Origin of the sequence: Streptomyces sp. NPDC006193 (genome assembly GCF_040613915.1) — a bacterium.
Lineage (GTDB): Bacteria > Actinomycetota > Actinomycetes > Streptomycetales > Streptomycetaceae > Streptomyces.
Genome location: NZ_JBEXTB010000026.1, coordinates 55,326 through 100,653, shown reverse-complemented (window position 1 = coordinate 100,653; position 45,328 = coordinate 55,326). Strand labels below are relative to the sequence as shown.

Genomic DNA, 45,328 nt, shown 5'->3' with positions numbered 1-45,328 from the left:
GGCAGGTCCACCCCAAGGCCGCGGACACCCTCGTCACGGCGGTCATGCAGGGCCTGCTGCCCCGCAAGGGCGAGACGGCCCTCGACCGGCCGTCAGGCCGACGCCTCGCCGGCCTTCTCGACGGCCGCCCGGGCCCGGTCCCAGTCCCCGCCGAAATGGTCGGACAGAGCGTGCAGCCAGCGCTCGATGCCGAAGCCCACGCACCCGGTGGAGACCGGGCCGCCGCCGGGCAGCGAGATGGAGCAGCGCTCGCCGAAGAACGTGTGATGCACGTTCACCGAGGCGATCGCCATGTCCTGGTAGACGTACTCGTGCTTGACGGGGACGATCTGCTGGAACACGGCACGCTCCCCGGCCTGGTCGTAGAAGGGGTCGGACGCCGCGCGGCGCTCCAGCGGCAGACCGATCCGGCCGGCCAGGGCGTCGAGGAAGCGCGCCGAGCGGTCCAGGTGCGCCGTGACCTGTTCGGGCGTGCCCAACGCCACGACCTCGCGCATCCGGAAGGCCTTGAGGCGGCGGAGTCCGTCGAAGCGGTCCTCGTTGCGGAAGCACTGCCCCAGCAGGGTCACCAGCTTCCCGTCCGCGGGCACCCGTCCGCTTCGGTGGTGCAGGTACACGCCGTAGCAGGCGCTGGAGGGCAGGGCGAGGCCCGCCGCGTGCAGTGAGCCGGGGCCGAACCCGCCGGAGTCGGCCTCCTCGCCGATCTTCTCCGCCCCGGCCGTGGTGACGTCCAGGCGAGAGGCGACGAGGGCCAGTTGCGGGAAGTTGCGGTAGACGTCGAGGCCGGCCAGATCGGCGACCGGGAGCAGCGGCGGCACGGTCAGCGCGACCGCACCGGACGCCTCCGCCCATCGGGCGCAGACGCGGTCCAGCGTCTCCGCGAGACGGGTCGGCGCCTCCTCGAGCGCGGCGAGTCCTTCTGACACCCGGACACCGGTCGTGATGCTCATCCCCAGCTCCTCAGCGTGAGTGGTCGATCCAGCGGGACGCTCTGCCGCCAGCGTCGGGGCAGCGGGTGCGAAGGGCGCGCGATGAGAGTGTGCGGGGTCAACGCCCCTGGCGGACATGGGCTTTCCGCGCTCCGCGGCAGTCGTTAAGGTAACACCTCAGAGGACCTGAGCACCTGAGTGGTTCCGCTTCTGTACGAGACGAACAGGACAGACTTCTCCATGAAAAAAGGGCAACTCGGCTTCCTGACCGGCACTCACGCGGTCAACGACCTCTACCAGGGCGCGATCCCCGCGATGCTGCCGTTCCTGATGTCCGAGCGTCACTACGGCTACGCCGCCGTCTCCGGTCTGGCGTTCGCGGCGAGCGGCGTCTCCAGCCTGTTCCAGCCGCTGTTCGGCCTCCTCTCCGACCGCAAGCCGCGCAGCTGGCTGGTCCCGGCCGGAGCCGTCACCGCCGCCCTGGGCGTGGTCGCGGCCGGCCTGTCCGGCACCTATCTGCTCACCTGGGTCTGCGTCGCGCTGGCCGGGATCGGCATCGCGGCGTACCACCCGCCCGCGACCAGCCAGGCCCGCGCCGCGGGCGGCTCCTCCCAGAAGGCGATGAGCATCTTCTCCGTCGGCGGGACCGTCGGCGGAGCCGTGGCGCCCTCGCTGGTGACCCTCGTCATCGGGGGGTCGGGCTTCGACGCGAGCTATCTGCTGGCGGTCCCCGCCCTGGTCATGCTCGCCCTGTGGATGCTCAAGGGGCCGTGGATGCGGTGGCGGGGCCACACGGAGGCGCCGCCGCTGACGACGGGAGCGGCCGGGAAACCGGCCCCGGACGCGGCGGAACGCACCGACGACTGGCGTGCGTTCGGCCGCCTGGTGGCCGTCGTCATCGGCTGGTCCGTCCCTTACGTCACCGTCACCTCGCTGGTGTCCCTGCACGCACAGCGCGACCTCGGTCAGTCCGAAGCGGCGGGCGCCGTCGTCCTCACCTCCTACACCGCCGCCGGGGCCGTGGGCACCCTGCTGGGCGGCTGGGTCGGGGACCGGTACGGCAGGATGACCTCGGTGCGCGTGGGCTACCTGACGGCGCTCCCGGCCCTGGCCGGCATCGCGTGGTCGCCCTGGTTCCCGCTCCTGGTGGTGTGCGCCGCCCTGTTCGGGGCCGCCATGTTCCTGCCGTTCGCCGCCCAGGTCACCCTCGCGCAGGACTACCTGCCCAACCGGCCCGGTACGGCGAGCGGACTGACCCTCGGACTGGCCATGGCGGCGGGCGGACTGTGTTCCCCCGCGTTCGGGTGGCTGGCTGATTCCAGTGGTCTGCCGTCCGCCTTCTATGCGCTCATCGTCGTGTTCGTCGTCCCCGCCGCCCTCGCGGTGCGCCTGCGCGACCGGGTTCTGCCGGTGCCCGGCCTCCGGTCGCCGGTCCCCGCCGAGACGGCGGACACGGGCGCACAATGACCATCTCAGCCAATTCGCAATCTCGAATACCCCTTTGCTCGCGGGTGCACGGCCCAGTATATGAGATAGCCGTTGAAGGAGAGTTCTCCACTCCGTACCGTGTGAAGCGCATCGGAAAGCGTTCCGCCGAGATCCTTCAAAGCCGTACTTCAGCGAGGAGAAATGCGTGAAGATCGACTGGGATGCCCACGAGGAGCTCAAGGCGGAAGGGATCGCGATGTCGCGGCGTTTCGCTTTCGGTCAGGAGATGTCCTGCCTCAAGGTGGTCGCCGACCAGGCGGGGGATCTCGACCTCCCGCCGCACTGGCATGAGAACGAGCAGTGGGTCGTGGTCACCGAGGGGTCCATCCGCTTCGTCTGCGACGAGACCGAGTACGAACTGAACGCCGGCGACGTGGCCTACATACCGGCCCGCCGGCGGCACACGGCCACCTACGTGGGCCCCGAAGGGGCCGTTCTCATGGAATTCTCCGCTCCGCCGCGGCTCGACCTCGCCCCCGGCTCGATCATCCCCTCGTCGATGACGTTCGACTGATCTCCACCGGAAACGCTCGCCGCCTTCTCCCATCAGCAGACGAGGGATCGACCGTGCGAAGCAGTGTGTACGGCAGGAGTAATACAGAGACAACCATCCACGAAGTATTCGAGCGCGTCGCACAGGAATACCCGGAAAGAAACGCGCTGGTCGCCGCCGGGCGTGCGGTGACCTACGCGGAACTCGCGGCCGCGGCCCGTGGTGTGGCCCACCGGCTCGTCGACCTGGGCGTAGGGCCCGGCAGCGTCGTCCCGGTGGCGGCCCGCCGCTCACCGGAGCTGGCCGCGGTGCTCCTCGGAGTCCTGATGGCCGGCGGGGCGTACGGCGTCCTGGACGTGAGGTGGCCGCCGCCCCGTTTCAGGCGGTTGCTGCACAGCATGCGGCCCGCGGTGGTCCTGGCGGACACCGCGGGATCCGCCCGGCTCGCCGAGGCGGGCGTCGGTCACCTCGCGTTCCCGGACCTGCAGGGCGCAGACCCGTCGGGCGGACCGTCCCCGGCCGGGCTGCCGCGGGTCCGGCCGGACGCCTGCGCGGCCCTGTTCTGGACCTCGGGGAGCACCGGCAGCCCCAAGGCCGTGCTGTCCCCCCACCGGGCGACGACCAGGCTGTTCGTCCCGGACGCGTTCATGGACTTCGGCGAACGGCCCGTGATGATCCACGCGGCGGCGGTCGCCTGGGACGCCTTCAGCCTGGAACTGTGGGGGATGCTGCTCACCGGCGGAACCGCCGTGGTGCACGAGGACGACCTCCTCCTGCCGCACGCGATCCGCGGCTACGTCCAGGACGCCGGCGCCACCCACCTCTTCCTGACCCCCTCGCTGTTCGACGTGATCGCGGGCGGCGACATCACCTGCCTGGCCGGTCTGCGCGCCGTCCTGCTGGGCGGCGACAAGCCGTCCCCGGCGAACTGCCGCACACTCCTGCGCACCTATCCGGACATCGAGCTGTACAACGGCTACGGTCCCGTCGAGTCCTGTGTCTTCGCCACGGTCCGCCGCATCACCGAGGAGGACACCAGGGACCCGGCCGGCGTCCCGGCGGGCCTCCCCGTCCCCGGCACGGACGTGCACATCCTGCGCGACGGGGCGCCGGCGCCCCGCGGCGCGACGGGCGAGGTCGCGATCGGAGGGACGGGGCTCGCCCTCGGCTACCTGGACGCGCCCGACCAGACGGCGGCCGTCTTCCGGCACACCACGGCCGACGGACGACGCGTCCCGGTCTATCTCACCGGCGACCACGGCTGGATGGACGACTCCGGCGTGCTTCGTCTCAGCGGGCGGAGGGACGCCCAGCTCAAAATATCCGGCCACCGCATCGAACCGGCCGAGATCGAGTCCGCCGCCCGCACGCTGGGAAGCCGTCGCTCGGTCGTCATGCCGATCACCGACCGCAGTGGGACACCGCGCATCATCCTGTTCGCCGAACAGCCCCGAAAGGCGATGACGGAACAGGAGATGCTGGGCCGCCTCCGGGAGACCCTGCCGGCCTACATGGTGCCCTCCACAGTGCATTTCGTCTCCTCGATGCCACTGCTGGACAACACGAAAATCGACAGGCGAGAGCTCTCGGCACGTTTCGGTTACACCTCCTGAGCGCGCCTCCGCATTCCGCAACCGAAGGAATCGACACGTGAGCACGCACACCCAGGCGGAAGCGCAATTCTCCGTCGCTCTCGAATCCATCCAAGGCAAACGCCGGATCGAGCGGGTTCTGGAGGCGGCAAACGCCCTCCTCGACCGGTATTCCACGCGGACCGATCCAGCGGAACGCCTGGGACTGACCTACGAATTGATCCGGCGAAACCTCACCCCCCACATAGTCATCGAATACGGCGACCTTGCGCTGGGCGCCGGCGAGGCGGAGAACCGACCGCCCGGAGAGACCGTTTTCCACTGCAAATTACAGGGTCCTGACGGAAGCAGCGGGTCGATCACCGCCTCCTACACGGCACCCGGATCCATGGGGCTGACCGGCCCCGAGTGGCTCGCGGCGATGCGGCTGCTGGCCGGCATCAGCGCCCTGGGCGTCGGGGGGCTGGTGACATGGCCGCAGTAGCGAGCGCCCACTCGCCGACGAGCCTGCTGTCACAGCCGTACTGGTACCGGTGCCTGCCGGCTGACACGGACGTGCACCGGCTGGACCGGGGCCTCTTCGCCGTGACGGGCAACGCGGCCGTCCAGGAAGCGCTCGCCCACCCCCTGATCGTGGCCGACCACCCGCTCAAGGCCAGCGCACGCGCCTTCGGCCCGAACGTGCTTGACGCCGACGGGCCCGGTCACCGGGCGTTCCGCGCCCTGCTGGCGCCGGTCCTGTCCGCCGGGCGGATCGCTGAGTACAAGCGGGCGCTGATACCCGGGCTCGTCCGCGGTCTGGTCGACAGCATCGCGGGCGTCGAGACCGACCGCTTCCACGACGCCTACGCGCACCGGGTGCCCTACGGCATCGTGTGCACCATCCTCGGCATCGACGCCTCCCTGGAGAATCGTTTCCACCGGCTGACCCGCCCGCTGGCGCGGCTCCTGGACTACCCCACCCAGGAGACCGACGAGACCCACGCCAACGTCACCGAGCTGCTGCGGCTGATCGAGGAGCAGCGGAGGTCCGAGGCCGCGGGCGCGCAGTCCCTGCTGGAGAGGATCGAGTGGACCCGGGACCGCAAGGGCATCTCCCTGACGGACAGTGAAGTGCGGTCCACGGCGCTCCTGTTCTTCCTGGCCGGCACCGAGACCAGCAGCGCCTTCATCACCTCGCTGGTGTACTGCATGGGACGCGGCGTCTTCGACCTGGGGGAGCTGCGGGACGAGGCGGTCCGCGACGCCTGGATCGAAGAGGTCCTGCGGCTGTACCCGCCGGTCCAGACGATCGTCCGGTTCGCCGGCGACGATCTGACCGTCCAGGGCGTGACCGTGCCGCGGCACTCGGCGGTCCTGGTCTCGGTCGCCGGAGCCAACCGCGACCCGAGGCTCTTCGAGCACCCTGACCGGTTCGACATCGGCAGAAGTACGAAGGGCTCGATCCCGTTCGCGGTCGGAGCGCACTCCTGCCCGGGCGCCATGCTCGCCAAGACGGAGTTCTCCCTGCTCGTCGAGGAGCTCGTCCACCGCTGCTCCGAAGTGGTCGTCACCCGCGACCGCCTCGCCATGGAGAGCCAGTCGTTCTCCCACCCCACCGACTTCTCCGTCGAGTTCAGAACCAGGTAAGGGAAAGAGGGCCCAGTGGAAAGCAAGATAGCGTCGCTGCGTGCATGGCTCGACGGCCTGCACGACAAGCCGCTCGACCTGCAGGACGACACCGACCTCATCCAGTCGGGCGCCGTGACCAGTCTCCAGTTCGTGCAGATGGTGATCGAGATCGAGCGCCTGCACGGGCGGAAGCTGGACCCGGGCGTGATCACCATCGAGTCGATGCGCACGCTCAAGGCCATCGACACGGCCGTCTTCCAGGCCGTCTGATGCCGGCCGGCACCCCTCGGGTGGCGGTCGTCTCCGGAACCTCCTCCGGGATCGGCGCGGCCGTGGCCGCGGAGTTCCTGCGTCGCGACTACACCGTCGTCGGCCTCTCCCGGCGCGGCAACCCGGACCTCGCCGAGCATCCCGGCTACCACGACCACCTCGCGGACGTGCGGGACGGCGAGGCCGTACAGGCCGCGCTCACCTCGGCGGCCGGCGCCACCGCCGACGGGGTCGACGCGGTCGTGCTCAACGCCGGCGCCTCACCGGACCCGGTCGACCTGGTCAAGGTCGACTGGCGCACGGTGGCGGACACCTACGAGACCAACGTCCGCACCGCGCTGAACCTCGTCCAGGCGACGGCCGCGCTGCTGCGACGCAACGGCGGCGGCTCGCTGACCTTCGTCGGGGCCAGTCTGGCCAACGGCTACCGGCCCGAACGCTGGACGTACGCCGCCAGCAAGGCCGCGATGACGACCCTGATGCGCGCGTGTTCGGTCGAGTTCGCCGACGACGGCGTGGTGGCCAACGAGGTGCGTCCCGGCCCCGTGGCCACCGCCATGACGATGGCCGGGCTGGACGGCGAGGTCGACGAACAGATCATCCGCGCCATCAACGCGGGGTTCGGCACGGACTGGCTCAAGTCCCCCCGCACGGTGGCGGAGTGGATCGTGACCATCGCCGAGTTCCCGTCGAACGGCCCCACCGGACAGGTCTTCAACTACAGCCGCAAGGTCCTGTGACCACCAGAAAGGCAGGTAGATCGCCCATGTCCCGCTACCCCTCCTCCGAGCAGCTCCTCGACCTCTTCAACTGGGCTTCCCCGGCCATGCTCGTCACCGACGCCGAGGGCGCCGTGGTGCTGGCCAACAAGGCCGCCTTCGAACTGCTGAAGGACGCCGCCACGGCCGGTGCCCGGCTTCCCGAGGCGCTCGGCATCGGCGACTACGCCGCACTGCTGGCCGCCGGGACGCCGGTGGAGAACCGCCGGGCGGCCTTCGCCCACCCCGACTTCCCGTCCGGGTACGCCAACATCGGCTTCGGCGAGGTCGACGGCGGCACCTACGGCTTCTGGGCGCTGCGCCCGGTCACCACCCATCCCACGCCGTCCCCGGCGCCGGGTGAGGGCCCCTCCACCGCGCAGGCGTGGATCAGCCAGGTCGACCGGGCCGACGCGTCGTACACGCCGGCCGGCGCGGACGCGATCCCGTTCCTCCAGGCGTACTACGACCGCTGCCCGGTCGCCATCCACCTCATCGAGGAGGACGGCACGGTCGCCCACGCCAACTGGAAGGACATCGCCATCGTCGGGGCGAGCGCGCAGCCGGACACCTATGTCGGCCACCACATCCGGCGCATCTACGCCGACCAGGACGTCGTCGAGGACTTCCTGGGCCGCTGGGGCGAGGACGCGCCGATCATCGACTTCCGTGCGGACTTCCTCAACCAGGGCGAGCGGGTCCCGGTGGTCATCTTCTCCACCGCCAAGGTCGAGAACGACAGGCTGAAGAACACCCGCTGCTTCGTCTTCCCGGACAGCCACCCGGACCGCGAGCGGGACAAGGTCACGGCGCTGGATCTCAGCTTCTGAGCCGTGCTCCGTCCCCTTCACAGGGACAGCGGCGCCCCTCAGCGGCGCCGGGCCCCGGCGGGCTGTCCCCGCCGGGGTTCGTGCGTGTCCGTGAGGCGGTCGCCTGTCGGGGGTGTGTCGAGCGCGGGCCCTGCCGACGGGCTTACCGCTTCACCGGCCGGTGTCCCGGTGGCGCCCGGTGTCGGTGTGCGCACGGGACAGCCGGCCGCACCCTGTCCGGCCCGGGTCGAGCATGCCGGCCCGTCACCGTCCCCGTCCTGTGCCGGGGTGTCTTCCCCTGCCCCGCCTGCCGCCGCTCCCGGATGCCCGCGCAGGTGCCGCTGGGGGCCGGGCGGGGTGCTGCCCTGTCGGTCTCCGGACGCCTCCGCGGGTGCGGAGGGGCTTGTCTGCCGTGCATGTCCTGCGCCACTTTTCGTCTCGAAGGGATGCTGTGTTGAACACGATCGCTTTCCTGGGCCTCGGCACCATGGGCAGCCCGATGGCCGTCAATCTCTGCAAGGCCGGACACATCGTGTACGGCTGGAACCGCAGCGAGGGCAGGACGGGCGCGCTGGAGGCGGCGGGGGGACGGCCTGCCGCGTCGATCGCTGAAGCGGTTGGTGCCGCCGACATGGTGATCACCATGCTTCCGGATGCGCCGCAGGTCGAGGAGGTCGCCTACGGCGATGAGGGCGTCCTGGCCCATGCCCGGCCCGGAACGCTGCTGATCGACATGTCCACCATCGCTCCCCGCAGTTCGGTGCGGCTGGCCCGTGAGGCCGCCGCACGGGGTGTCCGGGTGCTGGACGCCCCGGTCGCGGGCGGCGAGACCGGGGCGGTCGAGGGCACCTTGTCCATCATGGTCGGTGGGGAAGCCGCCGACGTCGAGGCGGCGAAGCCGGTGTTCGAGGCGTTGGGCAGGACTGTCACGCATTGTGGCGCGCATGGCGTCGGTCAGGTGGTGAAGGCCGCCAACCAGCTGGTTCTGGCGATCAATTTGCAGGCGTGTGCCGAGGCGGTGGTCTTCCTGGAGAAGGCGGGCGTGGATGTGGAGGCCGCGCTGGATGTGCTGGACGGCGGCCTCGCCGGATCCCGCGTCCTGACCCGTAAGCGGGCGGGTTTTCTTCGCCGTGACTATCGGCCCAGTTTCACGTTGGGTCTGCATCACAAGGACATGGGGATCGTCACCGACACCGCCCGCGAGCTCGGCGCGGTGATTCCTCTGGGCAGTGTCGCCGCGCAGCTCATGGCTTCTGCGGTGGCGCGTGGCGATGCGGGCCTCGATCACTCCGCGTTGCTCCGGGGCGTGGAGCTGCTCAGCGGACACGACCCGGCGTGAGTGGCGGCGCCGTCGGGTCTGTCGGCACGCCCCGCTGACCGGCGGGTCCGCGGGTGCTGTTGTTAGTGGGGGTTGTGGTGGGGGTGGGTGAGGATGAGGGCGGTGTTGAAGCCGTGGTGGCCGCGGGCGAGGATGAGGGCGTGGTGGGTGGGGTGGGGGCGGGGGGTGGTGACGAGGTCGATGGGGTGGTGGGGGGCGGGGTGGGTGTTGATGGTGGGGGGGATGGTGTGGTGGTGGAGGGTGAGGAGGGCGGTGGCGGTGTCGAGGGTGGCGCCGCCGGAGTAGAGGCGGCCGGTCATGGTTTTGGGGGCGGTGACGGGGGTGGTGTGGGGGCCGAAGATGTGGGTGATGGCTTGGGTTTCTTGTTGGTCGAGGGTGGGGGTGGCGGCGGCGTCGGTGAAGATGACGTCGATGTCGTGGGGGGTGAGGTGGGCGTCGTGGAGGGCGCCTTGGATGGCGGTGGTGAGTTGGTGGGGGTGGTGGGGGTGGGCGTCGAAGGTGGCGTGGTGGCCGGTGATGTGGGCGTAGATGTGGGCGTTGCGTCGGCGGGCGGTGTGTTCGTCTTCGATGATGAGGATGGCGCCGCCTTCGCCGGGGACGTAGCCGTTGGCGTGGGGGTGGTAGGGGCGGTAGGCGTGGTGGGGGTCGGTTGTGGGGGTGAGGCGGCCGTTGGGGGTTTGGGCGGCTAGGGCCCAGGGGGAGAGGGGGGCGTCGGTGCCTCCGGTGATGACGGTTTTGATGCCGCGTTTGATGTGTCGGCGGGCGATGGCGAGGGCGTCGAGGCCGCCGGCTTGTTCGGTGACGATGACGTTGCTGGGTCCGCGGGTGTTGTGGCGGATGGAGAGTTGGCCGGTGTTGACGGCGTAGAACCAGGCGAAGGATTGGTAGGCGCTGACGTGTTGGGGGCCTTTGCTCCAGAGGGCTTGGAGTTCGCGTTGGCCGAATTCGAAGCCGCCGGCGGCGGCGGCGGTGACGACGGCGGTGGTGTGGGGGTCGAGGTCGTCGGGGGTGAGGCCGGCGTCGGTGAGGGCGAGGTCGGCGGCGGTGAGGGCGAGTTGGGTCATGCGGTCGGTCTGGGGCAGGAGTCGGCCGGGGAGGTGGTCGGCGGGGTTGTAGTCGGTGATCTGGCCGGCGAGGCGGGTGGGGTAGTGGGTGGTGTCGTAGTGGGTGATGGGGGTGATGGCGTTGTGGCCGGCGAGGGTGGCTTGCCAGTGCTGGTGGGCGCCGATGCCGGTGGGTGCGGTGATGCCGATGCCGGTGATGACTGCGGTCATGGTGTGTTCTCTCCGGTGCCGGCGAGGAGGACGGCGCTTTGGAAGCCGCCGAATCCGCTGCCGAGGCTGAGCACGGTGTGGAGGGGGTGGGTGCGGGCGTGGTGGGGGACGTAGTCGAGGTCGAGTTCGGGGTCGGGTTCGGTGAGGTTGGCGGTGGGGGGGATGGTGTGGTGGGTGAGGGCGAGGGCGCAGGCGGCGATCTCGATGGAGCCGATGGCGCCGAGGGAGTGGCCGGTGACGGGTTTGATGGAGCTGACGGGGGTGTGGTAGGCGTGGGGGCCGAGGGCGCGTTTGAGGGCGGCGGTTTCGTGGCGGTCGTTCTGGCGGGTGCCGGTGCCGTGGGCGTTGACCCAGTCGATGTCGGCGGGGTGTAGGCGGGCTTCGGTGAGGACGGCGGTGATGGCGTCGGCCATTTCTGCTCCGTCGGGGCGCAGGCCGGTCATGTGGTGGGCGTTGCTGCGGGTGGCGTGGGCGAGGATTTCGGCGTAGATGCGGGCGCCGCGTCGTAGTGCGTGGGTGCGTTCTTCGAGGATGAGGGTGGCGGCGCCTTCGCCGAGGACGAATCCGTTGCGGGTGCGGTCGAAGGGCCGCATGGCGTGTTCGGGGTCGTCGTTGCGGTTGGAGGTGGCTTTGATGGCGTCGAAGCAGGCCAGGGTGATGGGGGACAGGGGTGCTTCGGTGCCGCCGCTGATCATGATGTCGGTGGTGCCTTCGCGGATGAGGTCGCAGGCGTGGCCGATGGAGTCCAGGCCGGAGGTGCAGCCGGCGGAGATGACGGCGGCGGGGCCGGCGGCTTGGGTGGTGCGGGCGACTTCGGCGGCGATGGAGCTGGGGATGAAGTAGTCGAACATGTGGGGTGGGGCGTAGTGGGGGTCGACGACCCAGGTGCTGCCGCCGTTGCTGAGGACGTTGTATTCCTCGTCGAGTTTGGTGGTGCAGCCGACGGCGGTGCCGATGCTGACGCCGGTGCGTTCGTGGGGGATGCCGTGGGTGTCCAGGCCGCTGTCGGTGAGGGCTTCGCGGGCGGTGACCACCGCGAACTGCGCGGCGCGGTCCATGCGGCGGATCTCTTGGGGGGTGAGTCCTGCTTCTTTGGGGTCGAAGTCGCATTCGGCGGCGATGCGGGAGCGGAAGGGGGAGGGGTCGAACCGGGTGATGGTCCGTGTCGGTGGCGTGCCTGCGATCACGCGTTCCCAGAAGGGTTTGGTGCCCGGTGTTCCGGGAGCGATGACGGCGATGCCGGTGATCACCACTCGGCGTGTCATGGCGTGGTCCTTTCCAGCAGGGCTGCCGGGAGTGAACTGACTGCCGCGTGCATGACGGTTGTTCTCCCCGTGCTGTGTCGTCCGGTGCTGCGGTGCGTCCCCGGTGCTGTCCGCGTCCCGGGCCCGGGCCCGGGCCCCGGGTCCGAATCCGGTTTCCTCCCTCCGCCCTCCGTCCACCGCCCCCGGGGCCGCGGCGGGTTGGGGTGCTGCCTTCGGGTAGGGCGGGGTGCGGGTGGCTTCGGGCCGTGACGGGTTGGGGTGCTGCCTTCGGGTAGGGCGGGGTGCGGGTGGCTTCGTGCTGTGGCGGGTTTAGGTGCTGCCTTCGGGCCGCGGCGGGTTGGGGTGTCTTCGGATCGTGGCGGGTGCGGGAGTCTGCGGCGTGCGGCTTGGGGCGGGTGGGTCTCTCCCGGGGCGCGGTGGGGGGCTCTTCGGTCGCGAGGGTTGTGGGTGCCTTCGGCCGCGGCGGGTTGGGGTGTTGTCGGATCGGCGGGTGTACGTGTCGTCGGGCCGTGGTGGGGGTGGGTGGCTCGGGTCGTGGTGGTGGGGGGGGGCTCGTGGCGGTGTGGGTGGTGTCGGGTGGTGGTGGGCCGGGGGGCTGGATTCAGGTGTCGATCATGCGGAGCAGGGGGGGTGGGTAGCGGGGTCCGTGGGCGCTTCCGGGGGGGAAGTGGGTGGCGATGTGGTGGTGTTCTTCCTCGGTGAGGTGGATGTCGGCTGCGGTGATGTTTTCTTCGAGGTGTTCGATCCGTCGTGTGCCGACGATGGGGACGGTGCCTTGTGCGGTGAGCCAGGCCAGGGCGAGTTGCGCGGCGGTGAGGGATCTGGCTGCGGCGAGGCGGCGCAGCCGGTGGGCCAGGGTGCGGTTGTGGGGGAGGTGGGCGGGGGTGAAGCGGGGGTCGCGGTGGCGCCAGTCGTCGGGGGGCAGGGTGGCGGGTTCGGGGTCGGTGTCGGTGAGCAGTCCCAGCCCGAGGGGCCGGCAGGCGGTGAAGGCGGCGCCCAGGTCGGTGCAGGTGGTGAGGATGCCGTTTTCCACGTGGCGTTCCCAGAGCGCGTATTCGCTTTGCACGACGGTCAGGGGGTGGACGGTGTGGGCGCGGCGCAGGGTGGCGGGTGCTGCCTCGCACAGTCCGATGTGGCGGGTTTTGCCGGCGTGGACGAGGTCGGCGAGGGCGCCGACGGATTCCTCGACGGGGATGCGCGGGTCGATCCGTGCGAGCAGGTAGAGGTCGAGGTGGTCGGTGCCGAGTCGGCGCAGGGACTGTTCGCAGGCGGTGCGGATGGCGGTGGGGTGGGCGTCCACGGTGGGTGGGCCTGCCGGGCGGTGCACGATGCCGGTCTTGGTGGCGATCACGGCTTGTTCGCGTCGCCGGGCCAGGGCTTTGCCCAGGGTGGTTTCGCTGGCGCCCTGTCCGTAGTAGTCGGCTGTGTCGAACAGGGTCACGCCGGCGTCGAGGGCGCTGTGGACGAGGGCGGTCGGGTCGGGTGCGGTGGCAAGGGCGAGGCAGCCCAGGCCGAGTGCGGAGACGAGCGGGCCGTGTTCGCCGAGCCGTGTGTGGCGCATGACGTCGCCCCCGTTTCTTCGTGTGCGGCCTGGGCCGGTGCCCGGGTGGGTGTGCGGGTGGTGTGCGCGCGGGTGTTCGCCGACGAGGGTGGAAGGCGGGCTTCGAGTCCGGATCGTCCACGACTCGAAGCGGGTCTCGACCCTCTCCCCACTGCTGCTGTAGGGCCGGCTTCTACGCTGGCGGCTCCATCGCAGGGGTGGTGCCGTGGCCGCGCTGCCGCCCCGCGGCCGCAACGACAAATAAGGGGGAGGGTTCGTGTTCTCGATCGACGACCTGCGCCGCATCATGCGGCAGTGTGCGGGGGAGAACGACCCGGCTCTGTTGGACGGTGACATCCTCGATGTGCCGTTCCAGGATCTGGGCTACGACTCGCTGGCGTTGCTGGAGTCGACGAGCGTGATCGAGCGGGAGTTCGATGTCCAGCTGCCCGATGACGTGGTGTCGCAGGTGAGGACGCCGGCCGAGCTGATCGCGGTGGTCGGGGAGCGGGTTGCCCGCACCAGGTGAATGGTCTAGATTCCACACGGCCTTGACGCCAGTGCGGGCCTGTGCCGACGGCGGCCGCCGCCCGCGACGTCTTTCCGTACCGGGCCGGGACCGCCGCCCTCACCAGCACACCGCACAGGAGTTTTCCATGACCGAGCCTCCTCGTTTAAAGGTCGACCTCTCGGGCGTTTCCGAGTCGCTGCTGTGGAACCTGTACCAGCGAGCGGCCGAGGCCAGGCGCCCCGACGCCGTTCTGCGGGATCCCAAGGCGGTGGAGCTCGTGGAGAGCATCGACTATCCCTTCGAGGAGAAGTTCGGCAAGGGCGGGCTCGGCCAGTGGCAGGCGCTGCGGGTTCTGCGGTTCGACCAGGAGGTCGCCTCCTTCCTCGCCGACCATCCCGACGGGCAGGTCGTGGCGCTCGGTGAGGGGCTGGAGACGCAGTTCTGGCGGGTCGACAACGGCCGGGTGCGCTGGCTCGGTGTCGACGTGCCGGACATCGTCCAGCTGCGTGGGCAGATCCTTCCCGACCAGGCGCCGCGTCAGCGGTCGCTGGGGTGTTCGGCGCTGTCGCAGGAGTGGATGGAGCAGGTCGATCCCGCACACGGGCTGCTGCTGACGGCGCAGGGCCTGCTGATGTACTTCCAGCCCGGTGAGGTGCACGAGCTGATCGCGACGCTGGCGCGGCGTTTCCCGGGCGCCACGTTGGTGTTCGACGGGGTGCCGCCGTGGTTCAGCCAGCGCACCCTGGCGGGGAAGATGACGACGAGCGGGGGATACCAGAGCCCGCCCATGCCGTGGGCCATCGACGCCGCCGAGAAGAAACGGCTGCGGGCCATCCCCAACGTGGCCGAGGTCGGCGACCTCCTGCCGCCCCGCGGGCGCGGCCTGCTGCGCGGCCACCTCTACCCGCTGCTCAACCGCTCGGCGGCGGTACGTGAAATGGGCCTGACCGGGCTGCCGCTGCACCGGATGCGGTTCGGTCACACCCCGACATCCGACTGACCCGCCGGGCGAACCGAAAGGCCGGACCCGGCCGGGGCGCACCCTCCCGGCCCCGGCCGCACTCCGGGTAGCCGGCCGACCGCCAGGCGGAGCGCAGACCCGGACCGGGCGGGGGATGCCCCTTCCCGGCCTCCGGCCCCGGCCGCACCCCGGGCGGAGAGGCCGATCCGCCAGGCGGGGCCGCAGACCCAGATCGGGCGGGGGATGCGCCTTTCCGGCCCGCGGCCCCGGCCGCTCTGCGGGTGGAGAGATTGACCCGTCGGGCGGGGCGCAGACCCGGACCGGGCGGGGGATGCACCTTCCCGGCCTCCGGCCCCGGCCGCTTCGCCGGGGGGAAGGCTGACCTGTCGGGCGAGCCGGAATTCCGGGTCCGGGCGGGGGCGCACCCTCCCGGCTCCCGGTCTCGGCCGCACTCCGGGCGGAGGAGACGAACCGGACACCCGGCCCCGGCCTCTGCGGGCGGAGAGGCCGATCCGCCAGGCGGGGCCGCAGACCCAGATCGGGCGGGGGATGCGCCTTTCCGGCCCGCGGCCCCGGCCGCTCTGCGGGTGGAGAGATTGACCCGTCGGGCGGGGCGCAGACCCAGGCCGGGCGGGGGATGCACCTTCCCGGCCTCCGGCCCCGGCCGCTTCGCCGGGGGGAAGGCTGACCTGTCGGGCGAGCCGGAATTCCGGGTCCGGGCGGGGGCGCACCCTCCCGGCTCCCGGTCTCGGCCGCACTCCGGGCGGAGAGGACGAACCGGACACCCGGCCCCCGGCCCCGGCCCGCTCTCCGGGTGGCCGGTTGGCCCGCAGGGCGGAGCGCAGACCCAGGCCGGGCGGGGGACGCACCTTCCCGGCCCGGCCCGGCCGCTCTCCGGGTGGTCGGCCGTTCTCCAGGCGGAGCGCAGACGCAGACCGCGTAGGGGGTGCACCTTCCAGGCTCCCGGTCTCGACCGTTGCCCAGGCGGAGAGGCCCGACCCGCCGGGAGAACCGAACACCCGGGCCCGGCCGGGGGTGCACCCTCCCGGCCCCCGGCCCCGGTCGCGCTCTGGGTGGTCGGCCGATCCGCCAGGCGGGGCCGCAGACCCAGATCGGGCGGGGGATGCACCTTCCCGGCCCCCGGCCCCGGCCGCTCTCCGGGGGGTCGGCTGTTCTCCGGGCGGAGCGCAAGACCCAGACCGCGTGGGGGCGCACCCCTCCCGGCCCCGGCCGCGCTGCAGGCGCAGAGGCCGACCCGCCCGGCGGAGCGCAGACCCAGGCCGGGTGGGGGCGCACCCTCCGGGCCCACTGTCGGGCGGGCCGGAGTCCCGGGGCCCGGGCAAAGGGGGGGGTGTACCTTCCGGGAGGGTTGGCGTGCCTCCTTCGATGTACCCCGTTGAGATGCCTGCGTCGGCTGTGGCTTACTTCCGATCACATCACGAGGTAGCCGCCCCGACCCCCCACTCCAGCAGGACACGATGGGAGAGCTTCGTGCGATTCAAGGTGCTGGGCCCCCTGGAAGTGACCCACAACGGTCAGATCTGCACCCCGCATGCCCCCAAGGTGCGTCAGGTACTGGCGTTGCTGCTGCTGCGCGCGAACCAGGTGGTGAGCACGGAGTCGCTCATCGAGGAGCTGTGGGGCGACCACCCGCCGCACAGCGCGATGACCACGACGCAGACGTACGTGTACCAGCTGCGCAAGGTCATCGCCCAGCACACCGGTGACCGGGCCCACGAGAAGATGATCGTCACCACCTCGCCCGGTTATGTGTTCCGCATCGACGACCGGCAGCTGGACTTCCAGGTGTTCAAGAGCGTGCTGGAGGAGGGCCGGGTGCTGCTGGAGGAGGGCTGTCACCTCCAGGCGTCGCAGAAACTGAGAGCCGCGCTGGCCCTGTGGCGTGACCGTGCGCTGACCAACGTCGCCCACGGCACGCTGCTGGAGAACTATGTGACGCACCTCAACGAGCTGTACGTCACCGCGCTGGAGTTGCGGATCCAGGCGGACATCACGCTCGGCTGGTACCGGAAGATCATTCCCGAGCTGGGGTCGCTCGTGCGGGAGTACCCCTTCCACGAGTGGTTCCACGGGCAGTTGATGATCGCGCTGTACATGGCCGGCCGCCGCGGGGACGCGCTGACGGCGTATCAGAACACCCGCCGTCTGCTGAACCGGGAGCTGGGGCTGGAGCCGTCCTCGGTTCTGCAGCACATCCACCAGATGGTGCTGCGCGCGGAGGTGGAGGAGCAGAAGCTGATCGGTTCGCTGCTGGAGGAGTTCACCGCCCAGGCGGCGAGCTGAAGCCGAGCGCGGGGTGAGGGGACCGCAGGCGCCGCCGGGCGCCTGCGGTCCCCTCGTGTGCGGCTCCCCTCGTGTGCGGTCGGCCGGCGCACGAAGCCGTTGCGGTGTCGTGGTCCGACCGGGTCTCGAAGACGCCTCAAACGGCCCTCTGTCCGCTCTTCCTAGCATGCGGTGCATGACCACAAGCACAGGCCTGAGCGGAAGAGTGGCCCTGGTGACCGGGGCGGGCCGGAACATCGGCGCGGTCATCGCGACGGAATTGGCGCGGCGCGGGGCCGGCGTCGCGGTCAACTACCTGAAGTCGGCCAAGGGCGCGCACGACGTCGTCCGGGCGATCGAGTCCGCGGGCGGCCGGGCCGGCGCCTACCAGGCCGACGTCCGCGACGCGGAAGCGGTCCGTGACATGCTCGCGGCCGTCGACAAGGACCTCGGCGCGGTGGACACCCTCGTTTTGAACGCCACCGGTTTCGAGGACGTGCTGCGCGGTCCGGCGCTCAGCCACACGGTCGAGGAGCTGGAGGAGGAGATCGCGGCGCAGTTCCGGGCGGCGATGGTCCCCGCGTACGCGCTGGCGCCGCAGATGGCCGAGCGGGGCGGCGGCAACATCGTGTTCATCTCCGCCGTCTATCCACGCCGCACCATGGCCGGCGGGCTCGGGCACGCGCTGGCGAAGGTGTCGGTGGAGACCGCGATGAAACACCTCGCGGTGGAACTCGGACCGCACAACGTCCGCGTCAACACCGTCATCCCCGACGTCACCCGCAGCGAGAACTTCGAGCGGGCCATCAAACTCGAACACGTCGCCGCGCAGCTCGACTCCTACATCGGGGCGATCCCGATGCGCCGGATCGCCGAGCCGGAGGAGGTCGCGCGGGCGGTCGCCGCGATCGTCAGCGACGACATGTCCTACGTGACGGGCGCGTTCCTGCCCGTCGCCGGCGGCAACCTCATCTTCTGACCACACGCCGGCCCTCGCCACCGGTGCTGACGACCGCCCAGGCGCCGGCAGCCGCTCGACGCGCCGGCCCTCGCGGATGCGCTGACAGCCGCGCAAGCGCTGCCAGACGCGGAAGGGGAAAACGACACATGACAGTTCTGCCCTTCGCAGGCCGGCACGCCGTCGTCACCGGCGGCGGCACGGGTCTGGGCCGCGCCACGGCGCTGGCCCTGGCCGAACAGGGCGCCGCGACGGTCATCGTCACGGGCCGGCGCGCCGAGCCGCTGCGCGAGGTCGCCGCCGCGCATCCGGCGATCCGGCCGGTGGTCGCCGACGTCCGCACCGGCGGCGGCGCGCAGGCCGTCGCCCACGCGGTCGACAGCGGCCCCGGACACCTCGACGTGCTCGTCCACAACGCGGGCGTGTGGCGGTCGACGCCGCTGCAGCAGATCGAGGAGGCCGCCGTCGAGGAGATCCTCGACACCAACGTCACCGGGCCGATCCTGCTGACCGCGCGGCTGCTGCCCTACCTGGCCGAACAATCCGCCGTCGTCCTCGTCTCCAGCGTGATGGGGCATCTGCCCGGGCCCGGGCAGTGCGTCTACGCGGCGAGCAAGGCCGCCCTCGACAGCCTCACCCGGTCCTGGGCGAGTGAACTGGCCCCGCGCCGTATCCGCGTCAACGCGGTCGCCCCGGGGAGCGTGGAGACCGAGTCGCTGATCGCCACGGCACGGGCCGCCGGCTGGAGCGAGGAGAAGATCGAGCAGGTCCGCGCCCGCAAGGGCCGCACGTTCCCGCTCGGCCGGTACGGCAGGCCCGAGGACGTCACCGTGTGGATCACACAGCTGGCCGCACCGGCCAGTTCCTGGGTGACCGGCCAGGTGATCACCATGGACGGCGGCTGGGACCTGCTGTCGGCGCCCGCCGTGTGACCGTGCCGCCGCTTTCCGGCCCGCGGACCCCGCCCGGGAACCCATGACATCCCCGGAATGAAAAGGTTTGCGCACATGGAGAACAGCCCGAAGAAGAAAGTCCTGCTGATCCAGCAGGGTGTGTGGGCGATGTCGCTGGAGTCGATGCCGCTCGCCTCCGGCTACCTCAAGGCGACCGCACTGGCCGACAGCCGGATACGCGAAGAGATGGACATCGAGATACGCAACTTCGACGGAGGGGCCACCCTCGTCGGAATGGCGCAGGAACTGTTCGGCGGCGGTCAGATCCCCGACGTCATCGCGTTCTCGGTCCTCGGCTGGAACTTCCGCACCTTCGGCTGCCTGGCGGAGACGTTCAAACAGCTCAACCCGCACGGCTGGGTGGTGTTCGGCGGCACCCACGTCGCCAACCAGGCGGCGCGGACCTTCCGGCTGTTCCCCGACGTCGACGTCGTCGTCAACGGAGAAGGCGAACTCACCTTCCGCGACCTGCTGCACGCCCACCTCGACGGCGCCGGCCGCGACGAGCTCGGCCACATCGACGGCATCTCCTTCACCGACGGCGCCGGCACACTCGTCACCACCCCCGAACGCCCCCGCATCGAGAATTTGGACATCATCCCCTCGCCCTTCCTGACCGGCGCGATCAGCCTGAAGGACGAGGACGGCAACTTCCCCTACGACGTGGCGCTGCTGGAGACGAACCGCGGCTGCCCCTACAAATGCGCCTTCTGCTACTGGGGAGGAGCCGTCGGCCAGCGCGTCAGAGCCTTCTCCCGCCAACGCCTGCGGCAGGAACTGGAGATGTTCGCCCGGCACAAGGTCCACACCATCGTGCTGTGCGACGCGAACTTCGGGATGCTGCCCATCGACCGGGAATTCGTCGAGGACATGATCGAGGTCCGCAACACCTACGGCTTCCCGAAAGCACTCGAGACGTCCTGGGCGAAGAACAAGTCGAAAATGTTCTACGACATCGTCCGCATCATGAAGGAAGCAGGCCTGCACAGCTCGTTCACGCTCGCCCTGCAGACCCTCAACAAGGACGCGCTGACCCTGATGAACCGGCGCAACATGAAAGTGAACTCCTGGGAAGAGCTCGCCGAATGGCTCAACAAGGAGGGCATGGAATGCTACGCCGAACTCATCTGGGGAGCCCCCGGAGAGACCGTCGAGTCCTTCATGGAAGGCTACGACCGCCTCGCCAAGTACGTCACCCGCGTGGCCACCTACCCCATGCTGCTGCTGCCGAACACCGACTACTCCGAGAACAAGGAGAAGTACGGCCTGGTCACCGTCCGCGGCGACAAGGACGACTTCGAGTACCTGCTGTCGCACAAGACGATGACCCCCCAGGACAACGAACTGATCCACCGCTTCCTGTTCTGGTCACGGCTGACCGCGGAGAACCCCGTCTTCCGCAACCTGTGGCCGGCGCTGCGGCTGCTCGGCGGCATCACCCAGTCCCAGGCGATCCGCTCCATGGTCGACTGGTTCGCCGCCACCGACGACCCCGACGCCCAAGTCCTGCAGCACCAGCTCAAACGCTACTTCACCGACGTCGACGCGATGGGCCCGGCCACCGAGTTCGTCTACGGGCGCGCCGCGGCCAAGCAGCTGTTCCGCAAATGGTGGCACAGCGCCGTGCGGCCCCGCGTGCCCGAACAGCACCGCGCCGTCCTGGACGAGGTGTTCCGCTACGACCTGCTGACCCTGCCCGCCTACACCTCCGACAGCGACGAGCAGGACGAGGAGTTCGCCCACCCCGGCCTGCCCACCGTCGACGTCGCCGGCGAACGCTTCCACGTCCGCAAGGACGTCAGCTTCCACTGCGACGTCCCCGCCCTGGTGCAGTCCCTCAAACGCTCCGAACCCTACGAGCACGCCCTGGGCGACTTCACCTCCTCGCTGTACTACAAGGCCGGCGTCGACGGATTCGTCGGCTCCACCAACCACGAAGAGATCATCTACTTCATGGGCCGTCTCGAACGCGAGATGGACGGCTTTCCCGGCATCACCGCGCGAGGAGCGGCGTAGTGTCCGTGTCCACCCTCCTCACCCGAGCCGCGCACCGCAGCGCCGCGGCCGCCGCCCTGGCCGCCGCGTGCGCCCTCACCGCACCGGCGGCCGCCTCGGCACAGCCCCCCCGGCCGGCGGCGGTCACCTGCACCCAGGTGTCCGTCCCGCTGGCCGACCCCGCCGGCGACGGCGCCGTCGTCCGCGGCGAACTGTGCCGCCCGCCCCAGGCCAACGACACCGTGCAGGTCCTGCTCAGCGGTCTCACCTACGACTCCCGCTACTGGACGCAGCCCCCCGCCCCCGGGCAGCCGTCCTACACCGCCGACGCCCACGCCCGCGGCTTCACCACCTTGACCCTGGACCGGCTGGGCACCGGACGAAGCAGCCGGCCCCCCGCCGACCAGGTCACCTTCACCACCGACGTCGACTCCGTCCACCAGACCGTCACCCGGCTGCGCACCGGGCTCGCCGGCCACACCTTCACCCACATCGTCCTCGTCGGCCACTCCTACGGAGCCGGCGAGGCCCTCGCCGAGTCCTCCCTGCACGACGACGTCACCGCCGTCGTCCTCAGCGGCTTCGCCCACGCCGCCGGCCCCAAGGGCGACGCCATCCTGCCCGCCATGATCCCCGCCGCCCAGGACCCCGTCCTCGCCCCCACCGACCCCCCCGACGGCTACCTGACCACCCGCCAGGGCAGCCGCGCCGACCTCTTCTACGCACCCGCCGACGCCGCACCGGACACCATCACCCGCGACGAACTGACCAAGTCCACGATGACGACAGGCCAACGCGACTCCCTCAGCGACCCCTACGCCCCCGACCTGGCCGCCCGGCAGAAAGCACCCGTGCTCATCGCCCTGGGCTCCGCCGACGCCCTGGTGTGCGGGGGCCCCTACCTGGCCTGCTCCTCACCCGAGGAGATACGCACCTTCGAACGGTACCTGTTCACCGGCGACAACCGGCTGGACGCCTATGTGCTCCCCGGCGCGGGGCACTCCATCAACCTGCACCGCAACGCCTCCGCCTGGCACACCCGGTCGGCGGACTGGATCGAGGACGTGACCGGCTGACACCGCCGCCGCTTCGGCCAGCCTCCCGACGGAAGCTTTCGAGCCCCACTCATCGAAGGAGTTCCCCGGTGAAAAGTCTGGTGCTGTCCGGGGGAACAGGAACCCGCCTCCGCCCGTTCACCTATTCCCTGCCCAAGCAGCTGATGCCGGTCGCGGGCAGGCCCGTGCTCCACCACTGCCTGCACAACATCCGCGACGTGGGCATCACCTCCGTCGGAATGATCGTCGGCCAGCGCAACGGACCCGTCGAACAGGCCCTCGGCGACGGCACGGCCCTCGGCGTGCGCATCGACTACCTCGTCCAGGACAAGCCCCTCGGACTCGCCCACTGCGTCAGCGTCGCCGAGGACTACCTCGACGGCGACGACTTCCTGATGTACCTGGGCGACAACATGCTGGTCGGCTCCCTGGCCGACGCCGCCCGCGACTTCACCCGCCACCGCCCCGACGCCAAGATCCTCGTCACCAAGGTCGACGACCCCCAGCACTACGGCGTCGCCGAACTCGACGCCGCAGGCAACGTCGTCTCCCTGGCCGAAAAACCCGCCCACCCCCGCTCCGACCTCGCCATGATGGGCGTGTACTTCTTCACCCCCGCCATCCACGAAGCGGTACGCGGCCTGCGACCCAGCGCCCGCGGCGAACTGGAGATCACCGACGCCCTGCAACGCCTGGTGACCGGCGGCCGCCAGGTCAGCGCCGAAATCTACCAGGGCTTTTGGAAGGACACCGGCAGCGTCCCCGGACTGCTCGAATGCAACCGGGTGCTCCTCGACAGCATCCACCGCGACGTCCGCGGCCACATCGACGCGGCCTGCGAGCTGCACGGCCCCGTCGTCGTCGAACCCGGCGCGAGCGTGATCGCCTCACGCCTGGACGGGCCGCTCATCGTCGGCGCGGGCAGCACCGTCCGCCACTCCAGGATCGGCCCGCACACGTCCGTCGGACGCGGCTGCCTGATCGACAACGCCCACGTACAGGAGTCGATCGTGCTCGACAACGTCCACGTCGAAGGGGTATGGGGAATGCGCGACTCGGTCATCGGCCGAGGAGCCAGGGTGCACGGCACCACCAGCGGCACACACCGCCTCCTCCTCGGCGACCAGGCCAGCGTCCAGGTGCGCACCGCATGAAGATACTCGTCACCGGAGGCGCCGGATTCATCGGCGCCCACTACACACGCGGCCTGCTCGCCGGCGCCTACCCCGACAGCGACCACGCCGAAGTCACCGTCCTGGACAAGCTCACCTACGCCGGCAACCTCGCCAACCTCCCCACCGGCCACCCCCGGCTGCGCTTCGTCCACGGCGACGTCACCGACCGGGCCCTGCTGCAACGCCTGGTGCCCGGCCACGACGCGGTGGTCCACTTCGCGGCCGAGTCCCACGTGGACCGCTCCATCACCGGCGCCACCCAGTTCGTGTGCACCAACGTCGTCGGCACCCAGTGCCTGGCCGACGTGTGCGCCGCGGCGAACGTTGCCCCCCTCGTCTACGTCTCCACCGACGAGGTCTACGGATCCATCGCCGAAGGCACCTGGGACGAGTCCTGCCCCCTGGCCCCCAACTCCCCCTACGCGGCGTCCAAAGCCGCCGGGGAACTCATGGCCCGCTCCTACTGGCGCACCCACGGACTCGACGTGCGCATCACCCGCTGCTCCAACAACTACGGCCCCTACCAGCACATCGAAAAACTCATCCCGCACTTCGTGACCAACCTGCTCAGCGGCCGGCCCGTCCCCCTCTACGGCGACGGCGGCAACGTCCGCGAATGGATGCACGTCAGCGACCACTGCCGCGCCGTCCACCTCGTCACCGTCAAAGGAAAAGCAGGAAGCGTCTACAACATCGGCGGCGACACCTCCCTGAGCAACAAAGAGGTCACCGAACGCCTCCTGCGGCTGTGCGGCGCCGACTGGTCCCAGGTCCGCTACGTCAGCGACCGCCGCGGACACGACCGCCGCTACGCCCTCGACGCCTCCCTCATCCGCAAGGAACTCGGCTTCGTCCCGCGCATCGCCTTCGACGAAGGACTCGCCGACACCGTCCGCTGGTACCGCGACAACCCCGCCTGGTGGAAACCGCTGGAGCGCGCACAGCCGTGAACAGGCCCGGCCCGGGCGACGCCGCCCGGACCGGGCCCCTGCCGCGCGCTCAGCCCTTCGCCGCCCGGCCGCGGACCTCCTCCACCAGCGCCGACTGGCGCAGGATCATCCGCGCATGCCGCTCATGATCCGCAGTGTCGGCCACCGTCCGCGCGAACTCCGCCGCGATGTTCGCGAACTGGTCGTCGGCCGGCAGCACCCGCTCCTCGCACCCACCCGGCCGCTCCAGCCGCACCACCGGCTGAAAACCGCTCGGCGGAGTGAAGGCCCGCTCCACCGACAACCGCCCCGCACTGCCCCACAGCGCATACCCGGAACGGTAGGCGTGGACGAACCCGAAACCCAGCCGGGCGCTCACCCCCCGCTCGTCGTACAGCAGCGCACCGCCCGCCACATCCACCCCGCACCCCGGATCGACGTGCAGATACGCCCCCGCCACCTGGATGTCGTTGCCCAAGAACAGCTGCGCCGCCCGCACCGGGTACACCCCGACGTCCAAAAGCGCACCCCCGCCCAGCTCGGGCGCATAGCGGATGTCACCGGCCGGCAGCGGCGGGATACCGAAGTCGGCGGTGACGGCACGCAGCTCCCCGACCACACCCTCACGCACCAGCTCCAGCACCCGGCGGTGCAGCGAGTGCCGCAGGAACATGAAACTCTCCATCAGCAGCAGCCCCCGCGCACGCGCCAGCGACACCGCCTCGGCCGCCTGCGCGTACGTGGCGGCCAGCGGCTTCTCGCACAGCACATGCTTGCCCGCCTCCAACGCCCGCATGATCCACTGCGCGTGCAGGCCGGTGGGCAGCGCAATGTACACCGCGTCCACGTCCTCACGCTCCAGCAGCCGCGCATACCCCTGGACGGGCTGCCCGCCGAACTGCGCGGTGAACGCCGCCGCCTTGGCCGCATCCCGGCTCGCCACCGCCGTGATCTCGATCTCGGGCCGGCCCGCCATCGCCGGCAGCATCCGCCGCCTGGCGATGTCGGCGCACCCCAGCACACCGATGCGCACCCGCCCGCCGCGGGCGCCGTTCTCGTTCGCCGTCTGCTTCGTCACCGTCTCACCCTCGACGTCTCGGCAAAAAAATCCGCACCGCCGCCCGCTCAGGGACGGTCCGCGGTGATCGCCTTGTGCATGGAGTTCGCACTGGCGTGGAACTGGACGTTCACGAAACCGGCCTCGGCGAACATCCGACGGTAGGCGGCCACCGAGTGAGGCTCACCCGTGGCGGTCTGGATCAGCATGATCAGCGCGAACAGATGCGGATTGGGATCCTCGGCCGGCGACACGCCGTCCTCGTAGGTGTGGCCGACCACCCCGATCCGCCCGCCCGGCCGCATCGCCTCGAACACCCGGCGCAGCAGCCCGGCCGCCTGCTCCGCGGACCGGTGATGCAGCACATGCGCCATGGTGACCAGGTCGTACGGGCCGCCCAGCGGACCGTCGAAGGCGTCCTGCCGCACCAGCGTCACCCTCTCGCCCACCCCCGCCCGCCGGGCGTTCGACTCCGCCACCTTCAACGCCCGCGGCGACCAGTCCAGCGCCCACAGCCGGGCCCGCGGCTCGCGCCGCACGATCTCCAGGCCGTACCAGCCCGAACCGCAGCCGACGTCCAGCACGTCCACCGCCGCCGCCTGCGGCTGCCAGGGAAGGAGCCGGTCGGCGACCAGCTGGGCGGCTCCCGTGTTGAACGTCGAGTCCGCGCTGTGCTCGGCCCACACCCCGAAATAGTCGAAGTCCGGTGTGTCCGCCGTCGTCTCCAGCACGGGACCGCCCTTGCGGACCGACTCGGCCAGCCGCTTGTGCGCATCCCACTCCCAGTCGTCGGTGCCCAGCCGGATCGGCCCGGCGAAATAGTCCTTGCCGGAGCTCACCAGCAGATCCCCCGCACCCTCCACGAGCGCGTAGCGACCCTCGTCCCAGACCAGCAGCCCGATGGCGACCAGCGCGTTCAACAGGATCCGCGTGCCGCGCGGATGGGTGCCCAGACGGTCCGCCACCGCCGCGGCGTCCGTCGCGCCGGCGGCGACGGCGTCGTACACACCCAGCTCCACCGAGGCGCGCAGCAGACTCGAATGCGTGAAGCCGCGCATATAGGCGTGGAGCCGGCCACGGGTCAGCGCCGGGCCCTTTGGCGTCATTGCTCATCCTCCTGCCGTGCGACGGTCATGGACCCTGCCACCCTCCCCGAGAGCCGTCCGTGTCCCCTCGAGCCCGGCTGGAGAGCCCCACCGCGCACCCCGCCCGGCCGCTTCGAGCGGCAGCCGAGCGCACTGCCGCACGCTCACCCCCATGGACTACCAGCTCACCGACAAGACAGTGCTGGTCACCGGCGCCACCGGAGGCATCGGGCAGGCCATCGCCCGCGCCTTCGCAGCCGAAGGAGCCACCGTCGCGCTCGGCTACCGCAACGACGCCGGCCGCGCCGAACGCCTGGCGGGCGAACTCGGCCGGGCCACCGCCGTCCGCTACGCCCTGGACGACCCCGCCGGCGCCGCCGAGGCCGTCACCGCGGTCCGCGAACGCCACGGCGGCATCGACGTCTTCGTCGCCGGCGCCTTCGCCTGGGGGCCGCGCAGACCGCCCGGCACCCGGTTCGAGGACGTCCCGCCGAGCCAGTGGCTGCCGCTGGTGGAGCACAACCTCGCCCCCGTCGTCCGCGCCGTCCAGCTCGTCCTGCCCGGCATGCGCGAACGCGGCTGGGGGCGCATCGCCCTGATCTCCTCCCACAACGCCTTCGACGGCCAGCCCGGCCAGGAGTTCTACGGCGCCGTCAAAGCGGCCCTGTACGGCTTCGCCCGCAGCCTGGCCTGGGACGCCGGCCCGGACGGCGTCCTGGTCAACGTGGTGGCCCCCGGCCTGACGCTGACCGACCGGGTCCGCGGGAAACTGCCCGAGCACATCAAGGAACGGGAGCGGGCCCACACCCCGACCGGGCGCCTGAGCTCGCCCGAGGACGTCGCGAACACGGTCCTCTTCCTGTGCTCCGCCGCCAACGGCAACATCACCGGCGAGAACGTCACCGTCGCCGGCGGCCGCTAAAGACGAGCCGCCCTCCACCGGGTCTCAAAGAACGCGCCCTAGGTTCCCGGCCATGGTGTCGTTCTCACTGCAGGGCAAAATCGTCGTGCTCACCGGTGGCGATGCGTGGCCGGCCCCTCCGGTCGCCGCGGAACTCGCCCGCCAGGGCGCCGTCCTCGCCGTGCAATACCAGCGTTCCTTCACCGACGCCCGCCACCTGGTGCGCCGCATCGAGAAGGACGGCGGCCAGGCGATCGCCGTGCGCGCCGTGCTCTCGGAGCCGGCCCAGGTGGAGGCGCTGTGCCGGCGCACGGTCGGCGCCCTCGGCGGCATGGACGCCATGGTGGTCAACGCCTTCCCCGACACCCCGCCCCCCGACCTCGCGCCGCCGGACGCCGCGCCTGCGCCACCGGCGCTCCCGGACGCCTACCGCGCCGTGCGCCTGCCCCTGCGCGACTGCCTCGTGCCCGCCCACACGGCCCTGCGCACCCTGTCGGCCCTGCGACGGCCCGGCGCGCTGGTGTACCTCACCGCCGGCGCCGGACTGCGCCACGCGCTGGCCGAGACCGCGGTGCGGCGGCTGGCCGCCGAACTGGGCGAGGACGGCCTGCGGGTGAACGCGGTCGCGGCCACCGACCCCGCGCCGCCCGACGGCCCGGCCACCGGGACGCACCCGCAGCCGGCCCGCATCGCCGCCCGCATGGCCCAGCTGGTGGCCGCACTGACCGCCGGCGACCTGGCCGGCCTCAGCGGCGCCGTCCTGACCACCGGCGCGCTGCCGCCCGCCCGCTGACCGACACCGCCCCGTTCCCGCCCCCAGGAGCCGGCATGCGCGTTCTGTTCACCACCACCAACTGGAAGGGCGCCTACTTCTGCATGATCCCGCTCGGCTGGGCGCTGACCGCGGCCGGGCACGAGGTGCGGGTGCTGTGCGCACCCTCCCAGGCCCCCGCGATCAGCGCCGCAGGCCTCGTACCGGTGCCCGCCCTGAAGGACATCGACATGATGGTCTTCGAACGGATGGCACGCCACGCCGCGGTACGCTCCGGCGCCGAGCCGGCGGGCGACGGCCTGCCGCTGCTGCACCCCCTCACCGGCCGCCCGCTGGCCCACCCCGACGAGTACGACGCCGAGGAGCACGGCCGGGCCTTCCTGCGCGCCTGCGAGCAGATCCACCGCCACAACCAGGACGCCGCGGTCGCCCTCGCCCGCAGCCGGCCGCCGGCCCTGGTCGTGCACGACCTGATGTCGCTGGAGGGCCCGCTGGCCGCGCGGGTCGCCGGCGTCCCGGCCGTCTACCACTCGCCCGGCATGTTCGGCGCGCTCGAGACCGGCCTGGAGGACACCCACGGCGCCTTCGCCCGGCACGGCCTGGGGGAGTGGAAGCCCACCCAGGTCAGCCACTTCATCGACCCCACACCCCCCGCGCTGCAGCCCGACGCCGGCCCCGCCTGCCGGATGCCCGTCCGGTACCTGCCCTACAACGGGCCCGGCCAGCCTCCCCGCTGGACGTGGAGCCGCCCCCCGCGGCCGCGCGTGTGCCTGCTGTGGAGCAACTCGGCGCTGGAGATCTACGGTCCGGCGGTCCCGGCGCTGCGCCACACCGTGGACGCCGTCACCGCCCGCGGGGCGGAGCTGGTGCTGACCGCCTCGGCGGAACAGGTCGACGCCCTGGGCGAACTGCCCGACGGCGTCCGCGTCCTGCGGCACTTCCCGGTGAACCTGCTGCTGGGAACCTGCGACGCGCTGATCCACCAGGGCAGCGTCAACCCGATGATGACGGCCGCGACGGCGGGCGTGCCCCAGCTGATGCTCCCCTTCACCGACGACCAGACGGAGATGAGCAGGCGCTTCGGCCGGGCCGGATCCTCCCTCGCGCTGCCGGGCCCGACCGCGCGCCGCGACGAGGTGGAGGAGGCGGTGACCCGGCTCCTCGACGAGGGCGCGCTGCGCGAGGCCGCCCACCGGATCAGGGCCGGCGCCGAACGCCGCCCGCCCGTCTCCGCCCTCGTCGGGCCGCTGGAGCGGCTCGCCCGCGGCCACGACGTCCGCCCCGCGAGCCGCAGCGAACAGAAACGGTGACAGGCATGACGACAGACGCAGACCTGAAGGACGTACGAGCCTGGCTGCTGGCCGAGCACCACGAGACGGTGGATGCCGACCGGCTCGGCCACGTCCGCGCCGAACTGCAACGCATCGTCGCCGACGGCGTTCGGGGCGCGGTGGTCGAACTCGGCTGCTACCGGGGCGCGATGACCCTGTGGATGCGGTGCGTCCTGGACGCCTGCGGCGACGACCGGCCCATCCACGTCTACGACTCCTTCGAGGGCCTGCCCGAGACCACCGAGGAGGACGAGATCGTCATGCCCTCCGGCCTGTTCACGTCCTCGCCCGCGGACCTCCTCGCGGTCTTCGCCGCCTGGGACCGCCGCCCGCCCCACGTGCACCCCGGCTGGTTCGAGGACACCCTGGCCGGCCGGCTCCCCGACCGGATCGCCTTCGGCTACCTCGACGGCGACCTGTACGCCTCGACACTGGTGTCCCTGACACAGTGCGTGCCCCGGCTCCAGCCCGGCGGCGCCCTCATCATCGACGACTACACCGACCCCGGCGCCCGGCCCGGGGCCGTCGCGCCGTTCCCGGGCGTCAAGGCCGCCTGCGACGCGTACTTCGGCGCCCCGTCCCCCGTCGAGACGCTCCCCGGCGACGTCGCCTACGGGCGCTACCGCCGCCGCGACTGACCCCCACCCCCGCCCCCGCCCCGCCCCCGGCCCCGGCCCGGCCCCCGGCCCCGACAGACAGGACCCGCCATGCCCGACGAGCAGACCGACACCTCGCTCTACACCGACCTGGTGCAGCTCATCGGTTCCTTCCCCACCGCCCAGTACGTCAGGGCCCTGACCCTGCTGGGCGTGCCGGACCAGCTGCTGCCCGCACCGCGTGGGGCCGCCGACCTGGCCGCCGCGATCGGCGCCCACCGGCCCACACTCGTGCGCTACCTGCGCTCCTGCGCGGTCCTCGGACTGATCACCGAGAACGAGCCGGAGGTGTTCGCACTGACCCCCATGGGCGCGCTGCTCACCTCCGACGGGATGTTCGCCGCGATGGCCCGGGCCACCGCGGGGATGCACCACTACCTCCCCTACACCCGCACCGCCGAGTGCGTCCGCACCGGGCGGCCCATGGGCGAGGACACCCTGGGCACCTCCTTCCACCGCCACCTCGAGCAGCGCCCCGAGGACCTGCTCGCCCTCTACCAGCTGGACTCGATGACGTCCGGGGACTGCGGCGGCTCCATCGCCCGGGTCTTCGACTTCACCCGCTTCCCGGTGATCGTCGACGCCGCCGGCCGGCACGGCGACATGCTCGCCCAGGTGCTGGCGGCCGCCCCCGACGCGCGGGGCGTCCTCCACGACGTCCCCGCGATCCTGCCCGCCGCCCGGGCGAACCTCACCGCCCGGGGCGTCATCGAGCGCGTCGACCTGGCCGGCGGCGACCTGGCCGTCGACGGCCCGCCCGGCGGCGGCGACCTCTATCTCCTCAAGACCCTGCTGTGGGAGAACGACGACGAGCGCGCCGTGCGGATCCTGCGCAACTGCGCCGCCGCCATGCCGCCCACGGCGCTGCTGCTGGTGATCGAGAGCTTCCTGCCCGACCTGCCGCACGGCATCAACGGCCCCGACGTCGACGAGGAGACCAGGGAGCTGCACCGGGTGAACTTCTCCGTCTTCCTGCAGCGCGGCGGCCGGGTGCGCACCGAGCGGGAGGTCCGCGACCTGCTCACCACCGCCGGGTTCACCGTCGCACAGGTCAGCCGGGTCGCCGGCGACGCCCGCACCTGGGATCTCATCCAGGCGCGGCCGCGCTGACCCCCGCGCCCGGCACGGCCGTCTCGACGAGGAAGGCGGCCGGGCCCGCCGGGGTGATGCGCGGCGCGGGCAGCCCCGCCCTCGCCAGCAGGCGCGCGAACCCGGCGGCGGTGCGCTCGCGCCCGCCCTGGGACGCCAGCATCAGCAGGTCCATGACGGTGGCGCTGCCCGGCGTCGCGGTCGCATCCAGCACCTGCTCCACCAGCACGATCCGCGCCCCGGCCGGCGCCGCCCGCACCAGCGTGCGCAGCACACCGGCGGCGGTCGCGTCGTCCCACATGTGGACGACGTTCTTCAGCACATACACATCGGCCTCGACGGGAACGGCACGACGGCAGTCGCCCCCGACCACCCGGCACCGGCCGGACAGGTCCCCGCGGACCAGACGCTCATCGGCGCCCTCCACCACCCGCGGCAGGTCGAACAGCACCCCCCGCACCCCGGGATGACGGTCCAGCAGCATGCTCAGCAAGGTGCCGTGGCCGCCGCCGACATCGGCGACCGTCGCCGCCCGGGGAAGGTCCAGCGCCTCCACCACCGGCCGCATGGTCGCCTCCCCCGACCGGGACATCGCCCGGTCGAACAGGGCGCCCAGCTCAGGATCGTTCTTCTCCAGATGGGTGAACAGATCGGTGCCGTACAGGTCCTCGCACACGCCGGTGCCCGTGCGCACCGCGTCGGTCAGACGGGACCATATCTGCCAGGCGAACGGCGCGCCGGCCAGCAGCACCATGGTGCGCCGGCTGCCCGGCGCGTCCTCGCGCAGCAGCCGTGAGGCGGGTGTGTGGGCGTACCGCCCGTCCTCGCGGGCCTGGAACACACCGCGCGCGGCGAGCGCCCGCAGCAGCTGCTCGAGGGACTCGGGGTCGGCTCCGACCCGGTCGGCCAGCTCCGCCGCGCCGGCCGGGCGGTCGCCCAGCGCGTCCGGCACCTTCAGCTCGACGGCGGCCACCAGGGCGGCCGTGACCCCCAGGCTGAACGCCATCTCGTGCAGCAGCAGCGGCGCGGGCACACCGCGGGGCGCATCGGTCATCGGGCCATCTCCCGTTCTCGTCTCGGCTTCGCTGTTCCCGGCTCCGGCCGGCCGCGTCTCACGCGGCGGGCGGGGCGTCGCCGCCCAGGACCTGCCGGGCGTAGACGGCGGCGTTGGGCTGCAGTTGCAGGGCGGCGTGGCTGGTCGCGGCGTGCACGTCCCGCCAGGCCCGCTGCAGGGGGTGGTCGCTGCCCTGGGCGCGGGCCCCGGCCGTGCGCTGCAGCAGCTCCACCGCGTCGGTCACCCACTCGGCGGCCACCGCACAGTCACGCTGGCTGCGCGCCACCTGTTCGGCCCCGACCGGTGCGTCGCCGTCCGCGACGCCGGCGGTGCGGGCCAGCAGCAGCTCCGCCGCGTCGAGCGCGGCGGCCGCCCGCGCCAGCGCGCAGTGGACCGACTCCTTGTCCCGCGAGCGGACCCGGCGTCCCATCAGCGTCTCGGTCCTGGTCCGCATCCCCGCGCCGAAGGCGTCCAGACCCGCCCGCGCGGCGCCCAGCGCGGGCGCCATCAGGCTCAGACCGCTCACCAGCCGGAAGGGCACCCGGTGGCAGCGTGCCGGGCCCTGCGGCCCGGCCGCGACCGCCGCGCCCTCCAGCAGCGCCTGCTGGAGGAACGAGCGGTGCCCGGGCACGAACACCGAGTCCAGGACCACCGTCCGGCTGCCGGTGCCCCGCAGGCCGACGCTGAACCAGGTGTCCCGCACCGTCCACCGGGCGGAGGGCACCGCGAAGAACCGCAGCCGCCCCTCCTCGCCCGGCTCGCGGGCGGACAGCAGGGCCCAGTCGGCGAAGTCGACCCCGCTGACGAAGCCCCACTCACCCGACAGCCGCCACCCGCCGGGCACCGCCTCGGCCGTCCCGGACGGCACGATCGCCGCGGAGATCAGCGCATCCGGCCCGCCGGCCCACACCTCCTTCTGCCCGGCGAGCGGCAAGAACGCCGCCATCCGCGCGTGCGAGGCGAACAGGGACGCGCACCAGCCCGCCGCCGCACACCCCTGCGACACCTCCGTCACCGCATGCAGCAGGCCGGTGAAGCCGCCCCCGGCGCCGCCGAACGCCTCCGGCACGAAGAACCGCACCAACCCCGCCTCGGTCAGCGCCCGCACCGCCTGCGGCGACAGCCGGCGCTCGCGTTCGGCGGCCGGAGCGTGCGCGGCCACCACGTCCCTGACACGGGTGTACGGGGACGGCGGCAAAAAGCTCGGCTCAGGCATGCTGCCCCTTTCCCCTCGTTGTCCGGCCGGACGCCGGCCCGCGGCCGCCGGCTCACCTCCAGCCGCCGCCCCCCAATCTCGGCGAACCGCTTCAAGAACCGTTCGAACCCCGGGCGACTCGAGCGGCCGTCCACCGCCGGCCGAGCAGCGGCTGACAGCGTGCCGCACAGCGGCGGGCACCCGGCAGCGGGCCGAAGCAGACCACGGGGAGAGCGCATGGACCACGACGTTCCCGTCCTCATCGCCGGCGGAGGCCTGGTCGGGCTGTCACTGGCCGTCTTCCTGGCCCAGCACGGCATCACCGCGCACCTGGTGGAACGCCGCGACCACACCAGCGCCGTGCCCCGCGGACGCAGCCTGAACGTGCGCTCGATGGAGGTGTTCCGCGCGGCCGGCCTGGAACCCGCCCTGCGCGGCGCACCCCCCTCGGTGCTGCGCGACTTCCCCGAGATCGCCCGGGCCGCGACCCTGACCGGACCCGAGACCTTCCACGCCGTCCGCCCGGCCCCCGAGTCCTACGCCCGCATCAGCCCCACCACCCCGCTGATGGTCGACCAGAACGCCGTGGAACCGGTGCTGCGCGAACACGCCGACCGGGCCGGCTGCGCGCTGCGGTTCGGCACCGAACTGCTGTCGTTCCGGCAGGACCCGGCCGGGGTCACCGCCCACCTCCGCGACCTGCGCAGCGGCCGCGACCGCACCGTCCGGGCACGCTACCTGATCGCCGCCGACGGCCACCGCAGCCAGATCCGCGAGCGGCTGGGCATCACCACCGGCCCGGCCCACGACAGCGTCCGCTACGTCAGCATCCCCTTCGCCGCCGACCTCGGCCCGGCCCTGCGGGGACGCCGGCTGGCCCTGTGCTACCTGCAGCGGCCGGCGCCCAGAACGGTGCTGACCCGGCTGGACAGCCCCGAGCGGTGGGTGCTGATGGTGCCGGCCGACATCGTCGGCGACGACCCGTCGCAGGAGCACTGCCGGGCCCTGGTGCGCCAAGCGGTCGGCTGGGACGACGCGCCGGTGCGCCTGCTGCGCCAGAAGGACACCGCACTGGACCGGTGGGAGCTGTCCTCGTGGGTGGCCGACCGCTACCGCGACCGGCGCGTCCTGCTGGCCGGCGACGCCGTGCACGTCACACCGCCCGCCGGCGGCCTGGGCGGGAACACCGGCATCCAGGACGCCCACAACCTCGCCTGGAAACTCGCCCTGGTGCTGCGGGGCCTGGCCGGCGACGCCCTGCTGGACACCTACGAGGAGGAACGCCGCCCCGTCGCCGTGGCGGCGTGCGCGTTCTCCCTGGCCAGCCAGCGCGACCGCACGGGCGGCACACACCGGCCCGCCCCTGCGGACGGCGCCCCCGCCCCCGCCCCCGGCGACCCGCTGGCCGTGATCCTCGGCCACCGCTACCGCTCCGCCGCGGTGGCCGGCGACCACGAACCCGGCACCCCGACGCCGCCCGCCCCGACGCCGCCCGCCCCGGCGCCGGTCGCCGAGTGGAACGGCGACCCGGGCAGCCGCGCCCCGCACCTGCCGCTGGTGCGGCACGGCGCCCGCATCTCCTCACTGGACCTGTACGGGAAGCATTTCGTGCTGCTGGCCGGCCCCCGCGCCGACCGGTGGGCGCGCGCGGCACGCTCCGCCGGCCTGCCGGTGCCCCTGCACGTCCACCAGCTCGGCCACGACATCACCGACCCGCAGGGCGCCTGGCCCCGAGCGCACGGGGTGACGGACGCCGGCGCCGTCCTGGTCCGCCCGGACGGCTTCGTGTGCTGGCGGGCCCGCCGGCCCGCCCCCGACGACCCCGAGCACCGGCTGGCCGAGGTGCTGCGCCGCACCCTCGCGCTGCCCGCCGCGGACCCCGCCGCACGCTGAGGCGGCCACCGCACGAGCCGCCCGACCGGCCGCAGGGCACCAAAGACCTCTCCACCGCGACAGCCGACGATCCAGGGCGAGGCACGCCCCGACAAGGAGGGACCGTGGTATCCGCAGCACGCTCATCGACGAACACCCCCCAGGTGCTCGTGGCCGGGGCCGGACCCGTGGGGCTGACGCTCGCCCACGAACTGACCCGCCGCGGCGTGCGGGTACGCCTCGTCGACGCGCGCGAGGCACCCGGCACCACCAGCCGGGCGATCGCCACACACCCGCGCACACTGGAGATCTACGACCAGATGGGCATCGTCGCGGACATGCTCCCGCGGGGCCGGCGCATCAACGCCTTCACCCTGTTCCAGAACGGCAGACGGCTGACCGTGCTGGAGGCGGACTACCGCCGGATGCCCACCCGCTACCCGTTCACCCTCACCATCAGCCAGGTGCACACCGAGCAGGTGCTGCGCACCGCGCTCGCCAGGCGCGGGGTCGAGGTGGAGTGGGGCACCCGCCTGACCGGCTTCACGCACGACACCGACAACGTCCGCGTCACCCTGTCCGGCCCGGCCGGCGCCGTCGAGCACCTCGACGTGCCCTGGCTCGCCGGATGCGACGGCGGCCACAGCCTGGTGCGCAAACGACTGGGCCTGCACCTGGCCGGCGAGACCAGCGAGACCTGGATGCTGGCCGACGCCCAGGTGAGCACCGACCTGCCCCGCCACAGCATCTACTGGGTGCGCACCGGCGGCATCACCATGATGATGGTCCCCCTGCTCCAGCCGGGCCGCTGGCGGCTCCTGGACACCTCGACACCGCCGCACGACAGCGACCCGGACCGGGTCGCCGAACGGTTCACCACGATGATCGGCGCGGGCATCGCCGGCACCTTCCAGGTGTCCCGGCCCGACTGGGTGTCGGTGTTCACCTTCCAGCAGCGGATGGTGCACCGCATGCGGATCGGCCGCTGCCTGGTGGCCGGGGACGCCGCGCACGTGCACAGCCCCGCCTCGGGACAGGGCATGAACACCGGTATCCAGGAGGCCTACAACCTCGCCTGGAAGCTCGCCGCGGTGATCCACGGCCAGGCCCGCGAGGAACTGCTGGACAGCTACGGCGAGGAACGCGTCCCGGTGGGCCGGCACCTGCTTCGCTCCACCAGGACCGCCACCCGGCTCATCCAGCTCAGGAACCCGGTGATGGAACGGATCCTGCCCGTCTTCTTCGCGCTGGTGCGCACCGTGCCCGCACTCCGGCGGACCATGCAGCACAAGATCCTGGGCAACATGTCCGCCCTCGGCGTCGACTACCGCGCCTCCTCGCTGTCGCTGACGCAACCGCACGCGCCCGCGACCCGGCTGCGCCCCGGCGACCGCATCGCACGCGTCACGGCCGCCGACAGCGACTCCCCGGCCTGGAGCGCCCTGCTGCCGGAACTGCGCGAACAGCGCTGGACACTCGTGGTGTTCGACCCGACGCGGCAGCAGGCGGCCCGGCTGCGGGCCCTGCAGAGAGCCCACAAGGACTGGCTGCGCGTGCGCAGCGTCGTACCCGGCGCGCAGCCGGACACCGCGTCCGACGCCCCCGGCCCCCTCACCGACGACGGCACACTGCGCCGCGCGTGGGACGCCGGGCCCGAGGACTGGCTGCTGATCCGCCCGGACGGCTACCTGTGCGCCCGCGGCAGCCGCCTGACCGACGAGGCCTTCACCGCGCTGCTCGCCCGCCTCCCCCTCACCGCCGGCCGCCCGCCCGCCCCCTGACCGCCCGCCCCCTGACCGCCCGCCCCCTGACCGGCCGCGCCGCGGGCCGGGCACGCGAGACGGGGGCCGGCACCGCAGTGCCGGCCCCCGTCTCCTGTGGTGCCGCTCTCCTTCGCGCGCCGCGCCGGCTCAGGGCGTGCCCGCGCCGTCCTCCAGCGGCTCCAGCACGTCCGGCTGCGCCTCGGCATGCTTCCTGATCAGCGGGATGAGGTCCTGGAACTCCCGGCTCTGCATGGCCTTGCGGTGGTCGGACGCCTCCCGCCACTCGGCCAGCTCCACGTACACGTCCGCATCGCGCAGCGACCGGTACAGCCGGTGGGCGACGAAGCCCGGCTGACGCTTCATGTAGGCCGTCATCGAGCCGAGGATCCGCTCGAACTCCGCACGGTCCCCGGTCACTTTCAGACGGTTGATGACAGTTGCCATGTCAGTCCTCTCCTTCGGCGGGCGCCCCCGGCGGCCGGGCGGGCAGCGTCCAGCGGCCCACCTCCTCCCGCAGCCGGAGCCGCTGCACCTTCCCGTTGGCCGACCGCGGGATGCGGTCGACGATCTCCACCCGCCACACGCGCTGGAAATAGGGCACGCGGCCGTTGACGAACGCGGCGATGTCCTCCGCCGCCACGTCCGGCCGGCGGCTTTCCACCAGGGCGCAGGCGAGCGCACCGCGGGCCGCATCCGCACGCCCGACCACGACGCAGTCGGCCACCGCGGGGTGCCGGCGCAGCACCGCCTCCACCTCGGCCGGCGACACCAGGAAGTTGTCGCACTTGAAGACGTCCTTGATCCGGTCGACCAGGTGCAGCCGGCCCTCGTCGTCCATCCAGCCGACGTCACCGGTCGCGAACCACTCCTGCCGCCCCAGCGGCGCCGCGTCCAGGTAGCCCTTCATCAGCTGCGGGCCCCGCAGCTCGACCTCCCCTTTCTCCCCCAGCGGCTGCACCGCGCGGCTCTCGGTGTGCACGATCCGGCACTCGGTACCGGGCAGCGGCACCCCGCACGAACCGGGCCGGGGCGCATCCAGCGGATCGCAGTGGGTCAGCGGTGAGGTCTCGGCCAGGCCGTACCCCTGGACCACCGGGACCTTCAACCGCGCGGCGAGCTGCGCCGCGTGCTCGGCGGCGAGCGCGCTGCCGCCGGACAGCACCGCACGCAGCGACGGCACGGGCGGCCCGTCCGCCGCGCCGGCCGGCGCCGCGAGGGCCAGCTGTGCCAGCCGCACGGGAAGGCTGTAGTAGTGGGTGACGCCGTGGTCGGCGGCGGCCCGCAGCGAGCCCTCCAGATCCGGCCCCGGATGCAGGATCTGCGTCGCCATGGCGCACACCGCGCTGTTCAGGTGCATCGGGTGGTACGTCGGCAGGCAGTTCAGCGTCACCGCGTCCGCGTCCAGCCCGTGCGCGTACGCCGTCTGCGCCGCGTTGACCGTCAGGTTCCGCTGGGTGAGCATCACGGCCTTGGACGCCCCGGTCGTCCCGCTGGTGAACAGCACGCAGGCGACCGCGTCCGGCACCTGCCCGGCCTCCGCGTCCGAGCGGCGCGCCCGGCCCCCGGCCGGCAGGTCGGCGAGCACCGGCAGGCCCTCGCAGTCGTCGGCGGCACGGGTGAGGATCACGGTGTCCAGGTAGGGCAGGTTGTACCGCACCTCCCGCAGCCTGCGGTACATCTCCGGGGTGACGACGGCCACCTGCGCCCGGCTGGTCCGCAGCGCGTGCTCCAGCCCCTCCTCCCGCCACAGCGGATTGAGGACGACGCTGATGTTCCCGCTGCGCGAGGTGCCGTAGAAAGCGGTGACGAACACGGGGTCGGCGATCGCGGGGATCGCCACCACCGAGCCCAGCGCGGCCAGCCTGCGCCGCAGCACCGCCGCACAGCGCGTCACCTCCGCATCGAGCGCGGCGTACGTCCAGTCGGCGCCGCCCGCCCGCAGCGCGACCCGCTGCGGCGCCAGCCGCGCCGCCCGCTCCAGCAGGCTGTCGATCCTGGGCCCGCCCAGCAGCGCCCCCAGCGACCCGAGCGGAGCGCCGACGGCGACGCTGCCCTCGCCGGCAGGAACCGTGGCCCGCAGTGCCATGGTGCTCACCACCCCTCACCTCGCCGTCTCAGTCGTCCAGGACAGCCACGGCGCGGGCCCACCCGGCGCCCGCGCGTGCGATCTTCACGGGAAAACAGGACACCTTGAAACCGAAGGCCCGCGGCAGCGCACGAAGATTGGCCAGCCGCTCTATCTGGCAGTACTCGCGTTCCCGGCCGAGGAAATGCGCGGGCCACAGCACGCCGCGGTCCCCGGTGCGCGCGAACTCCCGCATGATGTACGGGAACGGCGCGTCCAGACTGAAGGCGTCCGTCCCGATCACCCGGATCCCCAGATCGAGCAGGTACTGCGTCGCGCCGCGGTCCAGCCCCACGAACTCGGTGAAGTACTCCGGCGTGCCCACCCGCCGGCCGGCGCCCGTGTACAGCAGCGCGATGTCCCCCGCCGCGGGGGAGTAGCCGATCCTCCCGCACTCCTTCTCCAGCCGCTCCGCGCCCACCGTGCCGGTGCCGGCGTCGGACACGTCCAGGACGAACGCCGGCGCGTAGAACCACTCCAGCGGCAGCTCGTCGACCGTACGGGGACCCGACGGCCGGTACGCCGCGGTCGAGCCGTAGTGGGCGGGCGCGTCGACGTGCGTCCCGGTGTGCGTGGTCAGGGTCAGCGTGTCGTTGTTGAGGAACTCACCGCCCGGCAGCGCGCTCACATCGATGTCCAGACCGAAATGCTCACGCATCTCGGCGACCATGTGAGCCGCCCCCTCGGCGGGGGACAGGGGAATGTGGGTCACCGGATCCGGCTCCCAGAACGACGCGTCGACAGGTGAACTCAAGTCGATCAGACGCATTCCTGCTCCACGCTCTCGTACGTGTCCGTGAAAAGCTGCGACGATATCCGTATCTGCCGGTTCCCGAACGCGATCTGACGCAGGATCTGCCGGTACAGCGGCGTCCGCGAGACCAGGCCGGCCAGGGCGGGCCGCACCGTGCCGGTGAGCCTCCCGGTGGACAGCATCAGGCTGCTCTGCGCCCGCTGGATCCGCATGACGCGCCGGATGTCCCGACGCCGGGGACCGGTGTAGCGCTGAAGGAAGCGTGCCGTGGCGTCCTGCCGCCGCAGCGACGCCATGAGCACCGGGTGCGCCGCGACCGCGTCCTGCAGCGCCAGGTTGATCCCCTGGGCGCCGACGGGGCTGTGGGTGTGCGCGCTGTCGCCGATGAGCAGCAGCCCGTCCTGCGCCCACTGGGGGGCGCAGGAGGCGAACACGTCCAGCAGCGTCAGATCCGTCAGCGCGCGCACCCCCCGGCGCACCTCGTCGGCGTACTGCGGGACCGCCGCGCAGATGAGGTCCTTGACGTGCTCGACACCCCGCGCGGCGAGGGCGCCGTACGTGCGGTGCGGCAGCAGCCAGCCGATCTGGACGTGCCCGGCGCCCGAGGGGTAGGTCAGGACGGGGTTGCCGCCGGCCCGTTCGATCCGCACCCGGCGCGGCAGACGGCCGTGCGCGGGCACCTTGAACCACAGCACGTCGTGCTCGAAGACGTCGTCGCGGCCGGCGGCGATGCCCGCGAGGCTGCGTGTCTTGGAGTACCTGCCGTCCGCCGCGACGAAGCAGTGCGCCGTGATGCGCCGCTGCCCGCCGCGTCCCGCGGCGACCACGGCCGACACCCGTCCCGCGCGGCGGTGCAGCCGGGTGACCCTGCTGCCGTCGACGAGGGTGAAGCCCCGGTAGCGGCGGCAGCGCGCGAGCAGTTCGCCCAGCACCTGTTCCTGCGGGATGCTCAGCAGGTGGTTCCAGGGCGCGGGCAGCCGGCGGTAGTCGCTGTCGAGGACCACCCTGCCGCCTTCCAGGAGCTGGAAGCCGTCCAGTTCGTGGCAGCCCCCGGCGCGTGCCGGGCCGAGCACCCCGAGGGCGTCGAGGATCCGCAGGCCACCGGGCTGCAGGATCTCACCGCGGTAGGCGCGTGTCTGGGACGCCGAACGCTCCACCAGCGTCACCCGCGCCCCCGACCGCAGCAGCAGCAGCGTGACGGTCAGACCCGCGGGCCCCGCACCGACCACACAGAAATCGGTCTGCGCACCGTCCTCGCCGTCCTCGCCGGCCCACCCCGCCATGTGCACCACCTTCCTCAGGAACGTCACCGCACAACGGGCCCGCCGCGCTCACGCCCGCAGACCGAGCCCGCCGTCGGCGTGGACCACCTGGCCCTGGATCCACGCCGCCTCCGGCGCGCACAGCAGCGCCACCACGTCCGCGACGTCCTGCGGCACGGTCAGCCGGCCCGCCGGGGTACGCGCGGCCAGCGCGCCGACCGCCGCGGGCGGCGGGCTCTCGCCCTTGTCCAGCTTCGCGGTCGACACGGCGTTGACGGTGACGCCCCGCTGCGCCAGCTCCACCGCGAGATAGCGGATCTGGCTCTCCAGAGCGGCCTTCGCCATACCGAGGCCGACATACCCGGGCACGACGTCGTGCGCCCCGGTGCTGGAGACCGCGATGATCCGCCCTCCCGCGGGCAGCAGCCCGGCCAGCGCCCGCGCACCGCACAGCAGCGGGGTGAGGGCGACGGCCAGGTCCCGCCAGGCGGCGCCCGGATCCGGGGCCAGCGCCGGCATCGGCGTGAAGCTCGCCGCGTTGTGCACGAACACGTCCAGCCCGCCGTACCGCCGCGCAACCGTCTCCAGGAGCGCCTCCACACCCTCGGGGGTGCCGACGTCGGCGCGCACCAGGGACACCGCCGCGCCCGCCGCCTCGATCCCGGCCGCCGCCTTCGCGGCCTGCTCGGGCGAGCCGGCGAAGTTCAGCACCACCTCGCACCCGCAGGCCGACAGCTTGCGGGCGATGGCGAGCCCCAGCCCCCGGGTGCCGCCGGTGACGAGGACCCGCTTGCCCTCCAGGCCCAGCCGGTGCCCGCCCGCCGCGCTCACGCCCGCGACCTTCGCGCCGTCTCCGCGTGCTCCTTGGCGAGCCGCAGCGTGGCCGTGCTGTTGGCGCCCAGCGCACGGCGCACGAAGGCACGGGCGTCGGCCACCGTGGCCCCGCGGCCCAGGACGTCACCGATGCGGTCCGGATCGATCACCACGGTGTGCTGCGAGGTCGCCAGGGTGCCGCCGGAGGACTCGGTGAAGCTCCACCGGCCGGTGTGCGCCGCCAGCAGCTTCGGCAGGGTCGTCTGCTTGTAGACGATATGACTGGCCGGGAAGCACAGGCGGACCGACTCGGTGCTGTGCACCGCTCCGTCGGGCGCCCGGGTGTCCATGCTCATCCACTGGATCCCCCCGGGCTGCTCGCGCACCTCCAGCCGCACCACGTGCGGCAGCCGCTGCGGCCAGCGCCCGCAGTCCTGCACGAAGTCGTACACCTGCCCGGGCGGGGCGTCGACGAGGACACTGTCCTCGAACGTCGTCATCAGCTCACCGAGCCCGGGCCGCCGCTCGACCGCCTGCTTCAGCGCCTCCAGTTCGGCGCGGCTGTTGCGGTCCACGGCCCGGCCGATCCACTCGGCGTCGCCGAGGTCGCCGCCCACCGCGGCGTAGTCGTGGGTCAGGACCACCACCGTGCTGCCGCCCGGACCCGGCTTCATGATCCATTCGCCGCGCATCGAGGCGACCGGAGGCTGCGACACCTCCTGGCGGAAGGCGACGCGGTGCGCCCCCGCGTCCAGGTCCCGCCACGACGTCCAGCTCTTCACCTCGCCGTTCGCCAGAGCCCACAGACGGATGCGCTCACCGCTGCCGTCACCCGCGACGCGCTCCGCGTGCAGCGTCGGACCGAACACGGCCGGCCACCGGGTGACGTCCGCGATCACCCCGTACAGCGCCTCGGCCGGTGCGGCGACGGTGACGGTGTGCTCGGTGTGCTCGACTCTCTGCTGGGGCACGCTGCCGCCTTCCTCTCCTCGGGCGCCGCGGCGCCGACGTCGCATCAGTAGTTGCCGAGCCCGCCGCAGACGTTGATCGCCTGGGCCGTGATCGGGGCGGCCGCGTCGGTGGCGAGGTAGGCAGCCAGCCCGGCGACCTCCTCGGGGGTGGTGTAGCGGCCCAACGGGATCTTCGCCTCGAAACGCCGCAGGACCTCCTCCTCCGCCACACCCCAGTGCTCGGCGTAGCCGTGCCGGACGCGCTGCGCCATGGGCGTCTCGACATATCCGGGGCACACGGCGTTGACGGTGATGCCGCTCTTGGCCAGCTCCTTGCCCAACGCCTTGGTGAAACCGACGACACCGTGCTTGGAGGCGGAGTACGGCGCCCCGAGCTCCACGCCCTGCTTCCCGCCGGTCGACGCGATGTTGATCACCCGGCCCCAGCCCCGCGCCAGCATCCCCCCGGCCGTCAGCACCTCCCGGGTGACGTAGAAGACGCTGTTGAGATTGGTGTCCAGGACGTCGAGCCACAGCTCGTCGGTGATCTTCGCGGTGACCCCGCCGCCGTTGCGGCCCGCGTTGTTGACGACGACACCGATCCGCCCGAACCGCGCAACCGCGCCGCCCACCAGGTCGCGCACCTGCTCGCGCGAGCGGACGTCGCACACCGCGCCGTCCGCCTCGAAACCCTGCCCGCGCAAATCCTCCACCGCGGCCGCGACCCGCTCACGGTCGCGGGCACAGATGTAGACGGGGTGGCCGGCGCCCGCCAGAGCCTTGCTGACGGCCGCTCCGATACCGCTGGTGGCGCCGGTGACCAGAGCCACGGGCCGAGTGTCGTCCGCCATGGACGGCCCTCCCTCCTTGTCGACCGGGTGGATGCTCGCAGAGCCGGCTAGAGCGGCCCTCGACACCTGTTCGCCCCGGCCGGCGGCCCGCTCGACGACGCCTCCACCCACCCTCAACCGCACCGTGCGAGCATCGCTGGCCGACCGGGAGCAAGCGGCCGCGAGAAAAGTGAGACCACGATGACCCAGCCAGCACAGCTGCCCGGCGACTTCGTCGCCCCGGACCTGTACGACCAGGTACAGCGCTTCTACGCACGGCAGATGCACGCCCTGGACCGCGGCGACGCGGCGGCCTGGGCGGCGACGTTCACCGCCGACGGCACCTTCACGGCCAACGCCGCCCCCCAGCCGGTACACGGCCGGGCGGCGATCCGCCGGGCAGCCGAGGACACCGCCCGGGACCTCGCCGAGAAGGGCATCGTCCGCCGCCACTGGCTGGGCATGCTCGACGTGCAGCCCCGCCCCGACGGCACGGTCGACGCCCGCTCCTACGCCCTCATCGTCGAATCCCCACGCAACGGACGCCCCGACGTCCGGCTCAGCACCCTGTGCGAGGACGTCCTCGTGCCCGGCGAAGACGGCTGGCAGGTCCGCAGCCGCACGGTGACCCGCGACGACCTGCGCTGAGCGCACCCCCGCCCGCCGCACCGCGGGCCGGCCGGGGGCGAGGCGGAGCCGGCCGGCCCCGCCCCCGCCCCCGGCCGGCCCGCGCGTGTCATCCCGGCCACTGCATGTAGATCACCGGCGGCTCCCGGCCCGGCACCTGACGCAACCGCCCGTAGTCCAGACCGAGCACCTCGCGCAGCGCCGTCGTCTCCCCCGGCCACTTGGGATGGGCGAGTTCGTCGAAGGCGAGAATGCTGCCCTTCGTCAGATGCGGCCGTATCGTCTCCAGCAGCTCCTTGGTCGGCCGGTACAGGTCGAGGTCGAAGAAGGCCAGAGCGATCACCGTCTCCTCGTTCTCCGCCAGATAGCGGGGCACGGTCTCGCGCACGTCGCCCTGGATCACGAACGTCCGCCGGGTGTGCCCGAACGGCTCGCTCAGCTCGTGGGCGGCCAGCACCTCCCGCAGATGCCCGACCTCGTTGCCCGGGACGGCGAACCGGCCGACGGTCGCGCTCGTGCTCACCCGGTCGACGTCGGCGATGTCGGGAAAACCGGTGAAGGTGTCGAACCCGATGATCCGCCGCAGGGAGTTGTACGGCTCGTAGATGCTGCGCAGCGCGGTGAACGCGGCCAGATGCCGCCCGTGCAGCACCCCGAACTCCATGATGACACCGGGGACTTCGGGAAGCATCCGGTACAGGGCGTCCATCGACAGCAGATCCGCCAGCTGATGCCGCCGCAGGTAGACGGGCAGATTGTCGATCAGGTACTCCGGCGGGATCGGCGTCTCGGTCAGCAGCTTCGTCAGCCGCAGCCGCGCCTCACGCTCCTGCGCCGACTCGTGCGGGACGGTCAGCGGATCCTTCAAACCGTTGGTGTCCATGAACCCCTCACGCCTCTCGTGATCGTTGTCCGAGCCGGCCGGCTCCGCCCGGCCCCCCGTACGAGCTGCGGCACTCCTCCCACGAGGCGAGCAGCCCCGCCTCCACCGCCTCGCGCAGGGT

At 72.2% G+C, this 45,328-nt stretch carries 43 protein-coding genes (1 of these 43 running past the window's edge); 26 read left to right on the top strand and 17 right to left on the bottom strand.

The genetic code is table 11. The annotated features are described in order from the left end of the window. Positions 1-92 precede the first annotated feature (92 nt). Entirely contained in the window at positions 93-950 is an 858-nt protein-coding gene (locus ABZ261_RS22505; RefSeq protein ID WP_356861838.1) for a hypothetical protein, read from the bottom strand. 219 nt (positions 951-1,169) lie between these two features. Between ABZ261_RS22505 and ABZ261_RS22500 the strand changes: the two genes are divergently transcribed. The 9 genes from ABZ261_RS22500 to ABZ261_RS22460 all read left to right on the top strand — a co-directional run bounded on the left by ABZ261_RS22500 (position 1,170) and on the right by ABZ261_RS22460 (position 9,289). Continuing rightward, a complete protein-coding gene (locus ABZ261_RS22500; RefSeq protein WP_356861834.1) occupies positions 1,170-2,396 on the top strand; it encodes an MFS transporter in 1,227 nt (408 codons plus the stop codon). Between the two features lie 166 nt (positions 2,397-2,562). Continuing rightward, on the top strand, positions 2,563-2,931 hold the full coding sequence (locus tag ABZ261_RS22495; protein ID WP_356861832.1) for a cupin domain-containing protein: 369 nt from the start codon (positions 2,563-2,565) through the stop codon (positions 2,929-2,931). Positions 2,932-2,984: 53 nt separating this feature from the next. Continuing rightward, a complete protein-coding gene (locus tag ABZ261_RS22490; protein ID WP_356861830.1) occupies positions 2,985-4,523 on the top strand; it encodes an AMP-binding protein in 1,539 nt (512 codons plus the stop codon). A gap of 37 nt (positions 4,524-4,560) precedes the next feature. Further along, complete coding sequence (locus ABZ261_RS22485; RefSeq protein ID WP_356861828.1) at positions 4,561-4,986, top strand: hypothetical protein; 426 nt, start codon at positions 4,561-4,563, stop codon at positions 4,984-4,986. Further along, a complete protein-coding gene (locus tag ABZ261_RS22480) occupies positions 4,974-6,131 on the top strand; it encodes a cytochrome P450 (RefSeq protein WP_356861826.1) in 1,158 nt (385 codons plus the stop codon). Before ABZ261_RS22485 ends, ABZ261_RS22480 begins: the two co-directional genes overlap by 13 nt. A 15-nt stretch (positions 6,132-6,146) precedes the next feature. Then, on the top strand, positions 6,147-6,383 hold the full coding sequence (locus ABZ261_RS22475; RefSeq protein WP_356861824.1) for a phosphopantetheine-binding protein: 237 nt from the start codon (positions 6,147-6,149) through the stop codon (positions 6,381-6,383). Then, positions 6,383-7,123: an SDR family oxidoreductase gene (locus tag ABZ261_RS22470; RefSeq protein ID WP_356861822.1), complete on the top strand. Its 741-nt coding sequence runs from the start codon at positions 6,383-6,385 to the stop codon at positions 7,121-7,123. The genes ABZ261_RS22475 and ABZ261_RS22470 overlap by 1 nt, the downstream gene beginning before the upstream one ends. 26 nt (positions 7,124-7,149) lie before the next feature. Next, positions 7,150-7,971: a hypothetical protein gene (locus ABZ261_RS22465; RefSeq protein WP_356861820.1), complete on the top strand. Its 822-nt coding sequence runs from the start codon at positions 7,150-7,152 to the stop codon at positions 7,969-7,971. Positions 7,972-8,404: 433 nt separating this feature from the next. Then, a complete protein-coding gene (locus ABZ261_RS22460; protein ID WP_356861818.1) occupies positions 8,405-9,289 on the top strand; it encodes a 2-hydroxy-3-oxopropionate reductase in 885 nt (294 codons plus the stop codon). Between the two features lie 62 nt (positions 9,290-9,351). Here the strand turns inward: ABZ261_RS22460 and ABZ261_RS22455 are convergent, their stop codons facing one another. The 3 genes from ABZ261_RS22455 to ABZ261_RS22445 all read right to left on the bottom strand — a co-directional run bounded on the left by ABZ261_RS22455 (position 9,352) and on the right by ABZ261_RS22445 (position 13,389). After that, complete coding sequence (locus ABZ261_RS22455) at positions 9,352-10,563, bottom strand: ketosynthase chain-length factor (RefSeq protein WP_356861816.1); 1,212 nt, start codon at positions 10,561-10,563, stop codon at positions 9,352-9,354. After that, complete coding sequence (locus ABZ261_RS22450) at positions 10,560-11,828, bottom strand: beta-ketoacyl-[acyl-carrier-protein] synthase family protein (RefSeq protein WP_356861814.1); 1,269 nt, start codon at positions 11,826-11,828, stop codon at positions 10,560-10,562. Before ABZ261_RS22450 ends, ABZ261_RS22455 begins: the two co-directional genes overlap by 4 nt. 601 nt (positions 11,829-12,429) lie before the next feature. Beyond that, complete coding sequence (locus ABZ261_RS22445; protein ID WP_356861812.1) at positions 12,430-13,389, bottom strand: aldo/keto reductase; 960 nt, start codon at positions 13,387-13,389, stop codon at positions 12,430-12,432. Positions 13,390-13,645: 256 nt separating this feature from the next. Here ABZ261_RS22445 and ABZ261_RS22440 point away from each other — a divergent pair, with 256 nt between their 5' ends. The 9 genes from ABZ261_RS22440 (at position 13,646) to rfbB (ending at position 24,209) form a co-directional block, all read left to right on the top strand. After that, positions 13,646-13,897, top strand: a complete 252-nt coding sequence (locus ABZ261_RS22440; RefSeq protein WP_356861810.1) for an acyl carrier protein — start codon at positions 13,646-13,648, stop codon at positions 13,895-13,897. Between the two features lie 127 nt (positions 13,898-14,024). Continuing rightward, complete coding sequence (locus ABZ261_RS22435) at positions 14,025-14,879, top strand: class I SAM-dependent methyltransferase (RefSeq protein ID WP_356861808.1); 855 nt, start codon at positions 14,025-14,027, stop codon at positions 14,877-14,879. A 1,452-nt stretch (positions 14,880-16,331) separates the two neighbouring features. Then, positions 16,332-17,144, top strand: a complete 813-nt coding sequence (locus ABZ261_RS22430; protein WP_356861806.1) for an AfsR/SARP family transcriptional regulator — start codon at positions 16,332-16,334, stop codon at positions 17,142-17,144. 175 nt (positions 17,145-17,319) lie between these two features. Beyond that, positions 17,320-18,102, top strand: coding sequence for an SDR family oxidoreductase (locus ABZ261_RS22425; protein ID WP_356861804.1), 783 nt, complete (start codon positions 17,320-17,322; stop codon positions 18,100-18,102). A 128-nt stretch (positions 18,103-18,230) separates the two neighbouring features. Then, positions 18,231-19,013: an SDR family oxidoreductase gene (locus ABZ261_RS22420; protein ID WP_356861802.1), complete on the top strand. Its 783-nt coding sequence runs from the start codon at positions 18,231-18,233 to the stop codon at positions 19,011-19,013. Positions 19,014-19,088: 75 nt separating this feature from the next. Beyond that, positions 19,089-21,050 (top strand): KedN5 family methylcobalamin-dependent radical SAM C-methyltransferase, encoded by a 1,962-nt coding sequence (locus ABZ261_RS22415; RefSeq protein WP_356861800.1) that lies wholly within the window; start codon positions 19,089-19,091, stop codon positions 21,048-21,050. Continuing rightward, positions 21,050-22,105: an alpha/beta hydrolase gene (locus ABZ261_RS22410; protein ID WP_356861798.1), complete on the top strand. Its 1,056-nt coding sequence runs from the start codon at positions 21,050-21,052 to the stop codon at positions 22,103-22,105. The genes ABZ261_RS22415 and ABZ261_RS22410 overlap by 1 nt, the downstream gene beginning before the upstream one ends. Positions 22,106-22,173: 68 nt before the next feature. Further along, positions 22,174-23,238, top strand: coding sequence for a glucose-1-phosphate thymidylyltransferase (locus tag ABZ261_RS22405; RefSeq protein WP_356861796.1), 1,065 nt, complete (start codon positions 22,174-22,176; stop codon positions 23,236-23,238). Next, positions 23,235-24,209, top strand: coding sequence for a dTDP-glucose 4,6-dehydratase (gene rfbB, locus ABZ261_RS22400; RefSeq protein WP_356861794.1), 975 nt, complete (start codon positions 23,235-23,237; stop codon positions 24,207-24,209). Before ABZ261_RS22405 ends, rfbB begins: the two co-directional genes overlap by 4 nt. Positions 24,210-24,258: 49 nt before the next feature. Here rfbB and ABZ261_RS22395 read toward each other — a convergent pair whose 3' ends face one another. Then, entirely contained in the window at positions 24,259-25,266 is a 1,008-nt protein-coding gene (locus ABZ261_RS22395; RefSeq protein ID WP_356861792.1) for a Gfo/Idh/MocA family oxidoreductase, read from the bottom strand. Positions 25,267-25,313: 47 nt separating this feature from the next. Continuing rightward, positions 25,314-26,351 (bottom strand): class I SAM-dependent methyltransferase, encoded by a 1,038-nt coding sequence (locus tag ABZ261_RS22390; protein WP_356861790.1) that lies wholly within the window; start codon positions 26,349-26,351, stop codon positions 25,314-25,316. Between the two features lie 151 nt (positions 26,352-26,502). On the opposite strand from ABZ261_RS22390, the gene ABZ261_RS22385 reads away from it, so the two are divergent. The 5 genes from ABZ261_RS22385 (at position 26,503) to ABZ261_RS22365 (ending at position 31,100) form a co-directional block, all read left to right on the top strand. Continuing rightward, positions 26,503-27,252: an SDR family oxidoreductase gene (locus tag ABZ261_RS22385; RefSeq protein WP_356861788.1), complete on the top strand. Its 750-nt coding sequence runs from the start codon at positions 26,503-26,505 to the stop codon at positions 27,250-27,252. Positions 27,253-27,304: 52 nt separating this feature from the next. Next, on the top strand, positions 27,305-28,024 hold the full coding sequence (locus tag ABZ261_RS22380) for an SDR family NAD(P)-dependent oxidoreductase (RefSeq protein WP_356861786.1): 720 nt from the start codon (positions 27,305-27,307) through the stop codon (positions 28,022-28,024). Between the two features lie 35 nt (positions 28,025-28,059). Then, positions 28,060-29,313 (top strand): nucleotide disphospho-sugar-binding domain-containing protein, encoded by a 1,254-nt coding sequence (locus tag ABZ261_RS22375; protein WP_356861784.1) that lies wholly within the window; start codon positions 28,060-28,062, stop codon positions 29,311-29,313. Positions 29,314-29,318: 5 nt separating this feature from the next. Then, on the top strand, positions 29,319-29,972 hold the full coding sequence (locus tag ABZ261_RS22370) for a TylF/MycF/NovP-related O-methyltransferase (RefSeq protein WP_356861782.1): 654 nt from the start codon (positions 29,319-29,321) through the stop codon (positions 29,970-29,972). A gap of 69 nt (positions 29,973-30,041) precedes the next feature. Then, complete coding sequence (locus ABZ261_RS22365; RefSeq protein WP_356861780.1) at positions 30,042-31,100, top strand: methyltransferase; 1,059 nt, start codon at positions 30,042-30,044, stop codon at positions 31,098-31,100. Here the strand turns inward: ABZ261_RS22365 and ABZ261_RS22360 are convergent. Both ABZ261_RS22360 and ABZ261_RS22355 read right to left on the bottom strand, forming a co-directional pair. Beyond that, complete coding sequence (locus tag ABZ261_RS22360; RefSeq protein WP_356861778.1) at positions 31,078-32,133, bottom strand: methyltransferase; 1,056 nt, start codon at positions 32,131-32,133, stop codon at positions 31,078-31,080. The genes ABZ261_RS22365 and ABZ261_RS22360 overlap by 23 nt on opposite strands. Positions 32,134-32,191: 58 nt before the next feature. Next, a complete protein-coding gene (locus tag ABZ261_RS22355; protein ID WP_356861777.1) occupies positions 32,192-33,349 on the bottom strand; it encodes an acyl-CoA dehydrogenase family protein in 1,158 nt (385 codons plus the stop codon). Positions 33,350-33,565: 216 nt separating this feature from the next. Between ABZ261_RS22355 and ABZ261_RS22350 the strand changes: the two genes are divergently transcribed. Next, positions 33,566-35,221, top strand: a complete 1,656-nt coding sequence (locus ABZ261_RS22350; protein WP_356861775.1) for an FAD-dependent monooxygenase — start codon at positions 33,566-33,568, stop codon at positions 35,219-35,221. 104 nt (positions 35,222-35,325) lie between these two features. Continuing rightward, positions 35,326-36,981, top strand: a complete 1,656-nt coding sequence (locus tag ABZ261_RS22345; RefSeq protein ID WP_356861773.1) for an FAD-dependent oxidoreductase — start codon at positions 35,326-35,328, stop codon at positions 36,979-36,981. Positions 36,982-37,110: 129 nt separating this feature from the next. Here ABZ261_RS22345 and ABZ261_RS22340 read toward each other — a convergent pair whose 3' ends face one another. Genes ABZ261_RS22340 through ABZ261_RS22310 form a run of 7 tightly spaced genes read right to left on the bottom strand, consistent with a single transcriptional unit; the run spans position 37,111 to position 43,718 of the window. Next, positions 37,111-37,407: an antibiotic biosynthesis monooxygenase family protein gene (locus tag ABZ261_RS22340; RefSeq protein ID WP_356861771.1), complete on the bottom strand. Its 297-nt coding sequence runs from the start codon at positions 37,405-37,407 to the stop codon at positions 37,111-37,113. A 1-nt stretch (position 37,408) separates the two neighbouring features. Further along, positions 37,409-39,049 carry a class I adenylate-forming enzyme family protein gene (locus tag ABZ261_RS22335; protein WP_356861836.1) on the bottom strand — a complete coding sequence of 547 codons (1,641 nt, stop codon included), beginning with the start codon at positions 39,047-39,049 and terminating at the stop codon, positions 37,409-37,411. A 28-nt stretch (positions 39,050-39,077) separates the two neighbouring features. Continuing rightward, positions 39,078-39,857 carry a cyclase family protein gene (locus tag ABZ261_RS22330; protein WP_356861770.1) on the bottom strand — a complete coding sequence of 260 codons (780 nt, stop codon included), beginning with the start codon at positions 39,855-39,857 and terminating at the stop codon, positions 39,078-39,080. Further along, on the bottom strand, positions 39,848-41,125 hold the full coding sequence (locus ABZ261_RS22325) for an FAD-dependent monooxygenase (protein ID WP_356861768.1): 1,278 nt from the start codon (positions 41,123-41,125) through the stop codon (positions 39,848-39,850). The genes ABZ261_RS22330 and ABZ261_RS22325 overlap by 10 nt, the downstream gene beginning before the upstream one ends. A gap of 48 nt (positions 41,126-41,173) precedes the next feature. After that, positions 41,174-41,935: an SDR family oxidoreductase gene (locus ABZ261_RS22320; RefSeq protein ID WP_356861766.1), complete on the bottom strand. Its 762-nt coding sequence runs from the start codon at positions 41,933-41,935 to the stop codon at positions 41,174-41,176. Next, positions 41,932-42,888 (bottom strand): aromatase/cyclase, encoded by a 957-nt coding sequence (locus ABZ261_RS22315; RefSeq protein ID WP_356861764.1) that lies wholly within the window; start codon positions 42,886-42,888, stop codon positions 41,932-41,934. Before ABZ261_RS22315 ends, ABZ261_RS22320 begins: the two co-directional genes overlap by 4 nt. A gap of 44 nt (positions 42,889-42,932) precedes the next feature. Continuing rightward, positions 42,933-43,718 (bottom strand): SDR family NAD(P)-dependent oxidoreductase, encoded by a 786-nt coding sequence (locus ABZ261_RS22310; protein WP_356861762.1) that lies wholly within the window; start codon positions 43,716-43,718, stop codon positions 42,933-42,935. 180 nt (positions 43,719-43,898) lie between these two features. Here ABZ261_RS22310 and ABZ261_RS22305 point away from each other — a divergent pair, with 180 nt between their 5' ends. Beyond that, positions 43,899-44,345: a nuclear transport factor 2 family protein gene (locus tag ABZ261_RS22305; protein ID WP_356861761.1), complete on the top strand. Its 447-nt coding sequence runs from the start codon at positions 43,899-43,901 to the stop codon at positions 44,343-44,345. A gap of 88 nt (positions 44,346-44,433) precedes the next feature. On the opposite strand, the gene ABZ261_RS22300 is transcribed toward ABZ261_RS22305, so the two are convergent. Next, complete coding sequence (locus ABZ261_RS22300; protein WP_356861759.1) at positions 44,434-45,207, bottom strand: class I SAM-dependent methyltransferase; 774 nt, start codon at positions 45,205-45,207, stop codon at positions 44,434-44,436. Between the two features lie 7 nt (positions 45,208-45,214). After that, a protein-coding gene (gene rfbC / locus ABZ261_RS22295) for a dTDP-4-dehydrorhamnose 3,5-epimerase (protein ID WP_356861757.1) crosses the window boundary here: on the bottom strand, positions 45,215-45,328 show its end. 519 nt of this gene lie beyond the right edge of the window; 114 of the gene's 633 nt are visible here — the last part of the coding sequence; its start codon lies off the right edge, out of view; it ends in the stop codon at positions 45,215-45,217.

Bases quoted from the DNA above. Each gene is read 5' to 3' on its own strand.
- ABZ261_RS22505 (WP_356861838.1), bottom strand. From the start codon at position 950: ATGAGCATCACGACCGGTGTCCGGGTGTCAGAAGGACTCGCCGCGCTC.
- ABZ261_RS22500 (WP_356861834.1), top strand. From the start codon at position 1,170: ATGAAAAAAGGGCAACTCGGCTTCCTGACCGGCACTCACGCGGTCAAC.
- ABZ261_RS22480 (WP_356861826.1), top strand. From the start codon at position 4,974: ATGGCCGCAGTAGCGAGCGCCCACTCGCCGACGAGCCTGCTGTCACAG.
- ABZ261_RS22470 (WP_356861822.1), top strand. From the start codon at position 6,383: ATGCCGGCCGGCACCCCTCGGGTGGCGGTCGTCTCCGGAACCTCCTCC.
- ABZ261_RS22465 (WP_356861820.1), top strand. From the start codon at position 7,150: ATGTCCCGCTACCCCTCCTCCGAGCAGCTCCTCGACCTCTTCAACTGG.
- ABZ261_RS22455 (WP_356861816.1), bottom strand. From the start codon at position 10,563: ATGACCGCAGTCATCACCGGCATCGGCATCACCGCACCCACCGGCATC.
- ABZ261_RS22450 (WP_356861814.1), bottom strand. From the start codon at position 11,828: ATGACACGCCGAGTGGTGATCACCGGCATCGCCGTCATCGCTCCCGGA.
- ABZ261_RS22445 (WP_356861812.1), bottom strand. From the start codon at position 13,389: ATGCGCCACACACGGCTCGGCGAACACGGCCCGCTCGTCTCCGCACTC.
- ABZ261_RS22435 (WP_356861808.1), top strand. From the start codon at position 14,025: ATGACCGAGCCTCCTCGTTTAAAGGTCGACCTCTCGGGCGTTTCCGAG.
- ABZ261_RS22425 (WP_356861804.1), top strand. From the start codon at position 17,320: ATGACCACAAGCACAGGCCTGAGCGGAAGAGTGGCCCTGGTGACCGGG.
- ABZ261_RS22420 (WP_356861802.1), top strand. From the start codon at position 18,231: ATGACAGTTCTGCCCTTCGCAGGCCGGCACGCCGTCGTCACCGGCGGC.
- ABZ261_RS22415 (WP_356861800.1), top strand. From the start codon at position 19,089: ATGGAGAACAGCCCGAAGAAGAAAGTCCTGCTGATCCAGCAGGGTGTG.
- rfbB (WP_356861794.1), top strand. From the start codon at position 23,235: ATGAAGATACTCGTCACCGGAGGCGCCGGATTCATCGGCGCCCACTAC.
- ABZ261_RS22390 (WP_356861790.1), bottom strand. From the start codon at position 26,351: ATGACGCCAAAGGGCCCGGCGCTGACCCGTGGCCGGCTCCACGCCTAT.
- ABZ261_RS22385 (WP_356861788.1), top strand. From the start codon at position 26,503: ATGGACTACCAGCTCACCGACAAGACAGTGCTGGTCACCGGCGCCACC.
- ABZ261_RS22380 (WP_356861786.1), top strand. From the start codon at position 27,305: ATGGTGTCGTTCTCACTGCAGGGCAAAATCGTCGTGCTCACCGGTGGC.
- ABZ261_RS22375 (WP_356861784.1), top strand. From the start codon at position 28,060: ATGCGCGTTCTGTTCACCACCACCAACTGGAAGGGCGCCTACTTCTGC.
- ABZ261_RS22370 (WP_356861782.1), top strand. From the start codon at position 29,319: ATGACGACAGACGCAGACCTGAAGGACGTACGAGCCTGGCTGCTGGCC.
- ABZ261_RS22365 (WP_356861780.1), top strand. From the start codon at position 30,042: ATGCCCGACGAGCAGACCGACACCTCGCTCTACACCGACCTGGTGCAG.
- ABZ261_RS22360 (WP_356861778.1), bottom strand. From the start codon at position 32,133: ATGACCGATGCGCCCCGCGGTGTGCCCGCGCCGCTGCTGCTGCACGAG.
- ABZ261_RS22355 (WP_356861777.1), bottom strand. From the start codon at position 33,349: ATGCCTGAGCCGAGCTTTTTGCCGCCGTCCCCGTACACCCGTGTCAGG.
- ABZ261_RS22350 (WP_356861775.1), top strand. From the start codon at position 33,566: ATGGACCACGACGTTCCCGTCCTCATCGCCGGCGGAGGCCTGGTCGGG.
- ABZ261_RS22340 (WP_356861771.1), bottom strand. From the start codon at position 37,407: ATGGCAACTGTCATCAACCGTCTGAAAGTGACCGGGGACCGTGCGGAG.
- ABZ261_RS22335 (WP_356861836.1), bottom strand. From the start codon at position 39,049: ATGGCACTGCGGGCCACGGTTCCTGCCGGCGAGGGCAGCGTCGCCGTC.
- ABZ261_RS22330 (WP_356861770.1), bottom strand. From the start codon at position 39,857: ATGCGTCTGATCGACTTGAGTTCACCTGTCGACGCGTCGTTCTGGGAG.
- ABZ261_RS22325 (WP_356861768.1), bottom strand. From the start codon at position 41,125: ATGGCGGGGTGGGCCGGCGAGGACGGCGAGGACGGTGCGCAGACCGAT.
- ABZ261_RS22310 (WP_356861762.1), bottom strand. From the start codon at position 43,718: ATGGCGGACGACACTCGGCCCGTGGCTCTGGTCACCGGCGCCACCAGC.
- ABZ261_RS22305 (WP_356861761.1), top strand. From the start codon at position 43,899: ATGACCCAGCCAGCACAGCTGCCCGGCGACTTCGTCGCCCCGGACCTG.
- ABZ261_RS22300 (WP_356861759.1), bottom strand. From the start codon at position 45,207: ATGGACACCAACGGTTTGAAGGATCCGCTGACCGTCCCGCACGAGTCG.